Raw genomic sequence first — 42,943 nt, forward strand, 5'->3', positions numbered from 1 at the left:
CCGTTAAAAGATGGCGAAAAAATCCAGCGATTTTTTGGGCAAGTAACCCTCTAACCTGATGCTATAGTTATGCGATCGCGACCATTGAGTTGAGGTTTTCAGCAAAATACTACCGAAAAAGGTCGCTATAGCGACCTTTGAGCTACCTTGTCACCCCTTGAGGTGAAACATATGTGGCAGAAAGCTTCTAGCCATTCAAATAGCGTTAGCCTATGATATGAATGAAGGTTCGAATCCCTGGTCACCGATACTGGGTCAACTATCCAAAATTGAGGGGGTCAATATCTAAGCTGAAACTGACTCTCTTGGAATGGAGCGATCGCAATTCAGCTAAAGACGGTAGATTTATTTCTTCTGTTGGAGGAAATTTGAGCAAAATCTGCCAACGATAGGCATCAGAGACCCGCATCACCCGCGCGGGGGCAGGCCCCAAGACCTGATACCCTCCTGCTCTTGATTCTAAAACGTCCGCCACCCGATCTGCAGCAGTTTGCACCTCCATAAGATCCAAGCTACTGAAGCGAAACAGTACTAAGGAAGAATAGGGCGGATAATGATAAGCTTCTCGCTCCTGTAACTCCTGTTCCATAAAAGTTGCATAAGCATTGTGTTGCACAGCTTGAATGGCACGATGGTCTGGCGAGTAAGTCTGAATAATCACCTGGCCGGGGTCATCCCCACGACCGGCCCGACCGGCAACTTGGGTTAAAATTTGTACGGCTTCCTCTCCAGCGCGATAGTCTCCCTGATGCAATAAGCCATCAGCAGCCACCACTCCCACCAGGGTCACCCCTGGAATATCCAATCCTTTGGTTAACATCTGGGTTCCCACCAATAAATCGGCTTCTCCTTGCACAAACCGAGTCAGTAGGGTGCGATGGGCATTTTTGGTGCGGGTAGTATCGCTGTCAAACCGAATCACCCGCAGCTCTGGAAAGAGCTTGGCTAACTCCTGGGTCACCCGTTGGGTTCCGGTGCCAAAGTGTTTCAGGTAGGGCGATTGACATTCGGGACAGTGGGAGGGTTGAACCTGGGAAAAGTTGCAATAATGACAACGCAACCGTTCTGTAGCTCCCTCGTGGGTGTAGTGGTAGGAGAGGGAAACGTCACAATGGGGACATTCGAGAACATATCCACAACTGCGACAGGAGACAAACGTACTATGGCCGCGACGCGGAATAAAGAGAATGCCTTGTTGCTGGCGATCGCCTAAACGCCTTAACTGATCTTGTAAGCTACGGCTAAAAATAGACCGATTTCCCTGCTTGAGTTCTCGACGTAAATCAACAATGGAAATGGGAGGAAGCGGCCGGTTTCCCACTCGTTCTGGTAAACTGAGCCGCGTGCAGGCTTTCCCCGGTCCGCTGCTAAACCAGGTTTCCATCGATGGGGTGGCACTACCCAAAATCAGGGGGCAATTTTCCAGTTGGGCCCGCCATTGAGCCACCTGACGAGCGTGGTAGGTAGGAGCAGGTTGGCTTTGTTTGAAACTGGTATCGTGTTCCTCATCCAAGATAATTAAGCCCAGACTGGGCAAAGGGGCAAAAACGGCGGATCGGGTTCCAATGACGATTTGAGGGGTTCCTTGGAGCATCTGCCGCCAGGTATCGTAACGTTCGCCATCGGATAGGGCACTGTGGTAAACGCGGATTTTTTCTCCAAACCGGGCCCGAAAGCGATCCGTCAGTTGGGGGGTGAGGCCAATTTCTGGGACTAGGACCAGGATAGATTGTCCTTGCTCTAGAATGGGGGCGATCGCCTGAAGATAGACTTCCGTTTTCCCCGATCCGGTAATCCCATGGAGCAGAAAGGGATGATAATCCGATAATGCTCCGCATCGCTGGCGCGAACGCCCCTGAATAGCTGCTAAGGCTTGAGCTTGCGCGGGAGTCAGCGGTTGAGGTGTATTGCGATCGGGCATGGGGCCCGTATCGTAGCGTAACTGTTCCTGTTGTGCGATCGTCACCCACTGCTTTTTCTCTAAAGTTTTGATCGCGCCTGAAGAAGTTTGGCCTTGTTGCACCAGTTCAGTGACCAACATTTCCCCTCCCTGACGAGCGAGAACAGTTAAAATTTCCTGTTGTTGAGAAGTTAATTCTTCCGGTTCCGGTAAAGTCGATTTGACTAGAGTTACCACCTTTTGGCGCTTCGGACGAGCGGGTTTTGGGGGTTCCAGGTAGCTTTGCACCCATTGCCGTTTTAACAAATCTTGCAATCCGCGTTGGGCCTGACGTACCTGTTGTTTCAGATAACGCCAAGAATAATCCCCTGTTTTGCTTTTGGCGAGGATATTCAGAAGTTGTTGCGCCGGTTGATGCAGAAACACTTGCGCCTCTTGGGGAATGGACTCCGTTAAGCGGATGCGACGTTGGGATTTGGCTAATAACCCTGGAGGTAGGGCCATACGAATCACTCGGATTAAGGGCGTATGGTAATAATGGGCTACTTGGTTGAGGAGTTGCCAATAACTGGGGGGAAAAAATCCCGAACTAATAACCTCATGAACCGACTTGATCTTTTCTGGGAGTAAATTGGCTGGAGGTGCAGACAGCAAACGAATGGCGATCGCCCCCACCTGCTGAGAACGACAAGGTACGATCAAAATATCCCCTAGCTGCACCCTCAAGTTGGAGCCAATCGCATAGGTATAGAGCTTTGGCTCCTCTTCCTCTAATTCTTGCCGATCCACATCCAGTAAAACCTCTACCCAGCACTGCCGATCGGAAGAGGAAGTCTGGATATAAAACGGATTCTTCGAGGCAGCCACTCGGCAACTCGTAATGGGTGGTTGCAGGCGATCGAGTTTACTGATCATAACGTTTTAGATGGCGAACTACTTTCATTCTGGGGTATCCCATGCCTATTGCTAGTCGTGCCTCTTGCCTCCCCCTTGGCTTGAGACTGGTCTAATTCTATCAAAAAGATTATGATTTCTCCTCTTCACGTTCAGAGTGTATCGTACTCCACAGAAACTTGAGAAAAAAACACACAACAATAACTTTTGTATCGTTTACTCACCGATGGATTGCCAACCTTAAATTATGCTACTACACTAGGGACAACCTTATGCTGTTCAGCTCAAATTCCCTTGGCTTTAGCTGAAAAGTCATCACCTACATCGCCACTCCTCACACTACAGATCCTGAATTCTTTAAAGTGCAACTCATTTTGTCATTTCCTATGTTGAACAGACCAGAAAATAACGGATTGATCGATCGGGAATACGATAATCCCCAGGCGAACACAGAGGCAAAAGGCTCTGTGTTAAACGCCCTTAGCTTATCCCCATCAGACCCTGAACAGTCTGCCAACTCATTATCGACAGGAAATTGGGTAGATTCAATTGCTTTTATTAATGAAGATACCGTTGGACTATTCCTGAAAGAAATGGCACGTTATCCCCTCCTGAGTGCAGAAGAAGAAGTTATCTTATCTCGACAAGTTCAAGAGGGAATAGAACTGCAAAAAATGCAAGAAAAACTTCTAGCAAAGACGGGAAAAACTCCGACGATTACAGATCTAGCTCGGACGAGTGGCTTACCGGCATCTGAAATTAAAACCAAGCTCAAATATAGCCAAATTGCCAAGCAAAAAATAGTGCGATCTAATCTGAGATTAGTGGTGTCAATTGCCAAACGGTATGTGAATCGAGGAGTCCCCTTTCTAGACCTCATTCAAGAAGGAGCATTGGGATTAAATCGAGCTGCCGAAAAGTTTGATCCCGAAAAAGGCTATAAGTTTTCAACCTATGCCTACTGGTGGATTCGCCAAGGGATCACCCGGACGTTGGCAAACCATGGACGCACGGTAAGATTGCCTATTCATGTGGTGGAAAAGCTGAATAAAATGCGAGTGATGCAACAGCAATTGCGTCAAGAACTCGAACGTAGCCCCAGCGAAGGTGAATTAGCCGAAGCATTGGAAATTTCGATTCCTCAATTGCGATATTTACATCAGGTACGCAGGCGATCGCTCTCTCTAAATCATCGATTTGGAGAAGATCAAGATACGGAATTACTCGATTTACTTGAAGATCAAGGAACCCAGTCCCCAGAAACCCTCCTGAGCGAAACCATGATGCGTCAGGAAATCCTATCGGTTCTCAGCGATGTCCTCACCGAACGGGAAAAAGATATTATTTCCTTAAGGTATGGGTTAAGTACGGGAAAACCCTATACTCTAGAAGAGGTCAGCCATTTGTTTAATCTCTCCCGCGAACGAGTACGGCAAATTCAAACTAAAGCGATGCGGAAACTGCGTCGTCCTCAAGTCGCTCAACGGTTAAAGGCTTGGCTGCGCTAAACCAAAATCCGCCTTCTATGCAACTATGAATCCAGGAGATCGCCCGAAGCTCCAGATCCGACTCGCAACCCGCGACGATGTACCCGTCCTGTTCGATTTGATTAGTGCTTTAGCTGAATACGAACAATCATCCAATCAAGTCATTGGGTGCGCCACCGATCTGGAAAAACACCTGTTCGATCGCTGCTATGCAGAAGCCTTAATTGCCCAGTGGGAAGGAAAAACGGCGGGATTTGCTCTATTTTTCCCAAGTTATTCTACCTTTCGCACCCAACCTGGACTCCACCTCGAAAACCTGTTCGTGTTGCTTCAATTTCGCCGTAAAGGGATTGGTCGTGCCCTGTTACAATCTTTAGGTGAAATTGCCCTAGAGCGTGGTTATGAGCATCTGGAGTGGGCAGCTCTGGACTCGAATCAATCGGCGATCGCCTTTTACGAATCCATAGGCGCTCAAACCCTGAGCAACTGTCGCCTTTATCGGATAGCTGGTTCAGCGTTTACGGATTGAGCTGATTAAATCCACAGAAGTCTCTAGAGATGAAGTATAAGTATCAGAAAAGAAGTATGATTTCCTTAAGGTATAGCTCAACTGATGAAAAATCCTATACCCTAAAACCTGAACATTGGCATTGAATGCAACCATGAACCTCGATCAAGGCGATCGCCTGAAACTCCAGATCCGACTCGCAACCCGCGACGATGTACCCATTCTATTCGAGCTAATTGGGGCTTTAGCCAAATATGAAAAATTATCCCATCAAGTCATCGGGTGCGCCACAGATCTGGAAAAACACTTGTTCGATCAACACTATGTAGAAGCCTTAATGGCCCAATGGGAAGGAAAATCGGTGGGGTTTGCTCTCTTTTTCCATAACTATTCTACCTTTCTCACCCAACCCGGTCTCTATCTCGAAGATATTTTTGTCCGACCTGAATATCGCCGTAAAGGGATTGGATCGGCTCTGTTGAGAACTTTGGCCAAAATTGCCCTAGACCGAGGTTGTGGGCGCTTTGATTGGGCAGTATTGGACTGGAATGAACCAGCGATCGCCTTCTACGAACGTATGGGCGCTCAAGTGCTTCCCGACTGGCGAATTTGCCGCCTCACTGGTTCAGCCCTTACCAATTTAGCCGGTTAACAGCCAAAATCTATAGCAAACTAAGGGAAACTGGGAGCATTCCCTATTCCCTGTTCCTTCAAACAACAATTAGGAGTATTGCCCTATGACTATTTGGGTTAACGAACAAATCGATCCCTCTGGCATGATCTATGCTTGCATTGCTTGTTGCGATCAAAAACAAGCACAAGAGTGTCATGACTCCTTCAACAACAACCTCACAGAAGACCAAAAACAAGCCGGATGGAGCGCTCGAATGCATACCGTTTCCTCGTGGGAAGAAGTGCCTGCAAGTGCGCTGAAGTTGAATTAAAATTTGTCGGGATGGCGGAAGAGGCAATAGGCACCTAGGGCATGTCATCAATTCAAGAGACTGACATTAAAGGTATAGCATGTTCAGGAAGAATAACATCAAAGAGGATCGCGATGGTTTTCCTAACAGAAACTCAAAAATCTAGTCAGAAAGGTAAATGTCTCTCTATAGGGGATAGAGCAATCGCGATCTCAGAAAGTGACAGAAGAGGGATAGGTTATGGTTTGAGGTAATAGGCAACAGGCAAGAGGCAATAGGGACTCTAGCTATAGAACAGGTCCGACTCTGCCTTTCTCTGCTATTCCTCTTCTGTCACTCTTGGAAATTTTGACGAATTTCCAAGAGTGACAGCCCGCGATCGCCAACGAAAGAATCCGGGTTTCACTCCCTTTTTTATAGGCTATTGTTAATCAACAATTGATACACTCGTCCCACCCTATCCCCTGCCACCACCGTACAGCCATCCGGCGCAATAGCACAGCGCAAGATAGCCGCCTCCGCCACAAACGTCCCTAACACCTCCCCCGTTGCCAAGTCCCACACCTTCAAAGTTTTATCTACAGAACCAGAAACCACTCGCCGTCCATCCGAGGTCACCGCTACCGCTCGTACCCAGTCCTGATGAACCGTAACTGTCAGCCTCTCCTCCCCGGTTACCAAGTCCCACACCTTCAAAGTCGTACGATCTGAGACCGAAACGGCACATTTCCCATCCGGGGTTACCGCTACCGCTTGTATCCAGTGACTATGACCGGTCAAGGTACGCAATTCCTCCCCGGTTGCCAAGTCCCACACCTTCAGGGTGCTATCCATGGAAGCAGAAACAGCTCGGCGACCATCTGGAGTGATGGCTACAGCAGGTATCGAGTGATGATGACCGGTCAGGGTACGCAGTTCCTCCCCCGTCTCCAAGTTCCACACCTTTAGCGTCTTATCCATAGAACTAGACACAGCTCGCTGTCCATCGGAGGTCATCGCTATAGCTTGTACCGAGTCCTGATGACCAGTCAGGGTATATCGCTCTTGTTCCCTCTTCAAGTCCCATATTTTGAGGGCATTATCTATCGTAGCAAACACGGCTATCGGCCTATCTTGGGTCACCGCTAAGGCTCGCACCCAGTCCTGATAACCTCCATCATCCGTTAAGGTATGCAGTTCCTCCCCCGTCTCCAAGTTCCACACCTTCAACGTATTATCCATGGCAGCGGACACAGCTTGTTGACCATCTAGAGTCACGGCTACAGCTTGTATCGAGTCCCGATGACCCCTGAGCGTCAGTTTCTCCTCGCCCGTTGCTAAATCCCACACCTGTAACGTGTTATTATCGGCGGCTGAAACCGCCTGTTTCCCGTCTGGGGTCACGGCTAAGGCTTGCACCCAGTCCTGATGATCCGTCAGAGTAAGCTCTTCTTCCCCCGTCTTCAAGTCCCACACTTTCAGCGTCTTATCCATTGAACTCGATACCACTCGCCGCCCATCTGGAGTCACGGCTACAGCATTGACCCAGTGATCGTGACCCTTAAGCGTAAGCCTCTGTTCTCCCGTCTTCAAGTCCCACACTTTCAGCATCTTATCCATCGAACCCGACACCGCCCGCTGTCCATCCGGGGTTACGGCTACCGCTTGTACCGAGCCAGAATGGCCCGTAAGTGTCAGCAGTTTATTTCCCGTCTTCAAGTCCCACACCTTTAGCGTATTATCCGATGAACCCGATACCGCTCGTTGTCCATCTGGAGTCACGGCTACCGCTTTGACCATGGAATCATGACCCATCAGAGTAAGCAGTGCCTCCCCTGTCTCTAAGTCCCATACCTTCAGAGTCTTATCCGATGAAACCGACACGGCTCTCTGCCCATCTCGCGTTACCGCTACAGCCTGTATCAAGGAACGATGACCCGTAAGCGTCAGGGTCTCCTCTTTCGTCTGCAAGTCCCAGACCTTCAGGGTCTTATCTGATGAACCCGACACCGCCAGTTGCCCATCTCGCGTCACGGCAACTGTATTCACCCAGGACTGATGACCCCTGAGCGTACATAGTAGGGCCCCGTCGCTGGAGTCCAGGCAGGGGGCGAGGGGACGAAACCAGGTATGGGTCTGTCGGTCTTTGGCTTGCTGTAAAAGCTGCTCTACTTTTCCTCTACCCCGATGGTGGGGTAAGTAGCGCCCTAGGATGGGTATCTTTTGCCAAAAGTATTGATACTCATGCTTTCTCATCTGCTTCAGGTTGAGCAACCGTCCCCACAACTGACTGGCGAACTGTTGCTTATCCTGAGTTAACACCTGGGCGCTCAGGCGTAAGGCCTTCTGCAAACGACGGAGAAATCGATCTTTGTCTTGAACTCGATCAAAGTCGAGCAAGAGTGCCTGAATATCTGTTGCCTCTAGCTTTGGCCACAACCAATCAAAATCTCCTAACAACTGGGCTAACGCTTCTTCTTCCTCTGCTTTCTGGAAGTGATAGGCAGCGTGCCGATACAAATAGGTTTCCCCTTCCACCTGTGCCCTGTTCCAGGGAAACCGCCCTTTGGCATAACTGGCTAAAAACTCCCGATGTACTTTGGCTTTATCTTGAAGCTTTTCCTGGAGATAGTTCCGTTGCATGTCATGGAGCCACACCCATCTGTGGGGGGACTCTCCCTCTACAAATACGAGTGCCCTTTTTTCCAACTGGGTTAACTGCTGCCGTAGTTGAGATTCTTCTTTTTGTCCTTTGCGTCCCCACAACTTCACCAGCGCTGCTTCGGATATTTTCGTATGTGGTGGGAATATGCCTAACTCTAGATAAGCGTCTTGTTTCTCCTGCTCCAAGTTCTGGAGACTTACCGCTATACATTTCTGTATGGTGGCAGTGGTGTCGGCAGGATCGAAACCTTCTTCGTCTTGATCTTGCAGTGCCCTCAACACAGACTTCCAAAGGGTTCCATCTCCCACTTGCCCTCCAGCTAGGGCTAGGGCTAAAGGCAATTGTCTGCATTCTTGCACGATCGCACTCGCTTCTTCGGGCAACTGTTCCTTGTCCACGTTTGCCCACTTCGCCAACAACTGCAAGGACGGGTCATCATCCCACTTCTCTACGAGATAACCTTCGGCTCCTAACCCATCCACTAAATGGTTCTCCCTGGTGGTGAGCAATATCTGGCAGTTTTTTCCCAATAGCTTGTGCCACTGCTCTACTTCGGGCTGCTGCCTAACCTCATCGAGGATCAACAAACAGGACTTATCCTGTAATAGCTTTGACAGATGAGCTTTCCACTGAACTTCTGTTTCTTGATAAATCTTAGACCCTTCTAAGGCTTGTGCCAATTGTTGATAGAGTTCGATGGGTTTCGTTGCTATCCCCACGGGCAACCACACCACTCCATCTACAAACTTGCGCCGCACTTCCTCATCTTGCGCGATCGCTATTGCCAAAACGGTTTTACCCATGCCTCCCTTCCCCTGCACAACTAGAAGGCGGCTGCTCCACAAGAGCTGCTTCAACTCTTGCATCTCCTGGGGACGGGGTAAAAAGTGGGGAGGCAGTTTTTGGAAAGTATTGACTAACTGCTCAGTGAACTGGATGATATCTGTACTTTTCATCCCTTCTCAACTTAATTTATAACTTTAGTGACAGGGTAACTAGGAAATCGGCTAGTGTATCATTCTACAGCATTTCCGAAGGCACTCTACATCAGGAAATTCCAGAAACTCCTAGTCCTGTGGGCGATCGCGATGGCTCTATTGCTATGATGGCTCCAGTGCAGATCGGACGGTAAGGGTAGGAGCATGGTTGAAAAAATGATGGGTACGGAGCTATCCACCAAAGAGCTAACCTTTCAACCGGGTTATGGGGTAGCTCAGTTTGAGGTGAAGGTTCTTAACGAGGGCGATCGCTTTGCCAGTTTTCAGCTAGAGATCCTAGCCGCTGGAGTCGATCCCAACTCTGAGCGCAGTTGGTACACCCTATCCCCGGAAGTTAGCACGAAGAAACCGCCTGGAGACCTTACCCGGTTTATCGTGGAAATTTACAGAACCCCAATTTCAGGGTTCGTGGGCTTGGTGAATCTTACTATCCGCATTTTTTCCCTGGAACTGGGAACTGAAGAACGACATATCCTACGCTTGCGGGTGGAAAAGGGTATCGGTGAACTGGAACTCAAGGCTGAATTGCCTAACTCTACGCTCAAAGGCTATCCCAACAGCGATTTAGAAATACCGGTCCGGCTCTATAATCCCGGTCATAAAGAGATTACCGCCCTAATGGCGGTCTCTAGCTCCTATTCCTGGTTAAATCCCTCTCCTACACCCGTAAGCTTGCCCCCAGGACAATGGAGCGATCGCAGTTTAATCTGTCCTGTGCCTGATGTTGAAGAGGCGATCGCTGGAATCAACTATTTAGCTAACCTTAAAATTACCCATCCAGATGGCCCTCCCACCCAACTGCAAGCTGTCATTGAAATTTTTCTTCAAGGTGAAATTCGCTTTGAAATTCCTCAACTCGAGCAAACCCTTCCTCAAAAACGCCGTTGGTTACCCTCCTGGACATCTAATCCTGTAATGTATCCCTTACAACTTCTCAATCAGAGTAATCAACGCTATCAAACTACTATTGATTTACCCCTAGAAGAAAAACCCAACGCCCGAAACCAACTGCAACTTGAATTATCGCCCCTAGAACACACCCTGAACCCAACAGAAACCCAAACCTTTGACTTAAGGGTAGAAACAAAACGGCCGTGGTTGGGATGGGTTCAGGAGCGCCCGATTCCCATTGAAGCTAGGGCTGTGCCGGTAGGAGCCGTTTCACGAATCTTGCCCTCTTCCCCTCAAGATCTTGGCGAACCTGCCCTAACACCTAAGGTTCCGACACCCAACCGTGTCCCTTTAACCGATCGCCAACAAACCCTGATTCTCAGAGTCTTTCCCATTATTCCTCGATGGTTACAGGGACTATTGATGGTCGGCTTGGCTTGGGTGTTCTGGTGGTTTACTTATGGACAGTATTATTATATTCATCACAAAGGCTCGGTCATGACCGTACAACTGAATGGATTAGGCGATCGCCTATTAAGTGGTGGCATCGATCAACAGGTCAGAGACTGGGTCATTGAAGGCCAGAAATTAGAATTTATCGACGTTCGCGCCCAGGCAGATAAAGCCGTTCGCACCGTCAAATATCGCCCGGTTGATAACAATCAAATGGTAATGGGTTTAGAAAATGGGGAAATTCAACTGTGGGATTTATTATCCTATGAAGACGTTCCCGTGCGATCGCTGGTTTATCAAAAAGACGACCGAGTCATGGATCTCGAATTTACCCCCGACTCCCGCTATTTGTTCAGCGGTCATGGCAGTGGATTAGTTGCTAAATGGTATGTTGGCCCAGACTTTGAGGAGATACAAAACGTTAACGAACCCGAATTAACGAAAACCTTTGAATTTGCCGTTTCCGATCTGGCGTTTGTTGGCCAAGGTGCAAAAACCCTAGCTGTTGCTGGTCGGTATAATCAACTCATCCTCTGGAACACTGAAACGAACTCAACCCAAACTCTAGATATTTCCGATCCAGACACGGCAACCGGTCAAGATAACTACATCACCAGTCTTGCGACTGCTGAAAAGCGTCCCTTTCTCTTAGCCGTTGCTGATAATCAAGGCAGTATTAGTATTTGGAATTTACGCCCTTGTCTAGAACCGGGTTTAGGAGCAGGAATCAATCCGACTTGTGAACGGCTCGATCGCTGGGACAATAGTCATAATGGTGAAGCCGTGCGCTCTATCGCCTTCAGCGCCGATGGAGGATACCTCGTCAGTGTTGGAGATGATGGGTCACTGATATTATGGCCCCTAAGAGATACGGGAGAGCGCTTAACCAAATATCTTAAAGGAAAAGCGATCGCCAACCACTCTAACTCCCTCAATACCGTAGACTTATCCCTAATCCCCTCTCGAAAAGACCCAACCGGTTCTCTAGTGCAAATCGTCACTGGAGGCGATGATGGCAAAGTTAGACTATACCTGATGAACTCGATTAGGAATTAACAGTTGGGGGGATGGGGGCACGCTTCCTGAGCAGAGTCGAAGGGAGCGCAGATCGGGGGACACGGAGACGCGGGGACACGGAGACACGGAGATGACCAATTACCAATTACCCATGACCAATGACCAGCGCTCTGATGGAAATCAATCCCTGAGCGTAATTACTAACCCATCAGGCGATAGTGTCATTTCGGCTGGGGAAACCTTTGAATTGCGCGTCACCATTGGTAATCAAGGATTCCAAGGGGCAATTATCGATCTGTTTATTGATGATTCTTCAGGAGTCCTCAAACCATGGTGTCTGAACCCCTATGAACGGTTTGCCCTCAGCTCGGGAAGCAGCAGCGAGGTGGTGTTTTCCTTCCCCATCCCTGTAGAAGCGATTCCCGGTCACTATACTTACTTACTGGTGATTGATGCACCCAAGCATTATCCCGAAGAAACCCCCATCCGTCACCAAGCAACGCTACAAGTTCTTCCTCCCATTCAAGAGGCAGTTCAGTCCAATGATCCTACATTTGCCCTCACTCCAGTTACCACCCCCGAAAAACCCGCCCCTCTACAACTGGGTCAATCCCTGATAGTGACGGTTTTGGTGCATAATCGCTCTAACCGGGTCGATCGCTTTCGCCTCACTTGTACTGATTTACCGGAACTCTGGTGGGAAGTCCATTATCCAGAAGGGATTAATGAGTTGGGTTTGGTGATTATTCCTGATAATCTGGCCCTCAATCCAGGAGCGAAAGGAGAGGTTACCCTAGAGTTTCGCTTTCCTGTGAATACGAAAGCTGGCCGTTATTTACCGACTCTGCGATTAACCGGGGAAAATAACCCAGATTTGATTTTATTGGATGTGGTCTATATCGAGGTTTTGCCTCGGTATGATTTACGGATGGATTTGCGGACGTTAGTCGGTAAAGTCCGTCGGGAAGCAGCCCTATTTCAATTACGTCTACAGAATGAGGGGAATACTCTACGACAATTACGACTTACGGTACGAGAAGACCAAGAACGCCCAATTTGTGTGTATCAGTTAAATCCCGATCGCCTGAAATTGGATCAGGGAGAGCAATGGCAAGTTGATTTAGATGCAAAACCCGGCCCCTGGTGGCGTAGACCTTTATTCGGTCAGGGAAGAACCCTCAATTTTTATGTGGAACTGACGGATGATTATCAACTGCCCTTACCCACCGATCGGATTGAGGGGACTTTCCTGTGGCAAGCTCGACCTTGGTGGCAATTGTTGTTAGGGATTTTAGCGGGGTTAGGGTTATTGGGGTTATTCATTTTTGCCCTGTGGTGGCTGTTTTTCAAACCGCCTGCTCCCCCCAGAATTGAAGCATTTAACTCGGTTTCCCCGTCCTATTCGGCTGCTAATGATGATTTTATTTACCTAAATTGGGAAATTCGCCATCCTCGACAAATTCGAGGTTTGCAGATTTTAGGCCGATCGCCCAACGGTAATGTTACCAGTATTCCCGTTTCCTACGATCTGAGCCGGGGATTACCGGAAAGTTTGCAAGAATTCTGTACGCGTTCTTGGCGCAGGTTAGTCTGTGGAAATATTCGCACGGATGCCCGCGAACCAGGGGATTATATTTTTGAGTTAAAGGTGACTCCCAAACGATCGCGAGTTTCCCCGATTATTGCTAAAACGAACCGGATCGCGATCTCTCCCATTCCTCTACCCGAAATCCTCGAATTTAAAGCAACATTAGCCCAACAAGATCCTGTAGGGGCGGGTTCACCGAGATCTTCATTACAAAACGATCAAACCCCTGAACCCGCCCCCACCCCCACGGGTTCTGTAAGGGCGGGTTCACCCACCTTATCGTCTTCCAATCCAACTCTCCGCGAACCGGCCCCTACAACTGGAAATCTTACCAAAATCATCGAACTCAGTTGGCAAATCAGTAATCCTAGTGCGATCGCCCAATTGGGTTGGATCGCTCGTAACCCGGATGGAGTCGTCAATAGCGAGGAACAGCGCACCGATCTGCAATCTGGACTACCGGATGATTGGCGCAAGTATTGTAGTTTCGACAATCAGATCTTGATTTGTGCGGGTGTTCCCGTCACTGTAGACGAGTTTGGCAATTATATCTTTGAACTGACTGTTATACCCGATCCGCGCATTGAAGGAGAACCCCAAAGTGCGATCGCCGATGTGATTGAAATCAAAGCACCGGAACCGCCGAAAATTATCGAATTTCAGCCCACTCAGCCCCGGTATGAAGTGGCAAAAGAGGAACAAATTCAGTTGAATTGGGCGATCTCCAATTCCGATCAAATCGAAGCCTTAGTTTTAAAGGGGCGATCGGCTGAAGGCTTTGTTGCCATGCCAGAAATGCGTTTTTCCTTCCATCAAGGACTCCCCGAACCCCTACAATCTATTTGTGATGTCTTCGATCAGCTCAATCAACTCCGCTGTCGGAATGTCACGATCCCCCTCTCCCAAAGTGGAAACTATCAATTTCAATTAGGTGTAATTCCCAAACGCGGAACCGGAGAAATTACTCAAACCGAAACCACCGCCACCATTGCCCTCCTTTCCCCTCCGCCTCCTCTTCCCCCTCCCTCGCCTCAAATCCTGCAACTGCAACCTGGGCAACCCACCTACAGCGAAGAGCGAGGAGAAGAAATTTTACTCTCCTGGGAAATCGAAAACGCCGAGCAACTGCAAGAAGTACAAATCGTCGGTCGGGATACGAGCGGAATTGCCAGGGTTCCAGCCCGCCGTTATCGTTTTGATAGCGGCATCCCTGATGTCCTACAACCCTATTGCATCCTAGCCGGACGTTTGGTTTGTCAAAATGTCCCCACTGCTGCCCGTCAAGGGGGAGAATATATCTTTGAAGTCAGTATCTTCAGTAAACAAAATCCATCAGAGGTCAACGACAGACAACAAACAGAAGTGATTCAAATCTTACCGCGTACTTATCCCCTAGCCATTACCAACTTTACTGTGAATGGAGAAACTGCACCCCTGCGAGTCGTGGTTACTTTGCAACCGGAAACCAGACCCGATCCACTTAATTTAACTTGGACCGTAATGGGTGGCCCCGATACCCGTGTCGAATTACTTCCATCCCCTGGTACTGTAGCCTTAAGCGGCACTCTTGCCTATCCCATTAGTCCTCAACCGGGACAAGAAACCCTCACCTTAACGGTCACTGGAGGAACTGGGAAACAATTGCAACGCACATTAGTGATTGAAACCGTACTTCCGCCCCCTTCTGAGACTTCTCCATCTCCTCCTGGCGATCGCCCCCTACCCGCAGAACCAGATGGTTTATCTCCTGCTGATTTACCCCCACAGTTTGATTAAGACGAGGGAATAAGAAATCGGGAATAAACCAGAAAAAATCAGTTTTACCCTTTACTAGAACCGTCCACAAAAAGGCTATAATCCAAAGATCTAGAGCTATAGTGTAGGACTCATATGGAATGGATCAGGGCTAGATTTACTGCGTTTGAAAGCTTTTGGATAGTAGGTAAATTATATTGGTGGGAATCTCCAGATAGATGGGAAGGATATAGCTTAGTTATATTCATGCTGATTTTTCTCAGTCTAGATTCCTTTATCGCAGTAAATCAACTGAAACAGCAAGGAAATTTAATGACATCCTTAGTTGATTTGGATGTTCCAAGATTTTGGGAATCTGTATTTTATTATATGATTTTCTCTGTTTCATTGGCAGTAGTCATGGCTATTTGGAGATATTTAGAAGATAAAATTCGTTGGCATTCTAGAAAATCGCTAACGCATATCTATCTGCAAAAGTATTTTGCAGACATGAACTTTTATCGACTCAATGTTTTCAACGCAGAAATTGATAATCCGGATCAACGCATTGCTGAAGATATCAAGGATTTTTGTCATCGGTCTGTCACTGTCTTTAGACAGTTCACCCGATCGTTTCTTAATTTGTTTGGATTTATTCTCTTGCTTTGGAATGTTTCCAAGTTGTTGGTTATTATCATTAGCATCTATTCTGTTGGTGGCTTATTAATTACCGTTTTTGGATTTGGCAGTATTTTAATCCCCATCAAAAAAGAATTCCTAAAAAGAGAGGCTGATTTTCGATTTAGTCTGGTCAGAGTTAAGGAAAATTGTGAATCAATTGCATTTTATAATGGGTTTGAACGAGAATACGAACAGTTAAAAGGAATTTTTAATAAGGCTCTAGATGTTTACAATCAAGTTATCAATTGGGAAAGGAATTTAGACATCTTTCAAAATTTATATGATTATCTTACCTGGGTTTTACCTGCCTTGTTTATTGGCCCGAGAATTTTAAGAGGAGAACCCGGTATAGAAGTCGGTGACTTACAAAAAGCATTAGGAGCTTTTAGAAGAGTATTTAATTCCTTGAATGTTATCATCAGAAGGTTTGAGTATCTGACTGATTTCATGGCAGGAATTGAACGTTTAGAAAGTTTTGCCAAAGCGCTAGAAGAGAAAAGGGAACAAGTCCTCGACCAAACTCCGAGAATTACGATGATTGAGGAATCGCAACTGAGCTTCAAACAGATTACTTTGCAAACTCCTAATTATCAAAGAACTTTAGTGAAAGACTTATCTTTGCAAGTCCCTAGCAGCCAAGGACTCTTAATTGTCGGTGTAAGCGGTTGTGGCAAGAGTTCTATTTTACGAGCAATTGCGGGTTTGTGGGATTCTGGAACCGGTATAATTTACCGCCCACCCTTAGAAGAAATTCTATTTTTACCCCAACGTCCTTATCTGATTTTAGGTTCTCTTCGCGAGCAACTCTTATATCCGCGCACCGATCTGAATATTCCCGATCGCCAAATTTATCAAGTCCTCAACCAAGTTAATCTACCCAACCTGGCTGAAAAATTGGATAATCTAGATCGGATTGAAGACTGGCATTCCATTTTATCTATGGGAGAACAACAGCGCCTAGCTTTTGCGCGTTTGCTACTGACTCAACCCCGGTATGCTATGTTGGATGAAGCCACCAGCGCTCTAGATATCCACAATGAGCAAATTCTCTACAAACATTTACAAGCTCTATCGACCACTTATATCAGTGTGGGACACCGTCCCACTTTGTTACAATATCATCACCAAGTTTTGGAAGTAATCAACAATGAGACTTGGCGACTCCGTTCAGTACAGGATTACCAGTTCAAAAATTAGGGTAGAATGCTTTGCACAGTGATTGAGGCATAGGGAGTAAAGTCGGAGGATGGGATCGCCCCTGGCTATAACGAAAGATACAGCACTTTGCGCTGTTATGAGGGACAGTGTTGAATCCTCAAAGCTATGTACCAAAAGCCTATTCCCTATTCCCTATTCCCTATTCCCTAGCGCAAAGCGCTATATCGAACAAGCTATCCATGCCGCTTTCCAATAGTCGTAAACACTATAACCCAGCGCTATAATAGCCCGGAGAGTCGTTAAGCTACATGACCCTGATAGGCTTGCCCACTCCATAACTCGTAATCAATTTTTAATTGTTAATTGTTAATTTTTAATTTTTAATTGAAAGAGCCGATTAATGTTTTTAGGGTAAATAAACCTATGGGTCGTGCCAAAAAAGTTGTCTTAGCCTATTCTGGGGGTGTAGATACCTCCGTTTGTATTCCCTACCTGATGAATGAATGGGGAGTGGAAGAAGTGATTACGTTGGCGGCGGATCTGGGTCAGGGGGATGAGTTGGAACCCATCCGCAAGAAAGCGCTTGATTCTGGAGCCAGTGTATCCTTGGTGGCTGATGTGACGGAAACCTTTGTGAAAGAGTATGGGTTTCCCGCTATTCAAGCCAATGCGTTGTATGAAAATCGCTATCCTTTATCGACGGCTTTAGCCCGGCCGTTGATTGCCAAACTGTTGGTGGAAGCAGCTCAGGAATATGGGGCAGATGCGATCGCCCACGGATGTACTGGTAAAGGGAATGACCAAGTGCGCTTTGACGTTGCGATTGGCGCACTCAACCCCAGTCTGAAAATCCTGGCTCCTGCACGGGAATGGGGCTTTTCCCGCGAACAAACCATTGAATACGGGGAAAAATACGGCATTCCTGCGCCCGTGACAAAGAAATCTCCCTATAGTATTGACCGTAACTTATTAGGAATGGCGATCGAAGCTGGCGTTCTGGAAGACCCCTATGCAGAGCCTCCAGAAGAAGTTTATCAGATGACCAAGGCGATCGCCGATACGCCCAATGAACCGGAATATATTGAGATTGGGTTTGAAAAAGGTCTACCCGTTTCCCTCAATAGTCAGGCGATCGATCCGGTGGCTTTAGTTACCCAACTCAATCAAATAACCGGAAACCACGGTATCGGTCGCATTGATATGATTGAAAACCGTCTCGTGGGGATTAAATCCAGGGAAATTTATGAAACTCCAGCTCTCTTAGTCCTCATCCAAGCACACCGGGATTTAGAAAGCTTAACCCTCACTGCTGATGTGACCCAATATAAGCGGGGAATTGAGCAAACCTACAGTCAATTAGTGTATAACGGACTCTGGTTCTCTCCTCTGAAGGGAGCGTTAGATGGCTTTATCGCCAATACTCAAGAGCGAGTCACTGGTACAGTACGAGTCAAACTGTTCAAAGGTTCAGCCACGGTCGTCGGCCGCCAATCTGACAAGAGCCTCTATAGTCTAGACTGGGCTACGTACGGTGAAGAAGACGTATTTGACCATAAAGCGGCTGAAGGCTTCATCTATATTTGGGGACTCCCCACCCGGTTGTGGTCTCAGCAAACCTAGAGTGAGAAATGGGGGATAGGGGGACACTAAAGATAGTCTGTTCCCTATTCCCTATTTCCTATTCCTATTTTTTCGCTGTCCGAGCCATATCTAAAAAGTTTTTCATGTTGGCTCCAGGACGACGGCGACTTATGCTTGTTCCTGTATTCATGTACTTGGTTGCAAACCCTCCTTCGACAACAGGTTGAGCTGGTTTTACTCGAGCAACTGGTTTTGGTGCAGGAGTCGGTGCAGGGGGGGCTTCCTGTTTCACTGCTTTCTGTTTTGCCTTGATGGAAGTTTTGGTTTTCTTCGGCGCTGGTGCAGGAACTTCAGCAGCCGGGGCAGGTGCTTCAGTCGCCGGGGCAGGAGTAGCTACCGGTGGAGCCTCCGTTTTTGGAGTCTCATCAAACTGAACTTGAAAGTTATCTTTTTTGCCACCAAGTAAATTTTTTAGAAATGCCATAGTTAAAAATACTCCTAAGAGTTCTAAGGGTTGATCGAGTAGATAGGGATTGGGGCTATCTATAGAGCGTAAGCTTCATGAAGAATTTTAAGTTTTGTTGGCATCTAGGACAAGATTGATTAATTTTTATTTACAATTCTTTACAAAAATTCTGAGATTGATCATCTTAAAGTTTTTACCAAAACAGTAAAATATTATTAACAAACTTTTTAATTGAAACTAAATTGCTACAACCGAATTTTCTTCCAGTGCGTAGGGAGCAAATTGTTTACAGGTGATTTTCAATTCTTCTGGCTCTAATCGATCATTTTGTGTACCTAAAAAGTCTTTCATTATTTGGACTGGGTGATAAGATGCTCCCTCCCAAAATATAAAAAGTAGATTAAACGTTCAAGTGGTGTTCCTTTTGATTTTTTCTCTCATTCATTTCTTTTTTTTCGATCCATTTATTTTTATTGGGTTGGACTAAGTATTGACCTAACCTACACTCTAACGCACCCATTACCCATTACCGTGCGAAGCGCTATAAAATTAATCCGTATCTAACCTATAGTGCGTGTATGACAGCCGAAATTATTTGTGTGGGCACAGAGTTACTCCTGGGAGATATTCTCAATCGTAATGCTCAGTTTTTAGCTCAAGAATTGGCAAAGTTGGGGATTCCCCATTACTATCAAACGGTCGTGGGCGATAATGTAGAGCGGCTGAAAAATGCGATCGCCACCGCCCTCGATCGACAGTCAGAAATTATACTCTTTACCGGAGGACTCGGACCCACGCCCGATGACCTCACCTGTGAAACGATTGCCTCCTTCTTTGAAACTCACTTAATTGAGCGCCCGGAAGTCATCGCTGACATTGAAGCCAAATATGCCCAACGGGGACGCACCATGAACCCCAGCAACCGCAAACAGGCGCTCACCCCAGAAGGAGCCATGATTTTGCCTAATCCCAGTGGAACAGCTCCGGGAATTATCTGGCATCCGCATCCTCATTTAACCCTCATGACGTTTCCTGGAGTGCCCAGTGAAATGCATCGCATGTGGAAAGAAACAGCCGTTCCCTATCTCAAACAGCAGGGATGGGGCGACACTATGATTTATAGCCGTACCCTCAAGTTTTGGGGCATTGGGGAATCGGCTTTAGTGGAAAAAATCCCCGAAGTCTTTGAATATAAAAACCCGACAGTAGCGCCCTATGCGGGCAAAGGGTTGGTGAAGTTGCGGATTTCCACTTGTGCCGCATCTGAACCAGAAGCACAAGAGCTGATTAATCCCGTAGAAAGCCATATTCGAGCCATAGTAGGAGAGTATTGCTTTGGTGTAGATGACCAAACCTTAGCAGATGTAGTCGGCAAGTTATTGTTAGAGTCTGGACAAACCTTAGCCGTCGCCGAATCTTGTACTGGGGGCGGCTTAGGGGCGGCAATTACGGCTGTACCGGGCAGTTCTGCCTACTTTAGGGGGGGAGTCATCGCCTATGATAATCAGGTCAAGATCGGCTTATTAGGGGTCAATCCGGACGATTTAGGAGCATATGGTGCAGTGAGCGATCGCATCGCTGAACAAATGGCCACAGGCATTCAACAGAAATTAAACACCGATTGGGCCCTTAGTATCACAGGCATTGCTGGCCCCGGTGGAGGCACCGCAGAAAAACCCGTCGGCTTAGTTTACATCGGATTAGCCTCACCCAATGGAGAAGTGACCCATTATCGCCAGCAGTTAGCCAGTATACTAGATCGCTCTACCTTACGGGATTTCAGCCAATCTTGGGCCTTAGATCGGCTGCGGAAACACTTGCATAAATCTTAAACTTTTGAAAACTCATGACAACAAAGGTTGCCGATCTGTGATCATTCGTTATGATCAAAGAAAGGATTAAGCCTTTGATTGACTAACCCAGTTTGAATGTACTGGGTTAGAGTTCAGCAAAAGGAGCTTCATACTGAATGGACTATATCGACGAAATCTGGGAAAAAATCAAAGAATTGGCTCGTAAACTGATTGAAGCCCTCTTAGGGCCAGATATCCAACCTGAACCAGAGCCGATTCCAATTCCCGTTAATGACCGCGAATCTAGGCGATAAACTGTTCTATCAACTGAGGATATTAAAACTTGTTCAACGTTTTGGTATTGCACGGCCCTAACCTCAATCTATTGGGGCTGCGAGAACCAGGAATTTATGGTGCGACCACTCTAGCCGAGATTAATCAACAATTGAAAGAGGATGGAAAAACCCTTCAAGTGGAGGTAACCACCCTTCAATCCAATCATGAGGGAGAGTTAGTCGATGCCATCCATCAGGCAGTAGATTGCTATCAAGGCATTGTAATCAATGCGGGAGCTTATACCCATACCAGTGTAGCTCTGCGAGATGCGATCGCTGCCGTTTCCATTCCTACCGTCGAGGTTCACCTCAGCAACATTTACCGTCGCGAACCCTTCCGCCACCACTCCTATTTAGCACCAGTGGTTGTTGGGCAAATTAGCGGTTTCGGTCCAGAAAGCTACCGTTTAGGGTTAAAAGCCCTAGTCTCTCATCAAAACTTTGGGTCTCAAACCCCATCCTTATCGTGAGGTTTAGGCATCACCTTGCCTTCAGCTTGATAAAGATATCAACTTCAGCTAAAAGCTATTAACCCATAGCTTTTAGCTCTTTGTTCATCAAGCTTTCTTAGGCTTTTGCTTCTTCTTAGCCAAGGGCAAAAATCGGTCGAGAGCAGCCTTAAGCTGATCCAGTTCGTCTTCAATATTTCCCTCACGAGCAGCTCGGCCAATACATTCAGTTAAATGTTCATCTAAAATAATCCGAGAAACTCGATCAATTGCTCCCCGTACTGCAGCCAGTTGGATCAACACATCAGGACAGGGGGTACTTTGTTGTACCATCCCTTTAATCCCTCGGACGTGACCCTCAATTCGCGAGAGTTGATTGACAATTTGCCTCAAGGATTCTTCACTATGAACATGGGGATGTAGGGTATGGGGTTCATGGGGGTGGTGATGATGGGGTAAAGACTCAGAAGGATTAGGAGATGGGAAGTGGGTCATGGGATAAAGGTCAATATTGCCAGCCGTGATAACTTGGAGCATGATATTAATTGTAGAACACATTTGGGTTTATGACTCCTGAAGATATTAATAAAGTATTAGACGAGTTATTTGGTGACCAGATTACTGAGGTAAGTCCAGGTTCGTGGAAAATAAATCGGGAAAATTTGCGATTATTAGTACTGCTCTCCGACGATGAATCTTGGGTCATGGGGTTAGCACCAATGGCTCCAGTTGAAGAAGCTAAACCCTTTTTTGAAGACCTATTAGAGTCCAATTTTGAAGTCACCCAAGAAACTCGTTATGCTATCCATCAAGGGGTGATATGGGTGGTTTATCGCCATCAGCTAGAGGGATTAAAACCAGAACCCTTTGCTGAGGCAATTGGCCGGTTAACCCGCTTGCAAGAAGACGGTTTAACTCCTTATTTCCAATCCCAATTAGAACGACAATTACGGATGATTGTAGAAGCCTCCAAAGCCCAAGGACAAACTCTAGAAAGTACCCTGCAAACACTGCATCGATTTTATGAAGAAGGTATGATGGGAGAATTATCGCAAAATGCCCAAGAACGGGAGCAAGTTTTAGCTGCTTGGAAAAAGCAACTCGAGCGACTCTGGCCAGAGGTATAACCATGGATGCAACACGCCCGAAGAGATTAACTCCCTATTTGTTTTTGCTGCCTGCCCTACTGATTTTAAGCTTAACTGTATTCTGGCCCGCTTTGCAAGCCATTTACTTAAGCCTATTTAACTATGATTTGATTAGCCAACAAACTCAATGGATGGGTTTAAAAAACTTTCAGCGATTAGGGAGCGATCGCATCTTTTGGCAAACTCTCAGAAATACTCTCCTTTATCTGCTCTGTGTTGTCCCTTTATTGGTTATCCTTCCCCTAGGATTGGCCATTTTAGTCAATCAAAAAATCAAGGGTATCAGTGGATTTAGAGCCGCCTTCTATACCCCCGTAATTATTTCTATGGTCGTCGCCGGAATTGCCTGGCGATGGCTCTATGCAGAAAATGGATTATTTAACCAAGCCTTAAGTTTTTTTAATCTACCCACGATTCCCTGGTTAACCAGTCCCCAATGGGCGATTTATAGCGTTATGGTTGTCACCATTTGGAAAGGACTGGGCTATTATATGGTTATCTATTTAGCAGGGCTACAAAGTATCCCCCAGGAACTCTACGAAGCTGCTGCCATTGATGGTTCAGATGGCATCATCAAGCATTGGGATATTACCCTACCGTTGATGAAACCCTATTTGTTTTTAGTCGCCGTTATCTCCGCTATTTCTGCCACTAAAGTTTTTGAAGAAGTGTATATCATGACCCAGGGAGGGCCGAGAAATAGCTCTAAAACTTTGGTTTATTATGTTTATGAACAAGCTTTTCAGAGGTTGGAAATGAGTTATGCTTGTACAATTGGGCTAGTCTTGTTTTTAGTGATTATGGGATTGTCTATTGTGAATTTAAGGTTAAAAAAAATCTCATCATGAACTCAGTTTTGTTATGATATCCCTATTCATCTACCAACAGAATCGTTGCTTTGGCAGAGCGAGCTACATGTTTCCGAAGTGCTAACTCTCCATCCATGGTCTACTCTACTGTTCAGCTCTTTACTTTCCCTACTTATTCTAGCCCTCTTTCGGCAGAGTGACAAAAGAGGGATAGGTGGTGGATTGAAAAGAGCCATGGGAGTATCTCAATTGAACAAAAATTACGTTAAACTCAGAAAGCATCAATGGGTTCACCTACCGTTGAATTGAGGAGTGTAGATTATGAAGCATTATTTACAAAAGATCCTAGGCGTAGGAGCGATCGCCCTCGGAACTGCCCTCGGAACGCTCAGTTTTAATTCCCAACCCGCCCAAGCGCAAGCCGCCTATGGCAGTTATATCGGTGTTGGGCCTGCTGTTGGTTTGGTTGAAGGGGGGAATGCTAACCGGCAAATTGCAGGAGTTATTGCCGTGCGCTACAAATTCCTAGAAATTCCCCTATCCATGCGAGTACAAGGGTTTATTTTGGGTGGATCGGCAGCAGTCGTTCCCACCGTATCCTATGATTTCCCTCTCAACTGGCAAACTGATGCCTATATTGGTGCAGGCTATTCCTTTGCCAATGGGAATAATGTTTCACCCTTAGGGAATCAAAACGGCTTTGCCCTACAACCAGGAATTGATTACATGATTCCATCGAGTAATGCGGTGATTTTTGGTAATGCAGTCATTGCCTTTGATGCCTATCGAAACACAGGAGAAACGGCAGTTTCTCTGCAAGGGGGAATTGGGTTGAGATTTTAGTGGGGCCAAGTGTAGTGATACAATTCAATTGCATTACTATTACTTAAGTACAGGGGCTGGACGTGGTTCAAGCACCATTATCAAATTCATCTCAGGGGTTAGGACAATCCCATAACCCCGCTACTCTCCCTAATGAATCCTCATTAGCAGTATGGCTCGATCGCCTCAGCGATCGGATTATTAACGGAAAACGGCTCACCCAAGCAGAAGCTCTGGAACTGACGCAAATTCAAGGTCAGGACAACATCCTCTTACTTTGTGCCGCAGCCGATCGCGTGCGTCAAGAATGCTGTGGTAATGTCGTAGATTTGTGCAGTATCGGCAACGTTAAATCGGGCAGTTGCTCGGAAAATTGTGGCTTTTGTGCCCAGTCTGCTCACCATCCAGGCAAAGATTCCCCCATTTACGGACTCAAATCCACAGAAGAAATTTTAGCCCAAGCCAAAGCAGCCGCAGCCGCAGGCGCTAAACGGTTCTGTCTAGTCAGTCAGGGACGGGGGCCAAAATATAGCTCTTCCCAATCCCAAGAATTTGAACAGGTTTTAGAAACCGTTCGTCAAATTATTGACCAAACTGAGATTAAGCCCTGTTGTGCCCTCGGCGAAGTCACCCCAGAACAAGCTCAAGCCTTAAAAGAGGCCGGAGTCACTCGCTATAACCATAACCTAGAAGCCTCTGAGGACTTTTTCCCCTCCATCGTCAGTACCCACCAATGGCGCGATCGCGTGGAAACGATCAAAAACCTCAAAGCCGTTGGCATTCAAGCCTGTGCTGGCGGTATTTTAGGCATGGGGGAAAGCTGGGAAGATCGGGTCAATTTAGCCCTCTCCCTCCGGGAATTAGACGTAGAATCTGTGCCCTTAAATCTACTTAATCCCCGGGAAGGAACGCCCTTAGGGGAACGTTCCCAACTCGATCCCTACGAAGCTCTGAAGGCGATCGCTATTTTCCGCCTCATCCTACCCGAACAAATCATCCGCTATGCCGGTGGACGGGAAACTGTCATGGGAGAACTGCAAGCCCTAGGACTGCAAGCTGGCATTAACGCCATGCTCATTGGTCACTATCTCACCACCCTAGGACAACCTCCAGAAGCCGACCATCAAATGCTCGCTTCTTTAGGACTTGAAGGGGGAGAAGCCCCCATTCCTGGAGGGCATTGAAATCCAGCAATGTGATTCATTTAAATGAACTGTTGTGGGCATTTATTGGCCTGCTTCTTACCATTGGGGGAACCTTTTTAGAAGCCTTTATTGCCTCCCCCATGTGGTCTTTTCAAGACCATCTTTTATCCCTCCATTCCCTCGGTGTAACCTATCAGATTGGAGGCGTTTTATTAGTGGGGTGCATGGGAGGTAAAAAAGCCGGAGTTTTATCTCAAATTGGCTATTTAATCATGGGCTTAACCTGGTTTCCCGTATTTTCCCAAGGAGGAGGATTAGGATATCTTAAAGAACCCTCCTTTGGCTATTTGCTCGGATTCATTCCTGGAGCCTGGATTTGTGGTGTTTTGGCGTTTCGCTTCCCTCCACGCCTGGAATTTTTAGCCCTGAGTTGCCTAGGAGGATTAGTCAGTATTCATCTGACGGGTATCTTATATTTAAGTTTGACTGAGCTATTTTCCTGGACTCCAGAAAGCAGCCAACAGCTCTTAAATACAATTATACAATATTCTCTGTTTCCCCTTCCCGGACAACTGGTTGTTGCTTGTGCGGCAACAGTCATTGCTTACCTCTTGCGCCATTTGATGTTTTATTAAATGAATAATACAGCTAACTTGCTCGATGAAATTCAAGAAAAATCCCTTATTTTGGATATTGGCGTTAATTAGTTTAATATTGGATCACCTAGCTAAGTTTTGGACGATCCAGAATTTTGAATTACATGAGAGTTGGCCGCTCATACCCGGTGTTTTCCATTTTACCTACGTGCGCAATTATGGCGCTGCCTTTAGCTTATTTAGTGAAAATGGGGAATGGTTGCGTTGGCTATCCTTGGGGGTGAGTTTGGCTCTCATGGGTTTGGCATTGTATGGGCCAAAAATGACTCGCTGGGAACAGGCGGGTTATGGCTTTATTTTAGGGGGAGCTTTAGGCAATGGTATTGACCGGTTTGTAGCTGGGTATGTGGTGGATTTTCTCGATTTTAGATTGATTCGCTTTCCAGTTTTTAATTTAGCAGATGTCGCCATTAATATCGGTATTATTTGTTTGTTAATCGCTACAATTTATCCGGAAATGAGAACCAAGAAAAAGGCTTAATACCCAGAGCCAATCTTCCGGTATGGTGATTGTGTAAGTTCTATAGCAACTCATGCAGCTTTTGATAAAGGAAAACGTTTGATGCAAATTACCAATACCATCCACTTCCGAAACCTCAAAGGGGATATTTTCGGGGGGCTAACTGCCGCCGTCGTTGCCTTACCGATGGCCCTCGCTTTTGGAATTGCCTCGGGTGCTGGCGCTTCTGCGGGGTTATGGGGGGCGATCTTAATCGGATTTTTCGCCGCTTTGTTTGGCGGTACTCCCAGCCTGATCTCCGAGCCTACCGGCCCGATGACGGTTATTGTGACAGCAGTAATTGCCGAATTAATGGCCAAAAATCCAGATAGCCCAGAAACTGGTCTGGCCATGGCTTTTACCGTGGTGATGATGGCAGGAGTTTTTCAAATTCTCTTCGGTGTCCTGCGACTGGGAAAGTATATTACAATGCTTCCCTATAACGTCATTTCGGGTTTTATGACCGGAATTGGTGTGATTCTGATTTTTCTGCAAATTGCTCCGTTTATCGGGCAACAAACCCCCCCTGGTGGGGTACTTGGGGTAATTAAAGCATTCCCTGATTTAATTTCTAATATCAGTCCCTGGGAAACCTTTTTAGGGTGGATTACTTTAGGGATTTTGTTCTTTTATCCCACACAACTGAAAAAACTTATGCCGCCTCAACTGGTGGCTTTGGTGATTGGAACGGGTATCTCTTTGATGTTTTTTAGAGATATTGATATCCGCACGATCGCCACTATTGGAGAAATCACTCCCGGTTTACCAGAACTGCACATGCCGACATTTACCCCAGGCACTTTGCGGTTAATGTTTGTGAATGCGATGGTTTTAGGCATGGTCGGTTCCATTGATTGCCTCTTAACCTGTTTAGTCTCGGATAGTTTGACTCGGACTGAACATAAATCGAATAAGGAATTAATCGGTCAAGGGGTTGCCAATTTAATTACCGGTTTGTGTGGGGGCATTGCGGGTTCTGGGGCAACGACCGCCACTGTAGTCAGTATTCAAGCTGGAGGACGCACTGCTTTAGCGGGAATTAGTCGCGCTTTAGCCTTATTAATTGTGGTGTTATGGGCCGCCCCGTTAACTTCAGGAATTCCCCTGGCTGTTTTAGCTGGAATCGTCTTAAAAGTGGGGATTGATATTATTGATTGGGGATTCCTGAAACGGGTTCATACAATTTCTTGGAAGGCTGCTGGAATTGTTTATAGTGTGGTTCTTCTGACGGTGTTCGTGGATTTAATGGTGGCGGTAGCGGTGGGCGTTTTCATCGCCAATATTTTAACCATTGAACGTCTGGATGAACTGCAATCTCAGTCTGTCAAAGCGATTACTGATGCCGACGATCAAATCGTAATGAGTCAGGAAGAAAAGGGAATTTTAGATGCGGCTAATGGTCGGGTTTTGCTGTTCCATTTGAGCGGGCCGATGATTTTTGGGGTAGCGAAAGCGATTTCCAGAGAACATGGTGCGATTGGGAGTTATGATGTGTTGATTGTCGATTTGAGTGAAGTGCCGATTCTTGGTGTTACTTCTTCTTTGGCGATCGAAAATGCGATCCAAGAGGCGATCGATGATGGACGAGATGTAATTGTGGTTGGGGCAACCGGAAAGGTGAAACGTCGTTTAGAAAAGCTCGGTATTGCTGGCTTAATTTCCGGCGATCGCTGGATGGGCGATCGCCTAACCGCCCTGAAGGAAGGTTTACACATAGTTCGGCAAAAACAAGCCTCGAATACCATTTCTCTTTAATGCTCCCTATCGATCCTGGGGAAGGCAAGGGGCCCCCAGCCCCTTATTTGGGCTTGAGGGTCTTGATTAAAAAGTAGAACCCAATGGTTAGAGCGAGGATGATGGAAGAAATACCGAATAGAACGAGGGGATGGAACTTACTGATATCGAGGATGATGACTTTGCGGGCGATCGCCACCATGGCCACCAGGAAAATGATTTCCACATGGATGACTTCTTCTTCGAGATAGACCTTAGTAGCTTCAATCAGTTCTAAGCCAATGATAATCAATAAAAAATAATCAAATATTTTTAGAATTTCTTGGATATTGAGCAATAAGAAATGAGGCTTGTTTTGCATTTGCTCAAATAAGATGAAGCCTAATTCAATCGTGCCTAAAAAAACGACAAAAACCAGCATTAACAACAAAAAGAAGGCAATGAGACGTTCAAATGTCTCTAAAAACTTCTTCATAATTTTAATCAATCGATTCATACTCTCCTCTTAAAGATAGTCAGTTTTAAAGTTGTTAACGGGTAGACTCAGAGTTATTGCAGGAGATGATGACCCTAGGTATAAAGAATCGAGAACTTTTAGCTAGAGAGAAACATCAGTTAAATTAGAGAGAGTCGTATCTCCTCCGAACTGATTTAACTAAGGCAACCTATGAGTTCTCAACCTCCTGGCCCTCCGAATAACCTTCTGGGTACACTTACCCAAGTCGCGCAAACGATCCAAGCAAAAGTTCAACTTGCACAACTGGCCCTGAAACCAAAGGCCCGGGTGGCTAAACTGATGGTGGAGGAGACGGAAGGAGAAGCACCCAAGGAATATCCCCTATTGGGCGATCGCATTCTGATTGGACGCTCTTCAAAATCCTGCGATATTGTGATTCGGAACCCGGTCGTGAGCCAGATCCATTGTTCCTTGATTCGGGACTCAAAACAAGGGTTTACGATTAAAGACGAGGGGGCAACGAATGGTATCTATCGGGGGCGGCGAAAAGTACCGGAAATGCGCCTTTATCATGGCGCTCTCCTGACGCTGGGGCCCCCAGAATTACAAGCTTCGGTTACCCTGCGCTATACCAATCCCCCCCCTTGGCCGATTCAGGTGCTGCGCTATAGTGCCTATGGGTTGGGCGGTTTAACCGCCTTGGTGACGCTCGCCATTTTAATGGAATGGCAAAAAGTTAATATTTCTCCTTTGCCCCGCAATATTCAAGGACCGGTGATTGTGTATGCGCGGGATAATGAAACCCCACTCGTGCCTCCCACCAATCAAGCTCACTTAGAACTCCCTCGCCTTTCTGAGTTTTCCCCCCATCTGGCTAAAGCTCTGATCGCTTCAGAAGATAGCCGCTTTTATTGGCATTTTGGGGTCGATCCCATTGGTACACTTCGGGCTATTCGGGCGAATTTGAGAGGAGGAGGAATTCAACAAGGCGGAAGCACCATTACCCAACAGTTGGCTCGCAGTTTATTTCGGGAGTATGTGGGCACATCAGATACGGCCGATCGTAAACTGCGGGAGGCGATTGTGGCTCTGAAATTAGAGACGTTTTATAGTAAGGATACCTTGCTACTCACGTATCTAAATCGGATTTTTATTGGGGGTGCAAACTATGGTTTTGAAGATGCGGCGCAGTATTATTTGGGTAAGTCAGCCAGGGATCTCACCCTTTCTGAAGCAGCAACTTTAGTGGGCATGTTACCGGCTCCCAATAGTTTTAATCCGATTCGAGATTATCAGGCAGCGATTCGTCAACGGGATGGGGTGTTGTATCGGATGGAAAAATTGGGGATGATTTCCGTAGAGGAAGCGAACCGAGCGAGGCGATCGCGCATTCAAGTTAACCCCAAGGCCCTAGAACAGTTTAATCGCTCCATTGCTCCCTATTTCCATGATTATGTGTTTATGGAATTGGAGGAATTCTTAGGAACGGGTTTGGCGCGAGAGGGCAATTTTATTATTGAAACCGGTTTAGATCCGCAGATGCAAGAAATTGCCGAGCAAAATCTGGAACAGGCGATCGCCACCACGGGAGAAAATTTTAATTTTGACCAGGGCGCGCTAGTCACCCTCGATAGTCAAACCGGAGAAATTTTAGCCCTATCCGGCGGTAAAAATTATCGCGAGAGTCAATTTAATCGGGCCGTGCAAGCCTATCGTCAACCTGGATCGACCTTTAAAGTATTTGCCTATGCTGCTGCTCTAGAAGAGGGCATTTCCCCTTGGAAAACCTATTCCTGTGCCCCTTTAACTTGGCAAGGTCAATCCTATAGGGGCTGCGAGCGCAGTGGCGGGGCGATTGATATGGCCGTTTCTATGGCCCAATCGGAAAATTCGGTGGCTCTGCGTATCGCTCAGGACGCAGGTTTAAATGATGTGGTGCGTATGGCTCGGATGTTGGGTATCAATGCTGACTTAAAGGCGGTTCCCGGTTTAATCCTGGGTCAAAGTGAAGTCACCCCCCTAGAAATGACCGGCGCATTTGCCGTTTTTGGCAATTCTGGAGTATACCATCGCCCCCATGCCATTCGCCGCATTCTGGACAGCAGTGATTGTGCTGTACCCAATCAAATGGATACCTGTCGGGTGATTTATGATTATGCCCAAGATCCAAAAGGGAATTACTCCGTACTTTCACCGGAAGTCGCGAAAACCATGACTGCGTTGTTACAAGGAGTAGTGAGTCAGGGCACTGGAGGTAATGCGTATTTGGGATGGGGAGAAGCAGGAAAAACGGGAACAACCAATAATGGGGTGGATCTGTGGTTTGTTGGCTATATTCCTAGTCGCAGTTGGGTGACGGGGATTTGGTTAGGAAATGATGATAATACACCGACCTATGGTAGTAGCGCTCAAGCGGCTCAGGTTTGGGGGGATTATATGGGGGATTTGATGGATTGACATACTCGACTGGCTTATTCATTGCGATCGGTCATTGGCGATCGTTAGAATTATTGAGTTTAGTTAATAAAAGTTAACAATAAAGCCTAAATATTTCATACAGGACAAGGTATAATATCTGCAACTAAAATCCAGCATTTAAAGTTCTAAAATTGCTCTGTATTGAGTAGCGAGTTGTTTTCTCGGTTCTGGCTCCCCACTAGAATTGTGATAATTTTGTAAAATAAATTTACATCAGCACATTAATCACCCATCCATGACCACCCAATTTAGTGCCACTCAATCGGTTAACCTCAATGTTCCGCCCCAACCGATTCCCATTCAGCATTATCTACGGCAACCCAAACGTCTCGTTAATGCCTTGACTGCTGAAAGTCAAATTGAACACTTAAGTGACGAAATTTGTCGGCTGAAAATGCGTCCTTTGACGTTTATGATGTTTACCTTCCAACCGACAGTAGACCTAAAGGTTTGGGCAGATGCTCGCGGAAATGTACAATTGCAATCGGTCAATTGTCACATTCGAGGTATTGAATATATTAATCAGCGGTTTCGTCTAGACTTAAAAGGTAAACTTTGCCCCCAACAATATGGCGATCGCACAACTCTTCATGGAAAAGCCAACTTAGTCGTGCAAGTAGAACTGCCACCCCCCTTGAATCTCACCCCATCCTATATCCTTGAAAATACGGGGAATGGATTACTCAGAAGTGTCCTTTTAACTATTAAACAGCGTTTGATGCACCAACTGCTGTGGGATTATCGCCACTGGGTACAGAATAGTCAATCCTTGGATAAGCCTCAGCCATCCAATCCTCCAAACTTAGAAGCCTTGGTTAACCCCAATCAGGCTTAGTCCTCCTGATGAAAATAGAGGGATCGCTGATTAGCTATTATTAACGGGAAACGTCGATCGCTTTAAGGCTAAGATAATGGTATGAACACTTAGGGGCATCTTCAAAGATGAAACGTTATCCAGAAGCTCAGACCCATCTCTCCAGTTTTAGCCAGGCTTGGTGCGCGCTCTCTCTTCATTATCTTACCCCTTGTGTCCTCTTGGCCCTCGGAACCGCCAGCAATATCATTTATGCCCATCTTCCTCTCGTCGCTTTTGCTGCCATGAGTGGAGTAATGTTACAGAAGCGAAAGGCGATCGCCATTTCAGCGATGATTTGGTCGATCAATCAACTCATTGGCTTTGCCATCCGAGGGTATCCCCTCTCTGGAAGTGCCTTCACCTGGGGGGCGCTTATGGGAATAGGAACCCTCGGCGTTGCCTTCTTTGCCAGTCAAAAACCGACCTTTAGCCAGAATACTTGGGTTGGTCATCTCCTCTGGAATTTGATTGCCCTTATTGGTGGTTTTGTTCTGTATCAAGGTCTGATTTTATTGGCCTATCCTCTACTCAGTGACGGTCATTTCATGGACTCGGCGATCGTTTTGCGATTATTCGTCAAACAAATGACTTGGGGAGGAGCGATCGCTCTTGGGTACAACCTCTTACTCTGGCGTACCCAAAATGTTACCTTATCCAAAACTCATCCGCAATAAACGGCTCAAAAAAATGATACACTTTTCCCCTTGGGTAACTCCCCTGAACCATCGCACCGTTGAACCCCTCTATGGAGGACACCAGATCGAATACGAAGACTTTCCTTGCACGATTGATATCACCGGCCCTTTACTCTACACCCTATTTCAAGAGCGTTGGCAAGACGTGCAAATTGGTCATGTTGTCGAAGGAAGTGTCTTAGAACTCGAATTTACCGAAGCACCCAAAATCTGTATTCTCTATGATGGCTATCTTACCGTCGTCACCCAAGCCTGGCACTTGCACCTGTGTCTCGAAGAACACCTAGGCGGGCCCTTATGCAAAACGCCCCCAGAACTGCGCCAACAACGACTCATTCAACGAGCGTCTCTCTACCGTCGCCTGAATGAAAAGGGACAACCCCGCAGTTGGGGGATTCAGTTTTGGAATGGAGCGGGAGAAAAAATGATGAATTTATTTTTACCCAATCCATTTTTAGGGGAGGATGAAGACCTTTTACCCGTGGGTAAACCTCGGTTAGAAAAGCTGAGTTTGTACGAAGAATTACGCCAGATTTATGTGTTAGGGACTCAACCTATTCCCTACAACCACAATCCCCTCAAACGTCCTTACCTTTCCGTCTGTCGCTCCAGTCGCTGTTATCCCTCGCGCCAGTGGAAACCCATCTATGAGGCACTCCAGCAAGCGGTAGAAGAAACCGGTGCTGAGGTCACGGTCATGAACGCAGGCTGCTTAGAGGTTTGTAAACTCGGCCCCGTCGTTTTTTACTCTGGAGATAGAACCTGGTACACCCGCGTTACCCCAGAAGTAGCCAAGCAAATTGTTCAAGATCATGTTATTGAAGGTAAACAAGTCTCTAAACATCTCTATCCCTCCAACTAATGATGATATAGCAGTGAACTTGTTAAGTTAGGATGCTTAGCTTATGATTTGAGGCGATAGGCAATAGAAAATGTCCTAACTCTCCCTTTCGCTGCTATACCATACTGGAGGGAATAAAGCGAACTTGCCCCCTTACTCATCGGATAAAATCAATTGTTTGCGGTGAGTATGACGCACGGAAAACTCCGGTGAATCTAAAGAATTTTCAGAACCGCGACTAATGAATTCAAACAGATAAACCACATCCATGGGACGCAATAGAGTTCCGTCATTGCGGCAACTGCCCAGATAACGAATGTGGGCTAAACCGTCAGCAGAAAATGATTCTAACTCTAATTCAAATAACTGTTCGCGAAGGTTAACCCGTTTACGTTTGCCAGATTTAGTTTTCCCTTCCTTGATGATTTCCTGGCGGTCTAAAATAGACTCAATCCAATCTTGCCATTCCTGGGAAGTGACTGCCACCGAACACTCTAGGATAATCTGATATTCTGCCCGCTCTAACAACTTGGCGCTGCTTTTCCCTTTTAAGGGGACTTCTATCGCCTCGTAAAGGGGACATTCCGCAGGCAGTTGGGCGCGAAGACGCTGTAAAAAGTCTTCTGGCGCTACTGGCTGGGTTAATTCAAAATCGACTAATTCGCCACTGCTCGTGATGCCTAACGAGAGGGCACTAGCAACCATGATGCGAGGGCCAGGATGATATCCTCCACTATAGGCAACGGGTAAGCCAGCCCGACGTACTGCCCGGTCAAGCAGTCTTAACCAGTCTAAATGACTGATTTGCCCCATTTCTCCTTGTTTGCCCCATTTGACTCGTAAGCGTTGAACCGGCGGTACTTTCGTATTGTCGCGAACTTCTAGAGCGGGAATGGGAGGTGGGGTAACGACGATATTATGGCCGAAGTTGGTTCCACAGACTCCGCAGTGGGAACAACTGTCAAAGGAACAGTCGGGAACGGTGGTGGCTTCGAGGGCGCGTTTAAGGTCATCTTTGAGCCAGGTTTTGGTAATTCCGGTGTCGATGTGATCCCAAGGGAGGGGTTGATCTAAAAGAGATTCAGATGAGGAGGTGTTTTCTGCAAGGTGGTCAGGTAGAGCGTGCCAGGTTCCTTCGGTAATTTGGCGATATTTCCAGGTGAGTCCAGCCCGATCGATCGCCTCTTCCCAAGCATTATAAGCTGTGTCAAGGCTTTCCCACCAGGCATCCATCCCCGCGCCACGCTTCCAGGCTTCCAGAATAACTGGACCGAGTTGGCGATCGCCCCTTGAAAGAAAATCTTCCATGGCCGATAATCGGATATCGGTAAAATGGGCCTTGACTCCCCGCATCTGCCGAAATTCTTCACGCAGTAAGTCCTGCTTGCGTGCAAATGCTGCGGTAGACACGCTATGCCACTGAAAAGGCGTATGAGGTTTAGGCGTAAAGTTGGAGATGGTAAGGGTAACCCCCAAGCGTTTGCGAGTGCGAGTATAACATTCTTGCTGGAGCCAATGAACCGTTTCAGCAATGCCTAACACATCTGCGTCCGTTTCTCCAGGCAAGCCAATCATAAAGTAAAGTTTAACCCGATCCCATCCTTGATCGTAAGCACTCTTTACCCCGCGCAAGAGTTCCTCATTGGTCAACCCTTTATTAATAATGTCGCGCATTCGTTGCGTTCCCGCTTCGGGAGCAAACGTGAGAGAACTTTTGCGCGTCCCTCCAACGATGTTACCAATGTTTTCATCAAAGCGGTCTACCCGTTGACTGGGAAGGGAGAGGGCAATTTTCTTTTCTTGAAGACGGTTTCTGAGTTCGAGTCCGACAGCAGGAAGGGCAAGATAGTCAGAACAACTGAGGGAAAGGAGGGAGATTTCATTATAGCCCGTAGTTTGAATCCCTTGTTCGATCGCCTCAATTACCTCATCTGGGTCAACATCTCGCGCTGGACGAGTGAGCATTCCCGGTTGGCAAAAGCGGCAACCTCTGGTGCATCCGCGCCGAATTTCCATGGTTAAACGGTCGTGGATGGTTTCAATATAGGGCACAAGGGCGACGGAATAGGCGGGCATGGGGGGAGCCGTTCGTCGTAAAATGCGATCGGGTACATCATCACGCAGGGGAACCACGCTTCCGTCTGGCATGGGTTGATAAAATTGGGGCACATAGACTCCGGGGATTTGCGCCAGATCCAGGAGTAAATCTAAGCGGCTTAAGGTATTATTTAAACCTTCTTCGACAATTAAGCCAATTTCTGTCAGCAATTCCTCCCCATCTCCCAGAGCCATAAAATCAAAGAATTGGGCATAAGGTTCCGGGTTGGATGTAGCGGTTTGTCCACCGGCAAAGACTAGGGGAAAATCACCTTGGTTGCGCTCTTCCCAGGTGAGGGGAATACGGGCAAGATCGAGCATTTCCAGGATATTGGTGGCTCCGAGTTCGTAGCTGAGACTAAAGCCAATGATATCGAATTCTTGCAGAGCGCGACGAGATTCAAGGGCAAAGAGAGGGGTTTGGGTCTCCCGGAGTTTAGCACTGAGGTCGGGGCCGGGTAAATAAGTGCGATCGCACAGTTGGCGGGGTTGGGCATTAATAATATTGTATAGAATTTGATGTCCCAGATTGGATGAGCCTAATTCATACAATTCTGGATAACTCAATACCCAATGCACCTGAGTCTCTGACCAAGATTTATAGGCTGCCCCTAATTCATTACCGATATAGCGAGCGGGTTTATGGATATCAGGGGTCAGTAATTGATCGATAGCAATAACCATAAGTTCACCTCTCGTATAATCTGTGTTCTCGATATGACGATTACGCCGTCAGTGGGAGCGATCGTACAAACCTCTAGGATATCGTAGGAACGATTCGCCTGTCTTTTAGGTTTGAGAGCGATCGCGATAAAATCAAGAGAAACCCCGGTTCAGCTTATGCAACTCAAATCCTATCCTAGAGATTACTTGCCCTCAGCTCAAGATTTACCCGACTCAGATGAAACCCCTGTGGATAACGAACTGCAAGATTTAATCCCCACTCTCCTTAAAGCGATGTTGGCCTCTATTTGGTCAGAGCGCATGGATTGGTTTTTTGGGGTAGATATGGGAGTTTACACCGATCCAAACCAACCCGCAATTGTCCCCGATGGGTTTTTGAGTATCGGTGTGCCCAGAATCATTGATGAAGGTTTACGCTTATCTTATGTTCTTTGGGAAGAGCAACAAGTGCCGACTTTAGTGTTAGAGGTAGTCTCAAAAACACCAAGGGGAGAATATGTTGAGAAAAAACAAAAGTATGCTCAACTGGGAGTTCTCTACTATGTAATTTATAATCCCCTACGGAAAAAGAAACAGAAGCTAGAGGTTTATCAACTTGAGGGAGGTAAATATCAATTATTATCTGGGGAACCGATAGGGTTATCCCAACTGAATTTAGGTATCGGTAGAGATCGAGGGACTTATCAAGGCATTACCAGAGAATGGCTCTATTGGTATGATGAGAATGGCGATCGCTATCCGACTCCAGAGGAGAGAGCAGAAAGTGCTGAACGAGAGCTAGAGACGGAACGTCAAGAAAAAGAACTAGAAAGAGATAGAGCCGATCGCGCCGAATTGGATTTACAACAGCTACGCGAGAAACTAAAACAGTTAAATATCGATCCCGATGCTCTATTGTAGTTTCTTCAGAGTACAAATCACAAAATCATCTTAAACCTATAAATTCACCCAGCTTCGGGACTTCTCTTATAGGTATCATTACTTTAACCAATCGATCTGGCTAAACCTTGATCCCCCATGATCCCCAGGACTTGGTGATCGAAGTCACTTAATGGGCGCTAATTCGATCACATCTGAGCCTAGATATTGACAGTTAACTAGAGGTATATCAAAAAAGTGAGGTTCAATCATGACACCCACCAGTTTAATCCGTCGGCTGGTAGAACAGATTCTCTACCTAAAGCGGCTCACCCCCGAACTAGAAAATGCCATTAATGCCGAATTAACACGCTTAGGCCATATTTCCGATGTCGATTATGAAGCCCTAGAATTGTTGATGAGCGAAATGGATGAAGGGCGTATTCAATTGGTTTCTAACCCCTAGTGTTCTGATTCTGGGTTCTGATGAAGGTTCCATAGACGATCGATAAAGGATCTTAACTGCTGATGGTGTTCACTTCTGTTAGAATCAGTGGGGTGCATTGCTCCTAAGTGAGTAATAATAGGAATCACTTCTGTGTCAAAGGCCAGATGGAATGCATGGACTGGCCATAAGAGATCTGGGCCCTGGCGTACATCATAATAAGGGGGCAGATCCGTTAACAGAGGGCTATCATTCTCAGTTGATTTCACCAAGATTAAAGGGCGCACCCAAGCCAAACCCCTCGCGATAACAATCTGAATCACTTCAGTATAGAGGCGATCGCCGTTCACTTCTAAATATACAATTTGACAAGGTTGGATATTGTCCAGGCTCTCCATTGTTACTGAAGAATAGCGAATCACTAATCACCCGTTATAGCTTCAAAAGTCTAGTATACAGTGATTCTCTCTTCTATGGAGTAAAGCTTGGAGGGTTAGACCCTAAGTAATACAAGGTATTTCCTATTCTCTAGTGCAAAGCACTATACCTACCCTAGAACAGTTTAACAAAACGTCACACTTCCTCCTAAGGAATGCTATAATCTCACGTTAGGTCTATCAAAGAGCGCTGTATCAAGCCAATCAGAGTTCTTAGCATTTAATCACTCAAATACAAATGCTTTCCTTTGATTCATTCACCAGAGGTCTAAAGCTATGTCTGTGGAAACCATTGAAAAACGGTCAACAACTCGCAAAATTGCCCCTCGTTATCGAGTTCTGCTCCATAACGATGAATTCAACACCATGGAGTATGTCGTCGAAACACTCCTAAAAACAGTATCAAGTTTAACTCAGCCCCAGGCCGTGAGTATTATGATGGAAGCCCACAATAGTGGACTAGCCTTAGTGATCGCCTGCGCTCAAGAACATGCTGAGTTTTACTGTGAAACTCTGAATAATCACGGACTCACTAGCACCATTGAGCCAGAAGAATAAGACCTCTAACCCCATAAGAGAAAGAAAAAAAGCACCAGCCATGCAAAGAATCCTCCGATTTTTGGTGGTGCTTTTGTGTGTTTGGTTGCCCATTGCCTTGCCTATTTATCTCTGGGTTCGAGATCCTAACTGGCAAAGTATTTTGGCGATGGGGATTTTGTACATTGAGTTCCTGTTGCTGGTTTATGTTTGGTCTCGCTGGGTTGATCCCATTCCCCATCTGGGCAAATACTATGGAGTCAGCTTAAACCGAGCAAACCGCCTAGAGTTTTTCGCCGGTTTGTGGATTGCTGTTTCTGTCCTTTTAGGATTGTTTACGATACAAGAGTTGATGGGTTGGGTAACGTGGAGACCTTTACCCCCATCAATGGCTCAAGTCATCTTAGAAGCAATTCTCATTGGCTTCGGAGTTGGTTGTGCAGAAGAGCTATTTTTTCGCGGGTGGTTCCTGAGTGAACTGCAACGGGACTATTCCCCGAACCGCAGTGCTTGGATCAACACTCTTATTTTTGCCGTGCTGCACTTTATTAAACCCTTAGGGGAAATTCTGCGAACCTGGGTTCAGTTTCCGGGTTTGGTGCTGTTAGGTTTAACCCTAGTTTGGGCAAAATATGCAACCTATGGACGATTAGGATTATCCATTGGTCTGCACGGGGGGTTAGTGGCCACATTTTATGTAATTAATGTGGGTCAGTTAATTGAATATACACAAACAGTTCCCCCTTGGATAACCGGTATTGATCAAAATCCCCTAGCGGGTATGATGGGAATATTATGTCTCAGTGGGATTGGCTTTTGGGTCAGACGGCGATCGCGAAGACTGCTGAAAGGCTCAAATCCCTGATAAACCAGGCATCCTTACGGGGTAACCTCGAATCTTATGAACACCGTTGTCGTTGAGTCTCACCCTTGTATCCTAGTGATTGAGAGTGATACAAACTTAGCTGAAAAAATGAGTCTGGACTTACGAGAATCGGGTTACGATCCAGTTGTGGCAAGCGATCCGAAACTCTGTCTGACTCAAGTCGATCAGATTAAACCCAATTTAGTAATTATCGATCGCATGTTAGTGGGAGATTCTGGGTTAAGCGTTTGTGAAAAAATGAGGGGACAGGGAATTGTAGCCCCGATATTAATGTTAATGGCCAAAGATACGGTAGAAGACCGGGTGGCGTGTCTAGAGTCCGGAGCAGATGATTATTTCATTAAACCCTATCGTACAGAAGAATTTTTAGAACGACTGCGACTGTATATCAAAAGCGATACGGAAAATAATGAACAGTTGCGCTTTAGTGACCTGATTTTGGATCTCGGTTCTCGCAGAGCCTTTCGCGATGGACGGGAGATCGAGTTAACGATGAAGGAATTTGAACTGCTCAAGTGCTTGATAGAACATCCCCGTGATGTCTTAACCCGCAAACAGATTTTAGAACAGGTTTGGGGATATGACTTTATGGGAGAATCGAATGTGATTGAGGTCTATATCCGTTACTTACGACTGAAAATTGAACATGAGGGTGAAAAGCGTCTCATTCAGACGGTGCGAGGAGTTGGATATGTTTTGCGGGAACCTTGACATGGGAAAAAAGAGTAGGGTTTATTGTGCTGTGTTAGGGTTATGTCTGTTGTTGAGTCTGGGGATGATTGGATGTGCTGGATCAACTGCTCCCCCTCTTGCTGTTGATCCGGTCTCTGAGGAGAATTTCAAGGGGCAGCAGTTAGAAGTGTCGGCACAAGTGGTGATCGCCGGGGAAATCATTGAACTAGAAGTCGCTCGCACTCGCGAACAACAAGCTTTAGGATTAATGTATCGACCACAATTACCGGACAATCGGGGAATGTTATTCCCATTTGCTGATTCTAGACTCCTGACATTTTGGATGAAAAATGTCCCGGTTCCCTTAGATATGATATTTTTGCTTGATGGAGAAGTGAAGGCGATCGCTGCTTCTGTTCCTCCTTGTAACACAGCTTCGTGTCCCGTTTATGGCCCGAATGAACCGGTCAATCAGGTGATTGAGTTGCGCTCTGGACGAGCAGCAGAGTTAGGTCTACAAGTGGGCGATCATCTTGAGATTCAGTTTTTAGATTCTCTCTAAATATACAGAACACAACTGTCGATTCTTCCCTCCTCCCTCCCCCTTCTTCAATCTGTTTCCAGATCCCTTACGGGTCAAGGGTTTTTGCTCGTTTAGTCTCCAATCTCTATGGCTCAGAGTTGATCCCCAAAGGCAAAACCCGTTAAAATTCTGTAAAAGGGTTTACAAAACCGTAAAGATTTGATAGAGTTAGGAACTTAAACCCTAATAAAGTTATAATCAATATCCAAAGATCTAGTGAAACGGGTCAAGCTGCGCTCAGAACCGTCCAGATCCCCCGGAACTTTAGATCCGGTTTATCAGACTCTTACCTTTGGTCAGAATGTGATCGAGATCCTATTTCAAGATGGGAGAAGATCACATCAGGGATTAAACCTCTTGATTTATCCTTGTACGATGGGGACAGAATATAAACTGACTCCCCCACCACCCAATTAACAAATTCTGATTTCACAATACACTTTTAAGACAATGAGGTGAAAAATTTGATTATGTCCCCCGGAAGCTACGCCAAACTAATTCGATTTTTACAAGACGAGTTATCGATCTCTTCTTCTTCAATCTCCTTAGCAATGAGACAATGCGAGCACGATCCCGGCCCCTTACCTATGGTGTTGTGGCAATACGGTTTAGTCACTTTAGAGCAACTCGATCAAATCTTTGATTGGCTCGAAACCGCCTAGAGATTGAGTCAAGTTGAATCAAACTATGGAGGCTAGGATTTTATCATCGCTCTCAAACAGATTTTAATTAATTCCTGGATAACGCTTTTTCGGCACATCCTGAAAAGGCTCACCATCCAGAAGGGGGTTGAAGATTCAGCCCCCTTTTGGCAATTGTTGCTACAATAATTGGGAAATTGGTTCTGTGCATTTAGCTCAATTCCCTAATTGTGAAACTTGAAGTGTTCTATGGAGTTATCAAAACTAATTTTAAGAGGGCTTAAAGCCGATCATTTCCGTCATCCCCTGGATCGAGAAGCGACACAAGCGCTCAAGCAGTTACCCGGACTGGATATGGTCATCCGTAATTTACTCGCTCCACTGGGGGAAAAGTATTTCTATTTGGATAATATTGCCTCAAGTATTTTGGTGAGCGATCGCCAACTGCCCCATTTACACCAGTTACTCCTAGAAGCCAGCCGGATCTTAGACCTAGAACCGCCCCAGCTCTACATCAAACAACATCCGGTTCCCAATGCCTATACCTTCGCCATGCGAGGACGGCAACCGTTCATGGTTGTTCATACCTCCCTCATTGAACTACTCACCCCTGAAGAAATTCAAGCCGTTATTGCCCATGAGTTAGGCCATCTCAAATGCGACCATGGGGTATACCTGACGTTAGCGAATTTGATGGTACTCGGAGCTAGTTTAGTCCCCGCCTGGGGAAGTCTCATGGCTCAACAACTGCAAACCCAGTTAATGGAATGGGTAAGATGTGCAGAATTTTCCTGCGATCGCTCCGCCCTCTTAGTGAGCCAAAATCCCAGAACCGTCATGTCCGTCTTAATGAAACTTGCAGGTGGATCACCCTCTCTTGCCCCCCAACTGAACTTAGATGCCTTTATTGATCAAGCCCGTGCCTACGATCAAATTGATGATAGCGAACTGGGTCAACTGCTCAAACAAGCACAAAATGCTGAACTCACTCACCCAGTTCCCGTACTCCGCGCTAGGGAAGTGGATCGATGGGCAAGTACCCAAGATTATGAAAACCTGTTGCAAACTCTAAAAATAGGCTATAATTCTGAAAGTGTCCGCAAGGGCGGATGGCGAAATTGGTAGACGCACCACACTCAAAATGTGGCACCTTCGGGTATGAGAGTTCGAATCCTAGCACCCCAGTTTAAATTCGTAGCTTACATACTATGACTCTCGCCTAGGAATGGCGGGATAAAAACCCACTACTCACACATATTTCACACAAATTTATCCTACAGCACTCCAAAGCAGTGCAGGGTAAATAGGTCGCACAAATAGAAGAAATCTATCCATAGAAGCATTGCCATAGAATTTCATCAATACATCAGTCGTACGACCATCACATAAGAATCCCCTATGGATAAAGAGAGAATCATAAAGTGTGCTAAAATAGATATATATCCAAACTGGAGACCCAACTA

Annotated in this window: 37 protein-coding genes and 1 pseudogene; 30 read left to right on the top strand and 8 right to left on the bottom strand. The window is 46.4% G+C overall.

Going from position 1 to position 42,943, the window contains the following annotated elements:
- Positions 1–259: 259 nt before the first annotated feature.
- Positions 260–2,815, bottom strand: coding sequence for a primosomal protein N' (gene priA / locus J7545_RS06445; protein ID WP_318700956.1), 2,556 nt, complete (start codon positions 2,813–2,815; stop codon positions 260–262).
- Positions 2,816–3,180: 365 nt separating this feature from the next.
- Between priA and J7545_RS06450 the strand changes: the two genes are divergently transcribed.
- The 4 genes from J7545_RS06450 to J7545_RS06465 all read left to right on the top strand — a co-directional run bounded on the left by J7545_RS06450 (position 3,181) and on the right by J7545_RS06465 (position 5,733).
- A complete protein-coding gene (locus J7545_RS06450) occupies positions 3,181–4,302 on the top strand; it encodes an RNA polymerase sigma factor, RpoD/SigA family (RefSeq protein WP_318700957.1) in 1,122 nt (373 codons plus the stop codon).
- 25 nt (positions 4,303–4,327) lie between these two features.
- Positions 4,328–4,810: a GNAT family N-acetyltransferase gene (locus J7545_RS06455; RefSeq protein ID WP_318700958.1), complete on the top strand. Its 483-nt coding sequence runs from the start codon at positions 4,328–4,330 to the stop codon at positions 4,808–4,810.
- 133 nt (positions 4,811–4,943) lie between these two features.
- Positions 4,944–5,441, top strand: a complete 498-nt coding sequence (locus tag J7545_RS06460; protein ID WP_318700959.1) for a GNAT family N-acetyltransferase — start codon at positions 4,944–4,946, stop codon at positions 5,439–5,441.
- 85 nt (positions 5,442–5,526) lie between these two features.
- Positions 5,527–5,733 (top strand): glycogen debranching protein, encoded by a 207-nt coding sequence (locus tag J7545_RS06465; RefSeq protein ID WP_271938173.1) that lies wholly within the window; start codon positions 5,527–5,529, stop codon positions 5,731–5,733.
- 393 nt (positions 5,734–6,126) lie between these two features.
- On the opposite strand, the gene J7545_RS06470 is transcribed toward J7545_RS06465, so the two are convergent.
- The gene (locus tag J7545_RS06470) at positions 6,127–9,312 is read right to left on the bottom strand and encodes an NB-ARC domain-containing protein (RefSeq protein ID WP_318700960.1); all 3,186 of its coding nucleotides are present in this window, start codon (positions 9,310–9,312) and stop codon (positions 6,127–6,129) included.
- A 186-nt stretch (positions 9,313–9,498) separates the two neighbouring features.
- Here J7545_RS06470 and J7545_RS06475 point away from each other — a divergent pair, with 186 nt between their 5' ends.
- The 4 genes from J7545_RS06475 to J7545_RS06490 all read left to right on the top strand — a co-directional run bounded on the left by J7545_RS06475 (position 9,499) and on the right by J7545_RS06490 (position 18,496).
- Entirely contained in the window at positions 9,499–11,754 is a 2,256-nt protein-coding gene (locus J7545_RS06475) for a hypothetical protein (protein WP_318700961.1), read from the top strand.
- A gap of 91 nt (positions 11,755–11,845) precedes the next feature.
- Entirely contained in the window at positions 11,846–15,079 is a 3,234-nt protein-coding gene (locus J7545_RS06480) for a hypothetical protein (protein WP_318700962.1), read from the top strand.
- Between the two features lie 114 nt (positions 15,080–15,193).
- Positions 15,194–16,915 (top strand): ABC transporter ATP-binding protein/permease, encoded by a 1,722-nt coding sequence (locus J7545_RS06485; RefSeq protein ID WP_318700963.1) that lies wholly within the window; start codon positions 15,194–15,196, stop codon positions 16,913–16,915.
- A gap of 384 nt (positions 16,916–17,299) precedes the next feature.
- Positions 17,300–18,496, top strand: a complete 1,197-nt coding sequence (locus J7545_RS06490; RefSeq protein WP_318700964.1) for an argininosuccinate synthase — start codon at positions 17,300–17,302, stop codon at positions 18,494–18,496.
- Between the two features lie 64 nt (positions 18,497–18,560).
- Here J7545_RS06490 and J7545_RS06495 read toward each other — a convergent pair whose 3' ends face one another.
- Both J7545_RS06495 and J7545_RS23935 read right to left on the bottom strand, forming a co-directional pair.
- Entirely contained in the window at positions 18,561–18,941 is a 381-nt protein-coding gene (locus J7545_RS06495; protein WP_318700965.1) for a hypothetical protein, read from the bottom strand.
- A gap of 156 nt (positions 18,942–19,097) precedes the next feature.
- Positions 19,098–19,319 (bottom strand): annotated as a pseudogene (locus J7545_RS23935) (IS630 family transposase); the annotation flags it as partial.
- Positions 19,320–19,501: 182 nt separating this feature from the next.
- On the opposite strand from J7545_RS23935, the gene J7545_RS06500 reads away from it, so the two are divergent.
- From J7545_RS06500 to aroQ, 3 genes are all read left to right on the top strand, one after another.
- Positions 19,502–20,755: a competence/damage-inducible protein A gene (locus J7545_RS06500; RefSeq protein ID WP_318719317.1), complete on the top strand. Its 1,254-nt coding sequence runs from the start codon at positions 19,502–19,504 to the stop codon at positions 20,753–20,755.
- Between the two features lie 137 nt (positions 20,756–20,892).
- On the top strand, positions 20,893–21,030 hold the full coding sequence (locus tag J7545_RS06505; RefSeq protein ID WP_271936943.1) for a hypothetical protein: 138 nt from the start codon (positions 20,893–20,895) through the stop codon (positions 21,028–21,030).
- Positions 21,031–21,059: 29 nt separating this feature from the next.
- The gene (gene aroQ / locus J7545_RS06510; protein ID WP_318719318.1) at positions 21,060–21,521 is read left to right on the top strand and encodes a type II 3-dehydroquinate dehydratase; all 462 of its coding nucleotides are present in this window, start codon (positions 21,060–21,062) and stop codon (positions 21,519–21,521) included.
- Positions 21,522–21,608: 87 nt separating this feature from the next.
- On the opposite strand, the gene J7545_RS06515 is transcribed toward aroQ, so the two are convergent.
- On the bottom strand, positions 21,609–21,995 hold the full coding sequence (locus J7545_RS06515; RefSeq protein ID WP_413039067.1) for a metal-sensing transcriptional repressor: 387 nt from the start codon (positions 21,993–21,995) through the stop codon (positions 21,609–21,611).
- Positions 21,996–22,066: 71 nt separating this feature from the next.
- Here J7545_RS06515 and J7545_RS06520 point away from each other — a divergent pair, with 71 nt between their 5' ends.
- The 7 genes from J7545_RS06520 (at position 22,067) to J7545_RS06550 (ending at position 28,334) form a co-directional block, all read left to right on the top strand.
- Positions 22,067–22,627 (top strand): hypothetical protein, encoded by a 561-nt coding sequence (locus tag J7545_RS06520; protein ID WP_318719320.1) that lies wholly within the window; start codon positions 22,067–22,069, stop codon positions 22,625–22,627.
- A gap of 2 nt (positions 22,628–22,629) precedes the next feature.
- On the top strand, positions 22,630–23,496 hold the full coding sequence (locus J7545_RS06525; RefSeq protein WP_318719321.1) for a sugar ABC transporter permease: 867 nt from the start codon (positions 22,630–22,632) through the stop codon (positions 23,494–23,496).
- Between the two features lie 282 nt (positions 23,497–23,778).
- Positions 23,779–24,300 carry a hypothetical protein gene (locus tag J7545_RS06530; protein ID WP_318700973.1) on the top strand — a complete coding sequence of 174 codons (522 nt, stop codon included), beginning with the start codon at positions 23,779–23,781 and terminating at the stop codon, positions 24,298–24,300.
- Between the two features lie 62 nt (positions 24,301–24,362).
- Positions 24,363–25,463, top strand: coding sequence for a biotin synthase BioB (gene bioB / locus J7545_RS06535; RefSeq protein WP_318700974.1), 1,101 nt, complete (start codon positions 24,363–24,365; stop codon positions 25,461–25,463).
- Positions 25,460–26,059, top strand: a complete 600-nt coding sequence (locus tag J7545_RS06540) for a biotin transporter BioY (RefSeq protein ID WP_278002991.1) — start codon at positions 25,460–25,462, stop codon at positions 26,057–26,059. Before bioB ends, J7545_RS06540 begins: the two co-directional genes overlap by 4 nt.
- 25 nt (positions 26,060–26,084) lie before the next feature.
- Positions 26,085–26,561 carry a signal peptidase II gene (gene lspA / locus J7545_RS06545; RefSeq protein WP_318700975.1) on the top strand — a complete coding sequence of 159 codons (477 nt, stop codon included), beginning with the start codon at positions 26,085–26,087 and terminating at the stop codon, positions 26,559–26,561.
- 81 nt (positions 26,562–26,642) lie between these two features.
- A complete protein-coding gene (locus tag J7545_RS06550) occupies positions 26,643–28,334 on the top strand; it encodes a SulP family inorganic anion transporter (protein WP_318700976.1) in 1,692 nt (563 codons plus the stop codon).
- Between the two features lie 43 nt (positions 28,335–28,377).
- Here J7545_RS06550 and J7545_RS06555 read toward each other — a convergent pair whose 3' ends face one another.
- Positions 28,378–28,809, bottom strand: a complete 432-nt coding sequence (locus tag J7545_RS06555; RefSeq protein WP_271937437.1) for a phosphate-starvation-inducible PsiE family protein — start codon at positions 28,807–28,809, stop codon at positions 28,378–28,380.
- A gap of 171 nt (positions 28,810–28,980) precedes the next feature.
- Here J7545_RS06555 and J7545_RS06560 point away from each other — a divergent pair, with 171 nt between their 5' ends.
- The 4 genes from J7545_RS06560 to J7545_RS06575 all read left to right on the top strand — a co-directional run bounded on the left by J7545_RS06560 (position 28,981) and on the right by J7545_RS06575 (position 33,661).
- Positions 28,981–31,227 carry a transglycosylase domain-containing protein gene (locus J7545_RS06560; protein ID WP_318700978.1) on the top strand — a complete coding sequence of 749 codons (2,247 nt, stop codon included), beginning with the start codon at positions 28,981–28,983 and terminating at the stop codon, positions 31,225–31,227.
- Between the two features lie 256 nt (positions 31,228–31,483).
- A complete protein-coding gene (locus tag J7545_RS06565) occupies positions 31,484–32,083 on the top strand; it encodes a DUF1997 domain-containing protein (protein WP_318700979.1) in 600 nt (199 codons plus the stop codon).
- A 107-nt stretch (positions 32,084–32,190) separates the two neighbouring features.
- Positions 32,191–32,778: a hypothetical protein gene (locus tag J7545_RS06570; RefSeq protein WP_318700980.1), complete on the top strand. Its 588-nt coding sequence runs from the start codon at positions 32,191–32,193 to the stop codon at positions 32,776–32,778.
- A gap of 13 nt (positions 32,779–32,791) precedes the next feature.
- Complete coding sequence (locus tag J7545_RS06575) at positions 32,792–33,661, top strand: (2Fe-2S) ferredoxin domain-containing protein (RefSeq protein WP_318719322.1); 870 nt, start codon at positions 32,792–32,794, stop codon at positions 33,659–33,661.
- Positions 33,662–33,793: 132 nt separating this feature from the next.
- Here the strand turns inward: J7545_RS06575 and J7545_RS06580 are convergent, their stop codons facing one another.
- The gene (locus tag J7545_RS06580) at positions 33,794–36,421 is read right to left on the bottom strand and encodes a TIGR03960 family B12-binding radical SAM protein (protein WP_318700983.1); all 2,628 of its coding nucleotides are present in this window, start codon (positions 36,419–36,421) and stop codon (positions 33,794–33,796) included.
- A gap of 156 nt (positions 36,422–36,577) precedes the next feature.
- On the opposite strand from J7545_RS06580, the gene J7545_RS06585 reads away from it, so the two are divergent.
- Positions 36,578–37,321: a Uma2 family endonuclease gene (locus J7545_RS06585; protein WP_318700985.1), complete on the top strand. Its 744-nt coding sequence runs from the start codon at positions 36,578–36,580 to the stop codon at positions 37,319–37,321.
- A gap of 229 nt (positions 37,322–37,550) precedes the next feature.
- On the top strand, positions 37,551–37,745 hold the full coding sequence (locus J7545_RS06590; RefSeq protein WP_271937451.1) for a hypothetical protein: 195 nt from the start codon (positions 37,551–37,553) through the stop codon (positions 37,743–37,745).
- Here the strand turns inward: J7545_RS06590 and J7545_RS06595 are convergent.
- Entirely contained in the window at positions 37,742–38,122 is a 381-nt protein-coding gene (locus J7545_RS06595; RefSeq protein WP_318700986.1) for a hypothetical protein, read from the bottom strand. The two genes, J7545_RS06590 and J7545_RS06595, sit on opposite strands and share 4 nt — an antisense overlap.
- A gap of 315 nt (positions 38,123–38,437) precedes the next feature.
- Here J7545_RS06595 and clpS point away from each other — a divergent pair, with 315 nt between their 5' ends.
- From clpS to J7545_RS06625, 6 genes are all read left to right on the top strand, one after another.
- Entirely contained in the window at positions 38,438–38,719 is a 282-nt protein-coding gene (clpS, locus tag J7545_RS06600) for an ATP-dependent Clp protease adapter ClpS (RefSeq protein ID WP_318700987.1), read from the top strand.
- Between the two features lie 40 nt (positions 38,720–38,759).
- A complete protein-coding gene (locus J7545_RS06605; RefSeq protein WP_318700988.1) occupies positions 38,760–39,563 on the top strand; it encodes a type II CAAX endopeptidase family protein in 804 nt (267 codons plus the stop codon).
- A 36-nt stretch (positions 39,564–39,599) separates the two neighbouring features.
- Entirely contained in the window at positions 39,600–40,295 is a 696-nt protein-coding gene (nblR, locus tag J7545_RS06610; protein WP_318700989.1) for a response regulator transcription factor NblR, read from the top strand.
- Position 40,296: 1 nt separating this feature from the next.
- Positions 40,297–40,818, top strand: a complete 522-nt coding sequence (locus J7545_RS06615; protein WP_318700990.1) for a DUF192 domain-containing protein — start codon at positions 40,297–40,299, stop codon at positions 40,816–40,818.
- Positions 40,819–41,309: 491 nt separating this feature from the next.
- Positions 41,310–41,501, top strand: a complete 192-nt coding sequence (locus J7545_RS06620; RefSeq protein WP_271937459.1) for a DUF2949 domain-containing protein — start codon at positions 41,310–41,312, stop codon at positions 41,499–41,501.
- A 228-nt stretch (positions 41,502–41,729) separates the two neighbouring features.
- Positions 41,730–42,605: a M48 family metallopeptidase gene (locus J7545_RS06625; RefSeq protein ID WP_271937461.1), complete on the top strand. Its 876-nt coding sequence runs from the start codon at positions 41,730–41,732 to the stop codon at positions 42,603–42,605.
- Positions 42,606–42,943: the final 338 nt, after the last annotated feature.

The organism is Roseofilum sp. SBFL (assembly GCF_017746885.1).
In the GTDB taxonomy this organism is placed as follows: domain Bacteria; phylum Cyanobacteriota; class Cyanobacteriia; order Cyanobacteriales; family Desertifilaceae; genus Roseofilum.

Bases quoted from the DNA above. Each gene is read 5' to 3' on its own strand.
- J7545_RS06580 (WP_318700983.1), bottom strand. From the start codon at position 36,421: ATGGTTATTGCTATCGATCAATTACTGACCCCTGATATCCATAAACCC.
- J7545_RS06585 (WP_318700985.1), top strand. From the start codon at position 36,578: ATGCAACTCAAATCCTATCCTAGAGATTACTTGCCCTCAGCTCAAGAT.
- lspA (WP_318700975.1), top strand. From the start codon at position 26,085: ATGAAATTCAAGAAAAATCCCTTATTTTGGATATTGGCGTTAATTAGT.
- J7545_RS06615 (WP_318700990.1), top strand. From the start codon at position 40,297: ATGGGAAAAAAGAGTAGGGTTTATTGTGCTGTGTTAGGGTTATGTCTG.
- J7545_RS06475 (WP_318700961.1), top strand. From the start codon at position 9,499: ATGGTTGAAAAAATGATGGGTACGGAGCTATCCACCAAAGAGCTAACC.
- J7545_RS06590 (WP_271937451.1), top strand. From the start codon at position 37,551: ATGACACCCACCAGTTTAATCCGTCGGCTGGTAGAACAGATTCTCTAC.
- J7545_RS06470 (WP_318700960.1), bottom strand. From the start codon at position 9,312: ATGAAAAGTACAGATATCATCCAGTTCACTGAGCAGTTAGTCAATACT.
- J7545_RS06505 (WP_271936943.1), top strand. From the start codon at position 20,893: ATGGACTATATCGACGAAATCTGGGAAAAAATCAAAGAATTGGCTCGT.
- priA (WP_318700956.1), bottom strand. From the start codon at position 2,815: ATGATCAGTAAACTCGATCGCCTGCAACCACCCATTACGAGTTGCCGA.
- J7545_RS06450 (WP_318700957.1), top strand. From the start codon at position 3,181: ATGTTGAACAGACCAGAAAATAACGGATTGATCGATCGGGAATACGAT.
- J7545_RS06455 (WP_318700958.1), top strand. From the start codon at position 4,328: ATGAATCCAGGAGATCGCCCGAAGCTCCAGATCCGACTCGCAACCCGC.
- J7545_RS06515 (WP_413039067.1), bottom strand. From the start codon at position 21,995: ATGACCCACTTCCCATCTCCTAATCCTTCTGAGTCTTTACCCCATCAT.
- nblR (WP_318700989.1), top strand. From the start codon at position 39,600: ATGAACACCGTTGTCGTTGAGTCTCACCCTTGTATCCTAGTGATTGAG.
- J7545_RS06570 (WP_318700980.1), top strand. From the start codon at position 32,191: ATGAAACGTTATCCAGAAGCTCAGACCCATCTCTCCAGTTTTAGCCAG.
- J7545_RS06550 (WP_318700976.1), top strand. From the start codon at position 26,643: ATGCAAATTACCAATACCATCCACTTCCGAAACCTCAAAGGGGATATT.
- J7545_RS06620 (WP_271937459.1), top strand. From the start codon at position 41,310: ATGTCCCCCGGAAGCTACGCCAAACTAATTCGATTTTTACAAGACGAG.
- J7545_RS06465 (WP_271938173.1), top strand. From the start codon at position 5,527: ATGACTATTTGGGTTAACGAACAAATCGATCCCTCTGGCATGATCTAT.
- J7545_RS06555 (WP_271937437.1), bottom strand. From the start codon at position 28,809: ATGAATCGATTGATTAAAATTATGAAGAAGTTTTTAGAGACATTTGAA.
- J7545_RS06530 (WP_318700973.1), top strand. From the start codon at position 23,779: ATGAAGCATTATTTACAAAAGATCCTAGGCGTAGGAGCGATCGCCCTC.
- J7545_RS06480 (WP_318700962.1), top strand. From the start codon at position 11,846: ATGACCAATTACCAATTACCCATGACCAATGACCAGCGCTCTGATGGA.
- J7545_RS06490 (WP_318700964.1), top strand. From the start codon at position 17,300: ATGGGTCGTGCCAAAAAAGTTGTCTTAGCCTATTCTGGGGGTGTAGAT.
- J7545_RS06605 (WP_318700988.1), top strand. From the start codon at position 38,760: ATGCAAAGAATCCTCCGATTTTTGGTGGTGCTTTTGTGTGTTTGGTTG.
- J7545_RS06460 (WP_318700959.1), top strand. From the start codon at position 4,944: ATGAACCTCGATCAAGGCGATCGCCTGAAACTCCAGATCCGACTCGCA.
- J7545_RS06520 (WP_318719320.1), top strand. From the start codon at position 22,067: ATGACTCCTGAAGATATTAATAAAGTATTAGACGAGTTATTTGGTGAC.
- J7545_RS06525 (WP_318719321.1), top strand. From the start codon at position 22,630: ATGGATGCAACACGCCCGAAGAGATTAACTCCCTATTTGTTTTTGCTG.
- J7545_RS06560 (WP_318700978.1), top strand. From the start codon at position 28,981: ATGAGTTCTCAACCTCCTGGCCCTCCGAATAACCTTCTGGGTACACTT.
- J7545_RS06595 (WP_318700986.1), bottom strand. From the start codon at position 38,122: ATGGAGAGCCTGGACAATATCCAACCTTGTCAAATTGTATATTTAGAA.
- clpS (WP_318700987.1), top strand. From the start codon at position 38,438: ATGTCTGTGGAAACCATTGAAAAACGGTCAACAACTCGCAAAATTGCC.
- J7545_RS06575 (WP_318719322.1), top strand. From the start codon at position 32,792: ATGATACACTTTTCCCCTTGGGTAACTCCCCTGAACCATCGCACCGTT.
- J7545_RS06625 (WP_271937461.1), top strand. From the start codon at position 41,730: ATGGAGTTATCAAAACTAATTTTAAGAGGGCTTAAAGCCGATCATTTC.
- J7545_RS06500 (WP_318719317.1), top strand. From the start codon at position 19,502: ATGACAGCCGAAATTATTTGTGTGGGCACAGAGTTACTCCTGGGAGAT.
- J7545_RS06565 (WP_318700979.1), top strand. From the start codon at position 31,484: ATGACCACCCAATTTAGTGCCACTCAATCGGTTAACCTCAATGTTCCG.
- J7545_RS06485 (WP_318700963.1), top strand. From the start codon at position 15,194: ATGGAATGGATCAGGGCTAGATTTACTGCGTTTGAAAGCTTTTGGATA.
- J7545_RS06495 (WP_318700965.1), bottom strand. From the start codon at position 18,941: ATGGCATTTCTAAAAAATTTACTTGGTGGCAAAAAAGATAACTTTCAA.